The sequence below is a fragment of the Pseudomonas sp. Z1-14 genome (assembly GCF_051132005.1).
GTDB lineage: Bacteria > Pseudomonadota > Gammaproteobacteria > Pseudomonadales > Pseudomonadaceae > Aquipseudomonas.
Genome location: NZ_CP071646.1, coordinates 955172 through 1012498, shown reverse-complemented (window position 1 = coordinate 1012498; position 57327 = coordinate 955172). Strand labels below are relative to the sequence as shown.

Sequence of the window (57327 nt, the reverse complement as noted above, 5' to 3'; positions counted from 1 at the left end):
AGTAGATCAAATATCCGTTAAGGATGCAGGTCAGCAGGATGTAGCTGAGGACCGCGCCGGCGTTCACGCTGAGCAGTCGCGAACGGAGGATCCAGCCGACGATCAGGCCGAACGGGACGACCAGCAGGACGATGCCGAGGGTGAGCCCGTCGCTCAGGTACGTCTGTTGCTGACTGCGCAGCAGCGCCGCTTCGGACCACAGTTCCGGCTCCAGCAGCATCTGGAAGTTGCTCGTCACCCGGACGAACACCGTGGTGCTCTGCCCTGCCGCCAACGTTACCGGGAATGCCGGCTGACGCGCCGCCGGCTGCGGCCATTCGGCCAAGGGATAGGCGCCGCCGGCATGGGCGTCATGCCCCGGCTGATAGACGCGAATGTCTTCCAGGCGCGGCGCCCCGACGACCAGCATGCGCGAGCACGCCTCAGCGCTCGAATTGGTGAACTGCCATTTCAACCAGAACGCGGACCGGCTATAGCCCTGGGTCGGCCAGTGCGCGGTTGCAGCTTTGAAAGCGTTTTCGGGCAGTTGAGCGACGCGTTCCAGGCTCAGATTGGCCTGGGCGTCTTCGAAAATCTGCGCCGAGGGCATCAGGTCCAGTTGGTCAGCCCGGCAGATATCCACAGGCGCCGCGCGCAGCAGGCCTGTGGATAACATCGTTATCGTCAGCAAGAAAAACTGTAGTAGCCGCATCAGGCGCGCCCGGCCGACTCGATTTCGCTGGTGCCCAGGGTCTGCTGGCGAAACTGACTGGGCGTCATGCCGATTCGCTGGCGGAACGCCGTGGTGAAATTGCAGGCGTTGCGAAAACCCACCAGTTCGGCGACGTCTTGCACGCTCATGGCGCTTTCGGCGAGCAGATCCTGGCCGCGCCGCAAGCGGGCGTCGCGGATATAGGCAAACACGGTCATCCCCAGGTGTTCGCGAAAAATCGCCGAGAGGCGTTTTTCATGGGTGCCGACTTTTTGCGCGAGAATGCCGAGGGACGGCATGTCGTCCAATTGGTTTTCGATCAGGCGCATCGCCGCGCGCAGCACGATTTCATCGCCTTGCGGTTCCGGATCGGCCGGTCTTTCGTGGAGTGCCGGTGGCGCGCGCCAGGTCAGTTGCAGGTGGATCTTGATCCGCGCCAGCACCTCTTCGGGGGCGCAGGATTTGGGAATGTAGTCCACCGCGCCGACCGTCAGCCCTTCGAGGCGCTCCAATGAAGTATTCGCCGACGACAGGAACAGGATCGGCGTCTGCCGGGTGGCCGGTGCCTCGCGCAACAGCCGGCACAGGCTGAAGCCGTCCATTTGCGGCATGTGCACATCCAGCACGATCAGGTCCGGGCGCAGGGCGAGTGCCCGTTGATAGCCTTGATAGGCGTCGCTGGCCAGGGAGATGCGCCAGGGCTGGGTCTTCAACAGGATGAGCGTGGCGCGGATGTCTTCAGGGACATCGTCGATCAGCAGGATATGCGGCAACGCGTCGGACGCCGCCGAGCCCCCTGCCGCCGCTGCCGGCCTTTCGTATCGTCCGTTGTCCATTCGCCAGGTCTCTTGTTGTGTTCAGCCAGGTCACTGTCGCGAATTGCCAAGCGAGGAATTATGTACCGGGCCGGCAACAAATCGATATAGCGGCAGGTAAAGCGAGAACTGAAGCTACCAAATTTTTGACGGGCGATAAACGGTCGTACGATTTGGGGCGTTCACTGATGCGCGGGGATGCCGTTCGCTAAACCCTGTGGCGAGGGAGCTTGCTCCCGCTGGGCTGCACAGCAGCCCCAAAGTAGCAAACCCAATTTTCCTGACACACCGAGGTGCCTGGTTCAGCGGCCGCTTCGCAGCCCAGCGGGAGCAAGCTCCCTCGCCACGGGGTTAGTGTGAATACTTGAATGAACAGTGTTGCCACCGTCGATTCGCGGGCAGGCCCGCTCCCACAGGAATTCGGTTTCTTTTTCAGATCCGGTGGAGGGATGGCAAGCACGATTGGCTGCGCCTGGACGTCAGCCCAGGCGAGTTTTGATTGAATCCAACAGGCGAGATGGCCGACGCAGTTGATGCTGTTCACTCAACCCGTGGCGAGGGAGCTTGCTCCCGCTGGGCTGCGCAGCAGCCCAAAGCAGCAAGCCTAATTTTCCTGACACACCGAGGTGCCTGGTTCAGGGGCCGCTTCGCAGCCCAGCGGGAGCAAGCCCCCTCGCCACGGGGTTAGCGTGAATCCTTGAATGAACAGTGTTGCCACCGTCGATTCGCGGGCAGGCCCGTCCCACAGGGATTCGGTTTCTATTTCAGATCCGGTGGAGGGATGGCAAGCACGATTGGCTGCGCCTGGACATCAGCCCAGGCGAGTTTTGATTGAATCCAACAGGCGAGATGGCCGACGCAGTTGATGCTGTTCACTCAACCCGTGGCGAGGGAGCTTGCTCCCGCTGGGCTGCACAGCAGCCCCAAAGCAGCAAACCCGATTTTCCTGACACACCGAGGTGCCTGGTTCAGGGGCCGCTTCGCAGCCCAGCGGGAGCAAGCTCCCTCGCCACGGGGGCTTTATGCAATCAGAACGAGTAGCCGATCTGAGCGAGCAGTTGCGGGTTTTCCTGGCGTGTATCGCTTTGCGCTTCGCCGCCGGAGTGGCGCCACGCGACCGTTGCGTCGAACGACAGCTGGCCGTATTGAGCGCGCAAGCCGACACCGCCGCCGGAGATGCTGCGGGTGTTTTCCTCATCGGCCCACTCGTTGTGGTTGATGCGCACCTTGCCGGCGTCCCAGAACAGGTAAGGCGTGAGCTTCTCGATCGGGTAGCGAAGCTCGATCTGGGTCAGCATGCCTTCGTCGCCCGAGCCTTCGCTTTGTGGATAAGCACGTACGCCATCGATGCCACCGAGGCTGAAATCTTCGGAGGAGTCGAGGTTGTCGTTGCTCCACTGGCCGAGGAAACGGGCGAAGAGCGTGAAGTTGGCCGGCAGCGTTTGCAGGCGGGCGAGGTCGACATTCACTTTGCTGAAGTCGCCTTCGGTCTGGGCGGTCTGACGGTCGCCTTCGCGCAGGGCCGAATCCAGCTTCAGGTCACCGTAGGTCAACGTCGCGCCGCCGTAGGTGATGCCGCCGCCCAACAAAGTGTCCCTGACGTCAAACTGCAAGCTGATGGGCAGCGAGTTGCTGCTTTTTTCAAAGCTCAGGCCGAGCACTTCGTATTTGTCTTCAAGGTCCTTGTGCTGGTACTGCCCGGCCAGCATGAGGTTCGCCTGGTTGCTGCGCAGCAGTGGATAGCTCAGGCCGATGCTGCTGACTTCGGCGGTACCGGTCGCCCCCAGGTCGGCGAATTCGGCGCCCAGGTCATAAGAGCTCTGGGCGTAACCGACGTTGCCACGCAGGCCAGAGGTGCCCAGTGGCATCGAGTAGCCGAGACTGCCGAAATACAGGTCTTCATCGGTCGCCATCACCGCGGCGCTGAGGCGATCGCCCAACATCAGCGGGCTGTTCCAGTCGCCTTGTACCGTCAGGCGATTGCGCCCCGAATAGCGGTTGCCGTGGTTGTCCAGCGTGGCCTTGCCCTCGAAGGCCTCGGTTTTGCTCACCTGGGCATTGAGGTCTCCGGTGCCGAGCGCTTCACCCGGACGGATGACCGGACGAACTGCCACGCCCGGCAAGTCGGAGAGCACCAATATGCTGCGCTCCAGGCGCTCACGCTCGATCACGTCGCCCGGCTGCAAGTCATCCAGGAACGGCTGCGCCTGGGCGGCCAGTTTTGCATCGTTGTTGACGGCGGTGACTTTGCCATAGCGGCCTTCGATCACGGCGATGGTCAGCTCGCCTTTTTCCATGCGTTGTGCCGGCAGGTAGGCGCGGGCGAAGGGGTAGCCTTGCTCGCGGTAGTAAAGCGTGACCTGCCGGGCCACTTCGCGCAGCGCATCCAGATCAAGGGCCTGACCGATGGCCGGGGCAACGACGCGTTGCAGGCTGGCCTCGTCGATGCGGGTGTTGTCGGTGAAGCGCACGGCGTTGAGCTGGACTTTGGCGCCGCCGACTTTTTCCTGTGCCGGCTGTGGTGCCTCGACATCCAGGCGAATGCTTTGCGGCAGCTCCTGCTGCGGAATCGGCAATTCCTGCAGGATGCGACCGGCGTCGGGAATCGGGCGTGCCGGCAGAGTCGCCGCCCAGGCCGGGGAAGTGGACAACAACGCCAGACCGGCGGCGCAGGACATCAATTTGTTATGCATTGGATCAATCTCGAAAAATTCGGCTTGCCTGAGCCCATGACCACGTCCGCGGACGTGGCCAGGGGGCTCCTTCAAATGAAAAGGTGGATGTCAGGGTTCAGGGACGCATGGCCAGGCTTGGCAAGCGCACACCGCCGCGTACGACGAACACGGTCTGCGGCGGATAGGCCGCACACGCGCCGCCGGCGGATACCCCGCCGTCGGAGCAGACGTTCCCGGCCAGTTCCCGCTCGCTGGCGGTGTCCTCGGCCTGGGCGGCCGAATCGCTGTCGCCCGCATTGCCGTTCGCCCGAGTGCCGCCCTGGTCCACCAGCAGGAGACCGCCGTCCTCGACGCCGTAGTCAGACCAGTCAGCCGGTTTCGGCTGGGCCGGATCGAGCTCCGGGGCATGCGGCGAATTCTGCTGCGCGCCAACGCGGGTTGCATCGGCGACGCTCTGCCGGACGGCCTCATAGTCAATGGACGAGCTCACGGTGAGGTTGGCGTTGGCCGGGTTGCTGACGATCAGGTAACCCAGGTCTGCCAGCCCACCGATGTTGATCAGGTGCGAGCCTGGGCCGGAAGTCCCCACCGAGTACAGCGGGTTGCCGAGCATCTGCTTGGTGTCGCCGTTCCACAGACCGTTGGCGTCATAACCGCCGATACCGCCGCCGTCGAAGGTGGTGCTGCCGTCGAACACCTTGGTCTGGGTGGTCGTACCGTTGGTGGAAACCACCAGGGTCGGTTGCTCGCGGTACACGGCATGCACGCCGCTGTTGCCCAACGCCCTGCCGAAGTTGCTCTGCTGCTCGTCGCTGTTATAGCGGAAATTGCCGCTGCCACTGCCGACCACATCGACCATCCGGGTGCTACCGGCCAGGCTGCCGGTGTAGATCACCGCCCGACCACCAACGCCGGTAGACACGGTCACGCCGGCATTAGCCTTCACATCACCGCCCGCGGCCACGCCCGCCGAAGCCGATTGACCGGCGTTGAGCACGATCGCATCGGAAGCGTTACTGGTGGTGCTGACGTTCTCGGCCAGGGTGATGTTGCCGGTCGTCGTTACGACCTGGACCTTGCCGGTGTTGCCGATGCCGACGATCTGGTCCAGCTGGGTGCCGTCCAGTGCCGTCTCGGTCAACCTGCCGACGGTGACGTCGCTGCGGTTGACGAAGTTGACGTCCTTCGCTCGGCTGGCGATATCGCCGACCCAGTTGCTGGCATTGCGCAGGTCGAAATCACCACCCTTGAGGGCCAGGCCGTCGGCGGTGATGTTGCCGTTGCCGTCCTGGGTGGTCTTGCCGCCGATGTTGAGGAACACGTTGCCGCTGGTGGCGAGCCCTTCGTTGATCGCCAGATTGCCTTGAGTGCCGATGCTCACGTCACCGCTGTTGTTGACGCCGGTGGTGGTCCTGACCACGTTGCCGTTGCCGTCGGTTTCAGTCAGCGTGCCGACCTTCAGGTTGCCGGTGTTGTTGAACGCAACCTTGCCCGCCTCACTGGCGATATCACCGACCACGTTGCCGTTGTTGCGCAACTCGAAATCGCCGCCGTTGAGCGCGAGGCCGTCTGCAGTGATGTTGCCGTTGCCGTCCTGAGTGGTTTTGCCGCCGATGTTGAGGAACACGTTGCCGCTGGTGGCGAGCCCTTCGTTTATCGCAAGATCGCCTTGGGTGCCGATGCTCACGTCGCCAGTGTTGTTCACGCCAGTCGTGGTCTTGACCACGTTGCCGCTGCCATCGGTTTCAGTCAGCGTGCCAACCTTGAGGTTGCCGGTGTTGTTGAAGGCGACCTTGCCGGCCTCGCTGGCGATATCACCCACTACGTTGCCGTTGTTGCGCAACTCGAAGTCGCCGCCGTTGAGGGCGAGGCCGTCGGCAGTGATGTTGCCGTTGCTGTCCTGCGTGGTCTTTCCGTCGACGTTGAGAAACACGTTGCCGCTGGTGGCTAGCACTTCGTTGATTGCCAGATTGCCTTGGGTGCCGATGCTGACATCACCCGTGTTGTTCACGCCGGTGAGGCTGGTTTGCGTGCCGTCGGCATGGGTCGCGGTCAGCGTGCCCACCTTGAGGTCGCCGCTGTTGTTGAAGCGGACTTTGCCCGCCTCGCTGGCGATATCGCCGATCACGTTGTCTGAATTGTTCAACTCGTAGTTGCCGCCCAGCAGTACCAGGCCGCTGGCATCCAGCTTGGCCCCGACGTCGCTGGACTGGGTGGTGTTGCCCCCTACTTCCAGGGTGATGATGTCGTCGGCACGGGTTTCGCCATTGTTGGCGTCATCCCGTGGGCCGTTATCAATGGTGATGCCTTTGGCCAGCGTCAGGTCGTGATCGGTTTTCAGGGTGACCGCCTCATCGGAGGTGATCCCCACGGTACCGCCCACGACGCCCACCGTCAGGTCACCGTTGCCGGCGAATTTCAGGCTGCCGACATCCGCGGCGATGACACTCACGTCATGCCCGCCCTTGCCCAGGTTGAAGTCACCTTCGCCGCGCAAGGCCAGTTCGTCTGCGGTAATGGTCGCACCAGTTGCCTGGGTCGCGCCTTTGCCCGCGTCGACGCTCAGGGTCAGGCCCTTGCCGGTGGCGCCGTCTTCATCGCTGCCTTCGGGGTCCTTGAGCGCCAGATTGCCCAGCAGGTCGAGGACGCCGTTTGCGACCAGGGCCAGGTCGTCCTTGAAGGTCGCGCCTTCATCGTCGACGGTGATGTTGCGCGTCTTGTCGTTACCGATGACGACCTTGTCGAAGCCATCCTGGATATTGGCCAGGTCGGCGTCAGACAGCACCAGCGGATCGTTTGGCCCGGTGACTTCCGGATCGTCGCTGCCGCCCAGGTGGATATCCAGGCCATCGGTCTTCTGCTGCAGGGTGAGGCTGCCGCCACCGGCGACGCTCGCAGCGAGGTCGATTTCGTCGGCGGTCAGGCTCGTATCGCCCTGGGTGACCAAGGCCTGGCCGACGGTGAGGGTGTCAGAGACAAGGTTCAGGTCACCGGTCTGGGTCATGCCGGCAACCGGTACGCCTTGCGGGTTTGCCGGAGTCTGGCTGTCGGGAATGGTCACAACGCCAACGGTCAGGTCATCGACATCGGCAAAGCTGACCGTGCCGGTGTTGCTGGCGATGGTATTGACGTCGTTGCCGGCGTTGTCCAGGTCATGGACGGCACCGTTACCCAACAGCACCAGGCCATCGGCAACAATGGCGCCGCCAGCGGTCTGGTCGATCTTGCCGCCATTGCTTTGCAACGCCAGGACCGGAGCCGGTTTGTTGTCATCGTTACCGGTGCCCGGTGCGTCCGCCACGGTCAGTTGGTCATTGATGTGGATATTGCCGGTACCGGCATCGAGGACCAGGCTGTCATTGAAGCGGGTTTGCTCGATGACGTTGATGTCACCGGTCATGTCGGCGCCACCGATCTTGACGGAAGTGAACCCGTCGCTCAGCGCGCCGATGTCGGTGCCGGTCAGCTCCAACGCTCCGGGGGCATCGCCGGTGCTGCCGCCCACGGCAATGTTCTTGCTCGGGGTGTTGGTTTCAAGGGCGATGCTGCCGTTGCCGGTGACGCTGCCAACGCCACCGTTGAAGTTGATATCGTCCGCCTTGATGGCCAGGTTGTTATCGGTGCTGTTGAGGCTGCCGTTGAACGTGATCGAACTGCCCTGCAGGCCCTTGCTGCCCGAGGTGTTGGTCTTGATGTTGTCGACGTACAGCGAGCCACCGACCTGCTTGCCGGCGGTCTGGTCGAAGCTGCCAGAAACGAAGACGAACTTGTATGTGCCAGCCCTATCAGCCGTTGCCGTGCGGGTTTGCCAATTCACCGCGCCGGTACCGTTACCCGTTTCGTTCAGGATGATCTGGTATTCGCCGGTGTTGACGTTCAACAGATAGCCGAAGACATCGTAGGTGTCACCGCCAGCGACCGGTTTGTAATCGAAACTGACCGCTTCCCCTGCCGCCAGCGAAACCGTGCCCTCGCTCACGACCGAAGGGCCGCGCATGATGCAACCGGCGGGCGCGTTGAGGCAGTTGGAATTGTTCTCGGTACCCAGCAGCAGCGCAGCGCCGCCGTCCTTGCCCTGGCCAGCGGCGGCAACCGGGGTGAGCGGTTTGTAGTTCATGTCGCCCTGGTCGCCAGGCGAAACACTCGGCGCATTGCCGTTGGTTGGCGAGGTGGTCGGGAGCGTCGGGTCATCTGGCGATACCACGCCGTCGACCACGGTGACGCCGGTGAAGAACTGGGCGATGGACGTCTGCCAGCCGACCAGGCCGTTTTCGAAGTCGGCGTTCAGGAACTGCGAAGTGCCCAGCTCGACGGCGCCGGTGTAGACCTGCTCGCCGCTGGTGAAGACTTTCGCGCCGTTGATATAGGTTTTGCCGGCGCCACTGGTGGTCGCGTACAGCGAGCCCAACGCGCTGTTACCGCCGACCATGTCGCTGAAGATGATCGAACCTGAACCGGCATCGACACGCAGTTGGCGGTTGTTGGCCACCGCGTCGGAGTCCACCACGCCGGCAAACACGACATTGCCGCCGTTGCTCTTCAAGCTCACATCGGTGTTGAGCGCGATCTTGCCGTTGAGAATCAACGCGAGGCTGTTGCCATTGCCGGCGCCACTGGCGTCGATATCACCGTTGAGGAAAATATTGCCGAAGACGTAGCGGCCGGTTCCGCCGTCGTTGTGTCCGGACTGCAAGGTCAGCGTCCGCTCACCGCTGATGCTCGACGGGGTGTAGTCGCCATTCCAGTGGATGCTGTTGTCGGCCTTGATCGCCACGTCGGTGCCACCGGCCAGGGCCGTATCGATCGCGTTGAAGCCAACCGTGGCTTCTGTCCCGTTGGCGCCGCCGGTCAACCCTCCGTTACCCGGCCCCACCGTGACGCTGTCCGGGTCGAGCAACCACAAGCCGCCCTTGCCGTTTTTAGCCGAAGCATCGGCCGCCTTGCTCACCGCCAGCTTCGCACCGCTGGTCTCGATCTTGCCGCCGTCGCCGCCCTTGGCGCCGCCGGTGGCTTTCAGGGTGCCGTCCACGCGGGTCACGCTGCCCGCTTTCTTGACATCCGACCAGGTCACCACGGTACCGCCCTTGCCGTTGTCGGTGGCCGATGCGTCGAGCACGGCACCTGCGGCGATGGTGGTCTGGCTGGCCTGTTTGATCGACGGGTCCTTGCCTTGCCAGCTGCCGCCCACATTGATTTCGCCGCCGCCCTTGGCGCCGGTGGCGTCGAGCCCGGCGCCTGCCTTGATCGCCACGCGCTCGCCAGTCACGACGATCTTGCCGCCCTTGGCGGTGTCGGAGGACACATCGATACGCCCAGCGACTTGCACATCGCCATGGTCACCCATCAGCGTGACCAGGCCGTTTTCACCGATGTCCAGGGAACGCGCTTCGATCAACCCGGTGTTGTTGATGACGGTGCTTGCGAGGGTTTCCGCCGCACGGGCGGTCAGCAGGATGCGGCCGGCATCGGCACGAATGGCACCGCCGTTTTCGATCAACGCTTGAAGCGCGCCTTCTTTCACTTCCAGTTGCACCGGCCCGCCCAGGTCGAGCGTCACGACACTGCCGGCGCCGAGCAGGACATTGCCCTTGTGCGCGGTGATATTGCCTTCGTTGACGATTTTTGCGGCGATCAAGGCAATGGTGCCGCCCTGCGCTGCATTGATGTTGCCCTGGTTGACCACCGAGGCGGCACTGTTGCCACTGAAACGGTAGTTGCCAGCGAGAAAATCTTCGGTGCTCAAGTTGAGCGTGGAGGCCACCAGGCCGCCCACATCAACCTGTGCGCCGGGGGTAAACAATACGCCGTTGGGGTTGACCAGGAACACCTGGCCGTTGGCTTTCAGCGCGCCCTGGATTACCGACACGTCCGAGCCCAGCACACGGTTCAAGGCGACCGACGCCTTGCCAGGCTGGACGAATTCGACGGTGTTGCCTTTGCCGACGGAAAAGCCCTGCCAGTCGATCGCGAGCTTGTCGCTGCCCTGATGAATGGCCATGTTGCTGCCATTCTGCTGAATGCTGCCGTTACCCGCGACGATGTTGCCGCCGGTGGGCAACGCTCCCGCCGCCGCTACCGAGGCGAAAAGTCCGCCGCCCACGCCGATGACGAGGCTGAGCGAGGTACGGCTTTTGTCCTTGCCGTGGCTCTTGACCAACTCGGATGCCACCTGCCATGCGCCCATCACGGCATTCCAGACGACTCGGTAAACTCTGTTCATTTTTGTTCACTCATCCTTAATACGGCGGGCCGTGCCATGACGACCAGGCGGTTCGCTGTCGACAAATCAAATGGAAAACCGCCTCCGGACGGATGACGGCTCGAAAATCCCCACAGTGCTCCGCGCCATCATCTCTGCCGCCTGCGGAGCGCACCTTTGCTTGAGCGCCCGCGGCTTTTGATTGAAGGGATCGAGTGAACTTTTTTTCACAAAGGGTGGGTAAAGTGCGGTGGAAGGAGGCTGGTCGCCTCGTCGTGGGCGACCTATGCTGAGGCGGTCCCACTTCGACAGGCAGACGTTGATGATCCGATGCAAGCGCGCCTACGAAACCGCCAGCGCCGAGGACGGCGTGCGGGTTCTGGTTGATCGCCTGTGGCCGCGCAATTGCCGCAAGGATGCGCTGGCGATCGATACATGGCTGCCAGAAGTTGGGCCTTCTCATGAGTTGCGCAAGGCGTTCAAGGCGGGGGCGGTTTCGTTTGCCGAGTTCGATGTGGCGTATCGACGAGAGCTGGCGGCCCGGCCGGAACATTGGTGGAAGTTGGTGGATATTGCGAGGGACGGGACGCTGACGTTGGTGTATGCGGCCAGGTCGCCGGTTGAGAATAATGCGCTGGTGTTGGCGCGGTGGCTGGAGGACGAGGTTGAGAAGCGGGCGGATTCGAGTTCGCCGGTTTGTTATCTGGGGGAGTTTCCGGGGCGTTGAGTGGGCCGGGTTGGGGCTGCTGCGCAGCCCAGCGGGAGCAAGCTCCCTCGCCACGGGGTTGGTCGCCGTCCTCGCCCCCACAGTAGTCTGTACCCGACCAATCAATCAAAATCGGCTTATTGGTTTGCTTGAGGTTGGTGGTGTGCAGCTGGGATACGCAGAGAAACCACAAGGAAACAGCCGTGATGGCAGCTCGTTTTGATCCATTGGTTCATATCGATTGGAAAACACCGGGCAGCGACTTGCTCGGACTGTTGCAGCATTACTATCCCGACGTCGGTGTGTTTGCCGGACCGGAATTCGAGGCGTTGTTGGATGAGCTGTCCAACGAGATGCCCGAGGTCTGCTTCGAGGCGTTGGCACCGGTGTTGGCGGGTCAGGGTTATGACTTGTGGAACCTGGATGCCGGTGGCGACGATTATCGGCCGGTGATTTTTCCTTCCGATCAGCGTGAGGCGTTTGCCCAGCATTGGCAAAGCCCTCGCGGGGAGCCAAGGTTCACGGCGACGTTGATCGAGCCATCTGCGGTAAAAGCACCCAAGCCGGCCAAACCCAAGCGCGGCAAAGTCAAGTGGTTGCAGGAAGTCCATGACTATCCAGGCCCCACCTACGTGCATGAATACAACTACCGCAACGGCTGGGCCGCGATTACCGAGCAGGACGAAAACCGTTGGCTGTGCTTCCTGATCGACTACAACCAATGGCCGCCCGCCGAACAGGACATGCTCGATCAGCGCGCTGATGGCGTGGACGGCGCCGATCTGCGGCTGATCGACGCCAACGCCCAGCGCAGCCTGTGGAGGCGCCAGGTCAAACACGGCGATTACAATGCGGATGATCGGTTCAAATACGAGGTCCTCCGGGGCGATGCCATCAAGGATTTCGGCCCTGCCGAAATGCAATGGCAGGCATTCGAAGAGCCTTGTGTCGTGATGGACGAGGAGATTTTCGAACGTCAGCGTATTTACCAGCCCGAGCATCTGACGCGAATCTGGCGGATCACGGGGGACAGCAGCGAGGTGATCTTCGAGGATTCGGAGGAGCTGACAATCCTGCCCATCGGCCCCCGCCGCTTGCTGTTCATGCAGCACAACGGCAAGCGCTGCTGGGTCTGGAACCTGGACCCGCCGCACCAGGCCATCGCCGCCAAACCGATGCCATTCGAGGCCTACAAGCTGCGGCCAGCCACGGCGTATCTGGGCGGTGACGAGATTCTGCTGTTCAGCGAAGGCGCGCGGCAGAACCTCGAGCACGCGGGGTATCAGGAGACAGTGTTGCTGGCGTGGCGCTTCAACTTCATCACCGGCGCCAAGACCCAGGCGACGCTGGACGGCTTCGGCAGTGAGCTGCGCCAGGACACCCGCCTGCTGGTCACCCAGCCCAAACAGGTGATCACGTTGCGCACGTTTCATGGACAACTACACGTCGCGCGTGGGCATGGCGACTGGTGGGTTTGGAGCTATCGCGCCAACACTTTCGGCACACACACGCTGGCGTGGTTCTGGAACCAACGGAGCAACCAGGTGCTGAAGCTGACGTCCAAGGACCTGCCGCGGATCAAGCCGGAGATTCGTTATGTGCCGGCGCAGGATCGGTATCTGGCGTTCGAGACGGAGTTTGTGGCGCGCATGCCGGAATTCAGCGACATGGTCGAGGCCAAGGGCTGTGAAGTATTGAGCTTCGAGTGAGCCACCGCTGCCGCATCGCGATCCGTTGAACCACATCAATCCCGTGGCGAGGGAGCTTGCTCCCGCTCGGCTGCGCAGCAGTCGCAAACCTGCCAACCTTTTTTTCCTGACACACCGCCAGGGGGCTGCTGCGCAGCCCAGCGGGAGCAAGCTCCCTCGCCACGGGGGATATGTGCTGCCTAGCAACCCGCGAACCCGCGCGCCGGTGCGACTGGCCCGACATATGCCGCAACGGTCCTTGCATTGCTGGTCATGGAACGCCTCACCAGAATGGCCCGCCTACTTGAAACGCAAAGGAACGCAATGCGCTTGATAAGGTGGGAGGAAAAAGGCTTTGAGTCGACCGTGGCTGCCGATGTTGCCGCGCTTACGGTCGAGAGCGCGCTGATGAACGGCCTCACCGTCTATGGGCCGGATCAGTATCGAATACACTCGAGACTCCACGGAGGCATCGATATCGTCAAGGCCGTCAGGAACGGCGACTTGTTATTGGTGAGCATGGCGTTCGGCGGTTCAAGCGGCGGTTCCATGCCACGCCAGAAACCGGAACCCGAACCGGTTCGCAGGCCCCCGGAACGATGGCCGCAGCCCAAGCCACGCGAAGACCTGCTGTTCGCCAAATCCTGCAGCGCGGAAAACTGGTGCCGGACAGGCGCCGGCGTCATCCGCGAACCGGCCTCGAACTTCGGCCGGATCATGGTGGCGGGCGCCATGCTCATGCCCTCGGCGAGTACCGCCATTGCCTCGGCCCTTGGCGCTGACCTGGCGCTGGGTCGCATCGCCGGCGGCGGGATCATGCAACAGCGCCTGACCTGGGCGCTACGCGGCGCCGGCGGCCCAGCCAGCGTCTTCGTCCTGGGCATGCTCCCGGCCAAGATGAACGACGGCACGCTGTACACCGATGACCAGCTACGCCGCCTGAGCCACGCCACCACCCGCGTGCGCTTCCAATTGCGCCGCGATGCCGCAGGCGTGCTCCAGGTATATGGCATCCACAGCGGCCCATCCGGCGACGACTCGGTGCGCACCGTACAGGTGACTTGGAACGCCGACCACACCGCCATGGAAGCCAAGCTCAACGACGTCACCCTCATCTGGACGCCACAGCAAACCCCGCATGGCTCGCTTCCGCCGCTGACCTATCCGGAGGATATTGGCAAACAGCTGGACACGATCTTCGTCCATCCGATAGCGGAGGATGTCGACAGCCAGATTGATGGGCTGCCGGGGGAAGACATCACGGCCGAAGACTGGATTCTGGTGTTTCCGGCGGATACGGGGCTGAAGTCGCTTTATGTGGTGCTTTCAAAACCCGCTCAAGGAGATCATAAATACTACCCACCTCCAAAGGGGCTTATTGCGTTTCCTGATGCAATAATCGCCCCCCGTAAGACGCCTATAAAAGGCGGAGGTGGCCTGCGGAAGCGATGGAAAACAAAGGATGGGACTATTTACGAATGGGATAGCCAGCACGGGAGAGTCGAAAAATACAATAAACGTGGAAAACACCTCGGGGAATTCAATTCCGTAACAGGTGAACAAACCAAAGAAGCGGACGATACACGCGAGGTGGAACCTTGAAATACATTGTTGAGGCTTTTGACAGATCGAGCGAGTTCCTGGCTTTTGAGGTTGAGCTCCCCGAAAACTGCGACGTACGACTGAAACAAATCATGGGGTGGACGGCGCCGCAGCGTGGCGATGAAGGTTATGACCTGAGCCCCAGCCAAGCCGCCGCTATTGAAGCACTAGTCGGCAAAGAATTTTACGACGACGATCATATTTTCCAACTCACCTGCAACGTTGATTGAGGAAATACGTACCGAGTGAATTGAGAAATAGGAGCTCTATGTACCTATCTATCAGTGGATTCTTACCGGACGAGGAGGAAGATGATTCGCTTCAATTCGATCTCGATTTGGATGAATCCTTCGATGATCAAATTGTGCAGTTTTTAGGTCATAGAAGTCTTAACGCAATGGCTAAAGGGGAATGGCTGCTGACGAATGAATAGGTCAAAGAAATTTCTAATTTATCGGCGTACCTCTCCCAACAAATGGATTTGTTTATTGGTGTCCTAGCCTAGCTGGCGTCCAGCTACCGCACCGCCTCCCCCTGTGGATAAACATCACTGACATTCAGCGATAACTGCGCAGCCACTTCGTAGCCATCGGCCTTGGTGAAGTTCAACTGGAATTCCTGGTACGTGGGGCCCTTGGTCCAGCGGTTGACTTGCAGGTCCTGATACCGGGAGCTTTCTCCCGGCGCAAGCTGGCCGAACTGTGGATAACCCGCGTCGGCAAAAATCCTGTCTGCGTCGAACCAGTCCAGTTCTTTTCCGAGACTCACCGCGGGTCCCACCGCCGCCCACGCCTCTGGCGTGACTTTCTGGCCAACGTCGAGGAAGAGCACTTTGCTCTCTTTCGCAGCGATCAGGAATGGCAAGGTCATCGGCATTCCCGTGGAATCGAGCAGCTTGGATTTCATGCCGATGTACTGCCCGCCGCCCTCCTCCCGGCGCTCCCATATTCGCCAGTCAATGACGCTTTCCGGATTGAAGCTGTTGTTAGTGAGGATGATCTTGTAACGCTGTTTGAAGAGTACCGGGAAGTCGGCGTGGGGCTTGAAGAACGAGACTTTGTCGTGTTCAGCACCGACACGGACGATGATCGGCGTCTTTCGACTGGCGATGCCGTGCTGGTATTGCTGGTAGCTGAAGAACGCGGACGCGATGGAGACGACCAAGGCGAGTGTTGCAATGACATCCGTTCGGGTGAGGGTCTTGAACCATTTGATCATGGGTGGCTTATCCGGCACTGAGTGAAGTCCATCGCCTATTTCCTTCGACCACTGCTGCGCGCCGCTGTGGCCGCACGCTCCAGCGCTTCGCTGAAGACTCGCTGCTGGTCGTCGTCGAACTGCGCCAGGAACAATTCGTCCACCGCCTCTTCGTAGATTTTCCACATTTTCTTGCGCAGCACTTTCCCGCTCTCGGTGATGGCGGCATACGCCCCTCGGCCGTCATCACTGGCGCGGCTGCGGGTGACCAGGCCTTCCGCCTCCAGGCGGTCCACCAGGCGGGTGAGGTTGTAGCGCTCGATGGCCATGACATCGGCCAGTTCGCTCATCCGCCGGGCGCCGTCGGGGCCGCTTTCCAGGCCCCATAACGCGTCGTACCAGGCGTAGGCCGGCAGCCCGGCGGACGCCAGCCGACGCTCGATTTCGCGGATCAGGCAACGGTGGGCCCTGACGAATCTGAACCAGGTATCCGGCTCGCTGGATGACATGCAGCACCTTTCTCAAGAAATCGATTTAGTTGCAATTGTAGCGCGCGGCAGGCTAAGTTCTCGCACGTAGTTGCAAGTGCAACTACAAAATTCTCGAAGGTTGGCGTCGACCCACGCCCCTTAGTCAGGCACCAAACGACTCGGTGCTGCTGCACTGTCCAGGAGACGACAACGATGGCACAACAATCCATGTTTCTCGACGAGGATCCACAAGAGACTCGCGAATGGCTCGAATCCATTGAATCGGTGGCGAGTGTCGAAGGGCGCTCTCGTGCCCACTACCTGATCGATCAGATGCTTGATTTCGACGCCAACCGCCACGGTGATTTCTACGGGCGCGTGACGACGCCCTACGTCAATACCATCCCGGCCGACCGCCAGCAGCCCTACCCCGGCGACCTGGCCGTGGAGCGCCGGATCAATGCCTATATCCGCTGGAACGCGCTGGCCATGGTGCTGCGCGCCGGCAAACATTCGAACGTCGGCGGGCACATCGCGTCCTACGCGTCGGCGGCGGTTTTGTATGACGTCGGCTTCGAGCATTTTTTCCGTGGCCGCACCGAGCAGTTCGCCGGTGACATGGTGTACATCCAGGGCCACTCATCACCGGGCATCTATGCACGCGCTTATCTGGAAGGACGCCTGAGCGAAGAACAGTTGGATAACTTTCGCCGCGAGACCGACCGCGACGGCGTTTCGTCCTATCCGCATCCACGGCTGATGCCTGACTTCTGGCAGTTCCCGACAGTGTCCATGGGGCTGGGTCCTATCACGGCCGCGTATCAGGCCCGGTTCATGCGCTACCTGGAAGATCGCGGCCTGAAGGAACACCAGGGCCGCAAGGTCTGGGCGTTTCTCGGTGATGGTGAAATGGACCAGCCCGAATCCCTGGCGGCGATTTCCCTGGCGGGCCGGGAGAAGCTCGACAACATCATCTTTGTCGTCAACTGCAACCTGCAACGCTTGGACGGCCCGGTGCGTGGCAACAGCAAGGTGATCCAGGAATTCGAAAGCCTGTACCGGGCGGCCGGCTGGAATGTGATCAAGGTGATCTGGGGCAGCGGCTGGGATGCCCTGCTCGATAAAGACAAGAGCGGCCTGCTGCGCCAGCGGATGATGGAGTGCGTGGACGGCGATTATCAGAACTACAAATCCCAGAACGGCGCCTATGTGCGCGAGCACTTCTTCGGCAAGTATCCAGAGCTGCTGGAGCTGGTCAGCGACCTGAGCGACGACGATATCTGGAAGCTGTCTCGCGGCGGCCACGACCCGGAAAAAGTCCACAACGCCTATGCCGCCGCCATGCGCCACACCGGCGGGCCGACCGTGATCCTGGCCAAGACCGTGAAGGGTTTCGGCATGGGCGAAGCCGGTGAAGGCCAGAACATCAACCATCAGCTCAAGAAAATGGGCGACGACGCGGTCAAGGCGTTCCGTGATCGGTTCGGTCTGGAACTCAGCGATGACCAGTTGGGCGACATGCCTTACCTCAAGCCGGCCGCGGACAGCGTCGAGGCGCTGTACCTGCAAGCCAGGCGCAGCCAGTTGGGCGGCTATATCCCGGCCCGTTTTAATGCCGTGGCGCCGTTGCAGGTCCCGCCTTTGTCGTCGCTGGATACACAACTCAAAGGCACTGGCGAACGGGCGATCTCTACCACCATGGCGTTCGTGCGCATCCTCGGCACACTGCTCAAGGATCCGAATATCGGCAAGCTGATCGTGCCCATTGTCCCGGACGAATCACGGACCTTCGGCATGGAAAGCCTGTTCCGCCAGATCGGTATCCATTCCCACGTCGGCCAGCTATATACGCCGCAAGACGCCGGCCAGTTGAGCTATTACAAGGAAGCCCGGGACGGCCAGATCATGCAGGAGGGGCTGAACGAGTCCGGCGGGATTTCTTCATGGATCGCCGCGAGTACGTCCTACAGCACCCACGGCGTGATGACGGTGCCCTTCTACATCTTTTATTCGATGTTCGGCTTCCAGCGCGTCGGCGACCTCGCCTGGGCCGCCGGTGACGCCCGGGCTCGCGGCTTCCTGCTCGGCGCCACCTCCGGCAGGACCACGCTGATGGGCGAAGGCCTGCAACATGACGACGGCCACAGCCATCTGCTGTCCTCGACCATCCCCTGCTGCGTGTCCTACGACCCGACCTACGCCTATGAATTGGCCGTGATCATCCAGGACGGCATGCGGCGGATGTATGCCGAAAACGAAGACATCTTCTATTACGTCACCGTACTCAACGAAAACTACGCACAACCTGCAATGCCCGAAGGTGTCGAGCAAGGCATTCTCAAGGGCATGTACCGGCTCTCGGCGCCTGAAAAGCCTGTCGAAGGCAAGCATGTCCAACTGATGGGCTGCGGTTCGATTCTTCAGGAAGTGGTCGCGGCGGCGCAGTTGCTGGAACAGGACTTTGGCGTCAGCAGCGAAGTCTGGAGCGTAACCAGCCTGACCGAACTGCGTCGCGACGGCCAGGAAGCCGAACGCTGGAACCTGCTGCATCCCGAGCACGCGCCGCGTATCGGTTATGTGGAAAGTTGCCTGCAGGACAAACAGGGGCCGGTGGTGGTCGCGACTGACTACATGAAGATATTCGCCGACCAGATCCGCCCGTTCGCACCCAATCGACGCTTCGTGGCCCTCGGCACCGACGGTTTCGGCCAATCGGATACCCGTGAGTCACTGCGTAGATTCTTTGAGGTGGATCGTCATTTCATCGCCCTCGCGGCGTTGAAGGCCCTGGCCGACGACGGGGAAATACCGCGGGAAAAAGTAGCCGAGGCCATCAGGCTTTACGGCATTGATCCGCAAAAGCAGAACCCTGCGAAGGTTTGATTCTCAGCCGCATGGCGGTGACCGTCGGGCACAACCATGCGCATTGACTAACGTTGTGGGAGCGAGCCTGCTCGCGAAATCGGTCTGTTAGTCAGCGCAGAGGTTGATGTGGATTCCGTGGCGAGGGAGCTTGCTCCCGCTCGGCTGCGCAGCAGTCGCAAAAAAAGCGGGGGCCGCTTCGCAGCCCAGCGGGAGCAAGCTCCCTCGCCACAACAGCCCCCGCCGCTGCAGAGAAGCACTCCATGCGGGCTTGTTCGCGAGCAGGCTCGCTCCCACAGTGGTGCGCGGTTACGGCGCCTTCGACTCCACCACACCCCGGACCCGCTGCTGCATGTTGATCAGATGCAACCGCATCGACGCCCGCGCCGCTTCGCCGTCCCGTCGCGCCAATGCCGCGTAGATCTGCTCGCGTTCACGCACCACCAATGCTCGATTTTCAGTTGCCATCGCTGGCAGCGCCTGCTGGACCACGGCGATCAGGGTATTGCCGACGTGCGCCATCGCGTCGATAAAAAAGCTGTTGCCGGTGCATTGGGCAATCTGCCGATGAAATTCGAAATCCATCCGGGCGCTGTTGTCGTCCGTTGCGTCGGCGGCATTCGCCGCATCCAGCGCTTCGCGCATTGCCAGCAACTGCTCCGGCGTGGCGCGTTGCGCAGCGATGCCGGCCGCTTCCACTTCCAGGCTCAGGCGCAGTTCGATGACGGCCAGCGCGTCATGGGCGCCGCCCTTGATGTGCTTGCCGCCCTGGAAATCACCCGGGCGCGCGGTGTCGACGACGAAGGTGCCGATGCCATGGCGCGTCTCGACCAAGCCTTCGGCCTGCAGCCGCGACATGGCTTCGCGGACCACGGTCCGACTGACGCCGCGCTCTTTGATGATCACCTGTTCGGTTGGCAGTTTGCTGCCCGCCGGCAGCTCGCCTGCGAGTATCTGCTGCGTCAGGTCGACCACCAGTTGCTGAGTCATGCTCAGGCGTCGATCGGTTGTGACACGCTCCATTGCACCTATCCATCAAGCCAGACGATCGCGGCATTATAGCCGCGACCTTGGGCCAAAACTCACTATAATGCCCGCTGATCACACTAGAGCACGCCGATGACGGACCAAGCGTTATCTCCATTGAACAAGCCGCGCCGCCTGGCCGAAACACTGGTCGACCGTTTTGCCCAGCGCATGCGCGACGGCATTCTGAAATGCGGCGAAAAGCTCCCCACCGAAGTGCACATCATGGAAGCCGAGGGTGTCAGCCGTTCGGTGGTGCGCGAGGCGCTGTCGCGCTTGCAGGCGGCGGGGTTGGTCGAGACCCGCCATGGCGTCGGTACGTTTGTCCTGGATATGCCGGCACCGGAGGGGTTCACCCTCGGGCCGGCGACCATTGCGACGTTGTCGGACGTACTCAATTTGCTGGAGTTTCGCCTGAGCCTGGAAGTGCAGGCCGCCGGCATGGCCGCAGAACGCGCCACGCCCGAAGCCCTGGCCGAACTGGCCCAGGCGCTGGAGGCGTTGCTGCAAGGGCCGGAAAAATCCGGCACCACGATCAATGCCGATTTCCAGTTCCATCTGAAAATCGCCAAGGCGGCCGGCAATTACTACCTGATCGACATCATGAAGCACCTGGGTACAAAGCTGATCCCGCGCACCCGGATGAACTCCGCCTACTCCGGGCAAAGTGATCGCAGCGCCTACCTGCAGGGGATCAACGCCGAACACCAGCAGATTTTCGATGCCATCGCCAGCCGCAATGCCGACGCGGCGCGGGCGGCCATGTACCTGCACTTGAGCAACAGCCGCATGCGCCTGTGTGAAACCCAACAACGCCAGGCGTTCTACAACGAATAACCTTTGTTCCCTGTGGGAGCGAGCCTGCTCGCGAAGACGGTGGCACATCCAACATCACCGCCCCAGACAGACCGCTATCGCGAGCAAGCTCGCTCCCACAAGTTGATCCCGGTGATCTCGCGACTCAAAAAAAGTTGTATTGAATACCCACCCGCAAGCGCAACTGCCGATCGCTGTCCACCGAATTGACCTTGATGTCACCGACCTCAAAGAACGGTGCCCAACGCTTATCCCACTTGTACTTGACCACGGCATTCTGCTCATAGTCGTCAGTACCGCCGTTGTAACGAATGTAATCGGCATCGAAGTAAGTCAGTTGGTATTCATAGGCCCACGGCCCCTGGTTCGCATAGTTGATGTAGACGTCGTAGCGATGGATCGTCTGGTCGTCCTGGCCATTGTCCGGCACGTCGTGATCCACCTTGTCGCGGTCCAGTTTGCTGGCGTCGTAACGGTAACGCCCGGCGATGCTCAGTTCCTTGGTGATCTTGTAGCCCAGGCGCAAGCCCATCTTGTAGGTGGTGGACTCCTCGTCGCTTTCCATGGCGAACGAAGGCGTCAGCGTCCAGCGGTCGTCGATCTTGTGCTGGTAGTTGACGGTGAACTCATGGCCGCTGCCGACAGTGTTGTCGAAGGCGACATCTTCCCGATCCCCGGCGGTCTTGTATTTGAGTTCGCCTTCCAGGCCCACACCGTTATCCAGCCTGATGCCGAACTTGGCGCGGTCGGCGTGCATGCGGGTCTTTTCGGCGTATTGATGGCGAACGTTGATGTAACCGGTATCGGCCTGAACGACAAACGAAGTGAACAATGAAGCGATCGACAAAACGGTGAATATCTTTTTCATGTTTTTTATTCTTGTTGGTTGAAATCAATAGTTGGGGTGAACGTCAAATCGCAGGCGAGCGCGTGCGCGCATTGAAACTTGCGGTTCAACGTGTGCTGCGGTTTAAAACAGTTACAGCGGCTTGGTTACTTCATACGGCGATGGGTATTCGCTGTATGTCGCGACTGGCTTGCACCAGCAAACGGGTGTACTCGTGGGCGGCGCCATCGCTCGCCAGCAGCTGGCTGTCGAGGGTTTCCACCACCCGGCCCTGTTGCATCACCGCCAGCCGATCACACAAGTGCGCAACGACGGCCAGATCATGGGTCACCATCAGGTAGGTCAGGCCCTCCTGACGACGCAGATCAGCCAGCAGATTGAGAATTTCCGCCTGCACCGAGACGTCCAGTGCCGAGGTTGGCTCGTCCAGCAGCAATACCCGCGGCCGCAGGATCAGCGCCCGGGCAATCGCCACGCGCTGGCGCTGGCCGCCGGACAACTGATGCGGATAACGAAAGCGGAAGCTGTCGTTCAAGCCGACCTTGCGCAGGATCTCGCTGACCTTTTGCCCGCGCCCGTCAATGCCGTGGATGCGCAGCGGTTCCTGCAACGCGGCGTCGATGGTGTAGCGCGGATGCAATGAAGCGTAGGGATCCTGGAAAACCATCTGCACGGTGCGGTAGTGGTCCAGCGGCAGCTTGCGCGTCACCGCCCGCCCGGCGATCTGCAACCGTCCCGCCCAGTGCTGGTACTGTCCGGCCAGGCAACGCAGCACGGTGGTCTTGCCCGAACCGGACTCCCCCACCAGGCCGAATGCCTCGCCTTCGCCAACGCTCAGGTCGACGTCGTGCAGTACCGCGTTCAGTGCCGCGCCGGTGCCGAAACTGAGGTTCAGGCCGGCGATTTCGATCATGTTCATGACAGGCTCCTCAAGCGTTCAACCAACGTGGGTCGCGCTGCAGCACCGGCAGCGTGGCGCGCGGGTGATCCAGGCTTGGCAACGCGGCCAACAGGCCTCGGGTGTAGGGATGGGTGGCGTTATCCAGGTCAGCGGCGGCAATCGACTCGACCACCCGGCCGGCATACATCACCAGCACGCGATCACAGAAATGCCGCACCAGGTTCAGGTCATGGCTGATGAAGATCAGTCCCAGGTCACGCTCGCTGACCAACTCCTCCAATACGTTGAGCACCTGCCGGCGCACCGACACGTCCAGCGCCGAGGTCGGCTCGTCGGCGATGATCACCTGAGGATCGGTAATCACCATCATGGCGATCATGATCCGCTGGCCCATGCCACCCGAGACTTCATGGGGGTACAGGTCATAGACCCTTCGAGGATCACGGATGTGCACCTTGCCGAGCATGTCCAGCGCCCTTTCGCGGGCTTCGCGATGGGGCACCTTGTGATGGGCGAGATAGGCTTCGGCGATTTGCTCGCCGACCCGCACCACCGGGTTCAGCGAGTATTTCGGATCCTGCATGATCATCGACATGCGCGCGCCACGAATCGCCTGGATCTGCTTTTCGCTGGCCTTCAGCAAATCGATGTCGGCAAAACGCAGGGTCTTGGCGGTGACCCGCGCCGTCGGCGGATGCAGGCGCAACAAGCTGCGGCCGACGGTGGATTTGCCCGAGCCGGATTCACCGACGATGGCGAGTTTTTCCCGCCCCAGGGTGAACGACACATCACGCACCGCCAGGGAGGTTTTGCCGGCGTTGCGAAACTCCACGCACAAATCCTGCACGGCCAGTTTTATCTCAGTCATGGGACTTTCCTCAGGATTGGCTGCGGGGGTCGAGGACGTCGCGCAAGCCGTCGCCCAACAGGTTGAAGGCCAGGCTGACCAGCATGATCGCCGCACCCGGCGCCGCCACCAGCCACCAGCTTTCGAGCATGTAGCGCCGGCCGGTGGAGATCATCGCGCCCCACTCCGGCAGCGGTGCCTGGGCGCCGAGGCCGAGAAAGCCCAGGGCGGCGGCGGTGAGGATGATGCTTGCCATGTTCATGGTCAGGCGGATGATCACCGACGACAGGCACATCGGGATGATATGGCGCAGGATGATCCGGGCACTCGACGCGCCTTGGAGCTGCACCGCGACGACAAAGTCGGCGTTGCGCAGCGGCAGGGTTTCTGCGCGAGCCAATCGGGCGATCGGCGGCCAGGCCGTCAGCGCGATGGCAATCACCGCGTGCTCCAGGCCCGGGCCAAGCGCCGCGATGAAGGCCAGCGCCAGCACCAGGCTCGGAAACGAGATGAAGATGTCGGTGATGCGCATGAACAGGCTGTCGACCCAGCCGCCGAAGTAACCGGAGATGGTCCCGACCAACAGGCCGATGGGACCGACAATCACCGTCACCAGCAAGACGATGTACAAGGTGATGCGCGAGCCGTACACCAACCGGGCGAACACATCGCGACCGTATTCATCGGTGCCGAACCAGTGCGCGCTGCTGGGCGCTTGCAACGCGCCGGCGAGGTTCTGCAACAACGGGTCGTGGCCGGCGATCCATGGCGCGAACGCCGCGACCACCATCAAGGTCGCGACGACAACCAGGCCGGCGAACGTCATCGGGTTGCGCAGCAGAAAGCGCAGCAGCCGGGCGGCGCTGGCGACCAGCGCTGCCGTACTCGAAGCGGGCAGCGCGGTATCGCCGGCTGCGCTCGAAGCAAGGGGCAGATTCATTAGCGGGTCCTCGGGTCGAAGAGCTTGTACAGCGCATCGCTGATCAGGTTCAGCGTCACGAAGATGAGGCCGATCAGCAGCACGCAGGCCATCACTGCGTTCATGTCGCCGAGCAACAGACTGCTCGTCAGGTATTGGCCGAAGCCCGGCCAGGCGAACACGGTTTCGATCAGCACCGCGCCCTCCAGCAGCCCGCCGTAGGCCAGCGCGACAATCGTCAACAGCTGCACGCGGATGTTGCCGAAGGCGTGACCCCAGACAATCTTGCGTTGGGACAGACCCTTGACCCGGGCAGTGATGATGTACTCCTGGGACAGCTGCTCGAGCATGAAGCTGCGAGTCATGCGGCTGATGTAGGCGACCGAGTTGAAACTGAGGATCACCGCCGGCAGCAGGATGTGCCGCAGCGCACTGCGAAAGGCTTCCCAATCGCCGGACCAGGCGGTGTCGATCAACAGCAGTCCGGTGTGCCTCGGAATCAGCCCGTCGTAGGCCAGGCCGATTCGCCCGACGCCACCGGCCCAGCCCAACCAGGCGTAGAACACCAGGAAGGCCATCATGCCGATCCAGAAGATTGGCGTGGAATAGCCGAATAGCGTGATCAACCGCGCGACGTGGTCACCGGCGCGGCCCTGATGAGTCGCCGCGTAGACACCCAGCGGCAGGCCCGCCAACACGCCGAACAGAATGGCCAGGGTCGCCAGTTCCAAGGTGGCCGGGAAGACCCGGGCGATGTCGCTGATGACCGGGTTGCCGGTCAGCAAGGCCATGCCGAAGTCGCCGTGGAGCAGGTCGCCGAGGTAGATCGCGAACTGGGTCCACAGTGGCTTGTCCAGGCCCAGCTCCTGATAGACCTGGGCGTAGGCCGAGGCGTCGGCGTCCGGGCCAACGATTGCCAGCACCGGGTCCAGCGGCATCACCCGGCCGATAAAAAAGGTCAGCAGCAGCAACCCCAGCAGCGTCACCGCCACCGAACCGCCGCGCCGGGTCGCCGAGGCGGCCCGGGTTGTCCAGATTGAAAAGGATGCAGTCGACATGTTCATTTCCTGCCTTGGCCTTGAGGCCGTCGATTTCAGCGCTGCTTGTAGACGTCGCGAAGACGCGTGGTGGCGGCGGTGTGGCCGATGTAGTTGCGTACGTCGGCGTGAATCACCACCTCGTCCACCATTTGCGAGACCGGCATGATTGCCCCGGCCTGTTGGTCGTAGAGGGTCTGGATCTGGGCATACATCTGCCGCTGCCGTTCGGGGTCGCGCTCGCGCTCGGCCTGTTCAATCAACTGATTGAGCTGCGGGTTGAAGAACGAGGTGCGCCAGCCCTGGAAGTTGCTCAATTTGGCTTCGCTGCGGTTGTCCGGGTTGTACACCAGAGCCCGCAGGCTCGAATGCGGATGGCGCTCCGCCCCACCACCGCCACGCCCCACGAGGATGTCGAACTGGCGGTCGCGCATCGCCCCGTAGATCTGGTTGCCGGTACCGGTGATGATCGTCGCCTGGATGCCCGCCTGGGCCAGCGTCGCTTGCAGGCTGGTGGCGATGTTGATGAAGGGCGGGTCGGTCAGCGAACGGATGCTCACCTTGAAGCCCTCGGCGTGACCGGCTTCTGCCAGCAGGCGGCGAGCCTCGGCCACGTCCAGGCGATAACCCGGATCGTCCAGGCGTGCCGGCAAGCCCAGTTGCATCGGGCGCTGGTTGATCACGCCGTAGTGCGGCATCACCACGTCGTTGATGCCCTGGTAGTCGATCAGCAGACGGATCGCCTGGCGCACCCGGATGTCCTGGAACAGCGGCTGCTGCATGCTCATCGCCACGTAGTACAGCGTGCCGCGGGCGATACTCTGGATGCGCACCGCATCCACCTTGCCCAGCGCCTTGATGTCGGTCGCCGCCATGCCGCGGGCGACATCCAGGTCACCGCGCTCGACCATCAGGCGCAGGGCCTGGGACTCGGTCATGTTGCGCATGATCACCCGGCGCAACTTCGGCGCGCCGCGCCAGTAGTCCTCGTTGCGGCTCATCAGGATCACGTCGTTGGCGCGCCAGATATCCAGCTTGAACGCACCGGACCCGGCGGTGTGCGTCGCCAGCCAGGCCGCGCCCTGGTCGTCACCGACCTGATGCTGCAAGGCCACCGAGCGGTCGATGATGAACGCACTCGGCGAGGTGGCCAGGGTGTTGAGCACCAACAGCGGGTCGGTGACGCGTGGCAGCTCCATGACGAAGGTGTGCGGCCCTTCGGCGCGCATCAGCCGGGCGACGTTGTCGGCGCTGAAACCGTAGGCTTTCCAGGTGGACGCCAGGGCGCGGTTGAGGGTGACCACACGTTGCAAGGACCAGGCGACATCTTGCGCAGTAAGCGGCGCACCGGAGTGAAAACGGACGTCGTCACGCAACTGGAAGGTGAGACGCATGCGGTCCGGGCTGACTTCCCAGCTTTTCGCCAGGGCCGGCACCAGCGTGTCCGGCTGCGCCGCGTCCTGCTCCAGGAGCATGTCGTAGACATTGGCGTTGACCTCGGCAACTTCCAGGCCGGTCGCGGCCGCCGGGTCCAGGGACAGCAGGTTGATCATGCTCATGCCCACCACCAATTGGTCGGCGGGCGTTTCGCCTTGGGCCAGGCTGACGGGCACCTGCACTGCGCACAGCGCCACGATGACACACAGCAGCCTGGTCAGGCGCTTGGGCCAGAGTTTCATGGTTCAGTCCTTTCTTATATTTATAAGACTTGTCGCCCGGGCCGCTCAGCCTCGGACGTGGTGCGCCATCAGTGTCGAGACAAGGTGTTGGCTTCGATATACGCGAAGTTGATGTCCTCGCCCAACCCCGGCCGATCAGACAGATGCACGTAACCGTCGGCATCCATCGGGTCGACAATACTGTTGAGGTGCGCTGGTACTTCCTCGTAATCAAGGAACGGGTGCAGCAGGCCGCGCTCGTACCACCGGCAGTTGCTGATCGCGCCCACCACCGCCAGGTTCGCCGCGCCGTTGCCGTGGACCTCGCAATCCATGCCGAACGACTCGGCCAGGTGCGCCACTTTCAGGCAAGGGCCGATACCGCCGACGCCAGCCACGCCGGCGCGCAGGATGTCACAGGACTTCTGCGCCACCCAACTGGCGCGGCTGTGGAATTTTCCGGCAATGCTTTCCGGGCCCAGCACCGGGATGTCCAGGTTGGCGGCCAGCCAGGCGTACGACTCGGCAGAGTCTTCCATCATTGGTTCTTCGAACCAGGCGAAATTCAGTTTCTCCAGGGCCTTGCCAATGGTCAGTGCATCCATGCGGCTGTACCAGTGGTAGCCATCGAGCATCAGGGCGATGTCCGGGCCGACCGCCTCGCGCACTGCCGCGCAGGCCTGGATGTCCATCTGCGGATTCGGCGCGAAGGAAATCGGCGGCATCCAGGTGTGCAGCTTGATTGCCTTGTAGCCGCGCTTGACGAGCTTTTCGGCGAACTGGCCGTACTCATCCGGCGTCGACAGACCGCCCGGCAAATCATCGCCGCACATGGTCGAGCCGTAGGCCAGGACTTTGTCACGGTAACCGCCGATGAGCTTGTGCACCGGCAACTTCAGCTTGCGCCCGGCCAGATCCCACAAGGCTTGCTCAACCAGCGCCAGCGCGCGGTCGGTGAACTGGCCCGCGCTGCCGCGCTGCCAGTGCGCCAGGTCTTGCCAGATGCTCTCACGGTCCATCGGGTCGCGGCCGATCAGCACCTTGCGCACGAACGATTCGATGATGTGTGGACGAATCAACTCGGGCGTACCGAAGGCGTAACCCTCCGAGCCATCGTCGCAGCTGATGCGCAGCAGGGCCATCTTGATCATGACTTCGTCGCCTGGATGGGCGTGGCCGGCGCTGTCCTGGGCGCGGCGCGACGGGGTGGAAAAGATTTCGACGTGAACGCCTGTGATTCTCATAAGAAGGAGCCACCGTGTGGTTATTTTTATTTGTATGTCGTCATACAACGTGGCGGATTATTTGTACGTTTACTCGGAGCTGTCAAGCCTGTACATCAGCTAAATATGAGGTTTTTCGGATAGGCTCTATTTTTGAAAAGATGATGACTTAAAATGTCGTCATACCACGCCATGATGATAAGCTCGTTTCCCTTGGGAAATTCTGGTGGCCCATTTGTGCCCGCCTTGTGGAGACCGGTATGAAAAATTTCACCATCGAGCGCATCGACCACGTCGTACTGCGCGTGACGAACATCGAGCGCAGCCTCGCCTTCTACACCTCGGTGCTCGGTTGCGAACTGAAGAAGCGGCGGGACGATCTGGGGTTGGTCCACCTCGGCGCCGGGGCGTCGATGATCGATCTGGTGGATGTCGAAGGACCGCTCGGCCGTCAGGGTGGCGCGGCGTCGGGTAGGCAGGGGCACAACGTCGATCACTTCTGCCTGCGCGTCGAACCGTTTGACGAACAGGCCCTGCTCGCTCATCTGGGCGCAGCCGGGCTGGAGGTCGAGAAGGCACAGATGCGCTATGGCGCGGAGGGGCAAGGCTGGTCGATCTATTGCTTCGACCCGGATGGCAACCAGATCGAGTTGAAGGGACCGGCGCTGGAGCCTTGAGCTCCAGCGGGACTTACGCTGCCGGGGTGCGCTTGTATCGACTCAGACCAAAAGGTGTCTGGAAATGACCTTGGAGATTTCGACGATGCCGGTCTTGCCGGTGAATTCGAACTTCACCTTGCCCAGGGACGAAAAATAAATCTCCAGTTCGGAATCCAGGTCGAAGGTGCCGGAGGTTTCCACCGAATACGCAACGATATTCTTGTAGGGCAGCGAGGTGAAATCCTTCTTGCTGCCGGTAATGCCCTGCACGTTTACCGCGATGATGCGTTTGTTGGTGAACACCACGCCATCACGCATCGACTTGTAGGCGTCGATCACTTGTTCACCGTCCAGCAACAGATCCGAGACGCGTTCGGCGTATTCGTTGTTTTGCTTGAGCTTGAAGAAGCCTTTGTTGTTGAAATCGATCATCGCTGAATCCGTTGTTGAGTTTTTTGAAACGTCCTGTCCAGTGATCCCGGAGGCCAAGCCTGACAGGCGCGGCTGGTTCTCCTCCAGGATCCGCAACTTTCCGGCAGCCCGCATTTTTTGCTCCTAGACTTGCCAGTGTTTGCAGTTCGTCGGGGCTGGAATGAGCTCGTACAATAAACATAAATCGAAGGGATACGCCATGCTCGAACCTTTATGGAAAGCGCTCATCTGCACCCTGGTTTTCAGCGCACTGGGCAGCGCCTACGCAGCCGACCCCCTCGTGATCAGGTTTTCCCATGTGGTGGGCGAACAGACGCCCAAGGGCCAGGGCGCCCTGATGTTCAAGAAGCTGGTGGAGGAGCGGTTGCCGGGCAAGGTCACGGTGGAGGTGTATCCCAACTCCACGCTGTATGGCGACGACAAGGAAATGGAAGCGTTGCTGCTGGGAGACGTGCAGATCATCGCGCGGTCACTGGCCAAGTTCGAGCAGTACACCCGCAAGGTGCAGTTGTTCGACTTGCCGTTCCTGTTCGATGACATTACCGCGGTGGACCGTTTCCAACAGAGCCCCGAGGGCCAGCAACTGCTCAAGTCCATGGAGAGCAAGAACGTCACCGGCCTGGCCTATTGGCACAACGGCATGAAGCAGCTGTCGGCGAACAAACCCCTGCGCACGCCCGAAGATGCGCGCGGCCTGGTCTTCCGTGTGCAGACTTCCGCGGTGCTGGAGGAACAGTTCAAGGCGGTGAGTGCCAAAGGCCAACCGATGATTTTCTCGGTGGTGTATCAGGGCTTGCGTACGGGCCTGGTCAACGGCACGGAAAATACCTATTCAAATTTTTACAATCAGAAACTGCATGAGGTACAGAAATACGTTACCGAGTCCAACCACGGCATCCTCGACTACATGCTGATCACCACATCGGATTTCTGGAACGGCCTGCCGCCGGATATCCGCAGTGAGCTGGAAAAGATCGTGGTCGAATCCACCGCTCATGCCAACAAGGAAGCGGAGCGATTCAACCAGCAGGACAAACAGCACGTCCTGGACGCCAAGACCACCGAGATCATGACCCTCACGCCGCAAGAGCGAGATGCCTGGCGAGAGAAAATGAAACCGGTATGGGCGAAGTTCGAAAAGGATATCGGCCCGGAGCTGATCAAAGCCGCCGAAGCGTCCAACAAGACGCAGTAAAGCCCTGCACTTGATGTCACAATGCCCCGGCAAGCTGTTTTTCTGCCTAGACTTGCAAGTGTCCCACCGTGCGTCGTGTTTTGAATGAGCCCGCACGTGAAAAACTAAAAATAAAAGGAACCCCTATGTTTAAACCTATGTGGAAAGCACTCGTCTGCACACTGGCCCTCAGCGCGTTGAGCAGCGCCATGGCGGCTGATCCGGTGGTTATCAAATTCTCGCACGTGGTGGCCGAACAAACCCCCAAAGGCCAAGGCGCGCTGCTCTTCAAAAAGTTGGTAGAAGAGCGATTGCCGGGCAAGGTTAAGGTCGAGGTGTACCCCAACTCGTCGTTATTCGGCGATGGCAAGGAAATGGAAGCCCTGCTCCTGGGTGACGTGCAAATGATTGCGCCATCGCTCGCCAAGTTCGAGCAATACACCAAGACGGTGCAGTTGTTCGACCTGCCGTTCCTGTTTGATGACATTTCTGCCGTGGACCGTTTCCAACTGAGCCCTGAAGGTCAGAAACTGCTCAAGTCCATGGAAAGCAAGAACATCACCGGCCTGGCCTATTGGCACAACGGCATGAAGCAACTCTCTGCCAACAAACCACTGCGCGAACCCAAGGATGCCCGTGGCTTGAAGTTCCGCGTGCAGGCGTCTGCCGTGCTCGAAGAACAGTTCAAGGCCGTCAATGCCAACCCGCGCAAGATGAGTTTCGCCGAGGTGTACCAAGGCCTGCAGACCGGCGTGGTCAACGGTGCGGAAAACCCCTACTCGAACATCTACAGCCAGAAAATGCATGAAGTGCAGAAGTACATCACCGAGTCCAACCATGGCTTGCTCGACTACATGCTGATTACCAACACCAAGTTCTGGAATGGCCTGCAGCCGGACGTACGCAGCGAACTGGACAAGATCCTTGTGGAAGTCACCGCCCATGTGAACAAGGAAGCGGCGCAACTGAACCAGAACGACAAGCAGCGCATCCTCGACGCCAAGACCACCGAGATCATTACCCTCACGCCTGAAGAACGCAACGCATGGCGCGACAAGATGAAACCGGTCTGGAAGAAGTTCGAAGGTGACATCGGCGCTGACCTGATCCAAGCCGCCGAAGCCTCCAACAAGGCTCAGTAATGGGTTGGTCGGCGCTGCCGCCGTGGCAGCGCCGGCCTGTCGTCCTCCCTGCAGGAGATGCCATCCATGAACGCCCTTCGGCGCACCTGGGAACATTTCGAGGAAGGTTTCATTGCCTTCCTTCTGGCCGCCATGACGTTGGTCACTTTCGTCTACGTGGTCCTCAACAACCTTTATGCAGTGTTCTACAGCCTTGGCGACAACTGGCCAGCCGCCAGCGAACCGATGTTCGCCATTGGCGACGGCATCATGGGCATGGCCCAGGCCATGACCTGGAGCAGCGCGCTGACCAAGGCGCTGTTTGGCTGGCTGATTTTCTTTGGCCTGTCGTATGGCGTGCGCACGGCCGGCCACATCGGCGTCGACGCGCTGGTCAAACTGGCGAGCAAACCGGTGCAGCGCATTATCGGCGTGATCGCCTGCCTGTGCTGCCTGGCCTACGCCGGGTTGCTGGCCGTGGCGAGTTACGAATGGATCAATACCTTGATGATTGCCCAGATCGGCGCGGAAGACCTCGGCCATTTCGGCATCATGCAATGGCACGTAGGGTTGATCGTGCCGGTAGGATTCGCCCTGGTGTTTATCCGTTTCGCGGAAATCCTGGTGCGCATCCTGATGAACCGTCAGACGGGCCTGGGGCTGGCTGATGAAGCGGCCGAAGCGATCAAACTGACCGAGATCGAGGAAGACAAGCCATGACCATTGCCTTCCTCTTCCTTGCGCTGTTCGTGTTGATGTTCATTGGCGTGCCTATCGCCATTTCCCTCGGGCTGGCCGGTTCGCTGACGATTATTTTCTTCAGCCCCGACTCCGTACGCTCCCTGGCGATCAAGCTGTTCGAGACATCCGAGCACTACACCCTACTGGCGATTCCATTCTTCCTGCTGGCCGGTGCGTTCATGACCACGGGTGGCGTGGCGCGACGGTTGATCGACTTTGCCAACGCCTGCGTCGGACACATCCGCGGTGGCCTGGCGATTGCGGCAGTGCTGGCGTGCATGCTGTTTGCCGCACTGTCCGGTTCCAGTCCCGCGACGGTGGCAGCGGTGGGTTCGATTGCCATCGCCGGCATGGTGCGCTCAGGTTATCCCCAGGCGTTTGGTGCCGGTATCGTCTGCAACGCCGGGACCCTGGGCATCCTGATTCCGCCGTCGATCGTCATGGTGGTCTATGCCGCCGCGACCGAAACCTCGGTAGGCAAACTGTTCATGGCCGGTGTGATACCAGGCCTGTTGCTCGGCACAGCGTTGATGGTGGCGATCTACATCGTCGCCGTGAAGAAAAACCTGCCGGCAATGCCCCGAGCCACGTTTCGCGAATGGCTGACCACGGCCCGCAAAGCCATTTGGGGCTTGCTGCTGATGGTCATCATCCTCGGCGGGATCTATTCCGGGATGTTCACCCCGACAGAAGCAGCGGCGGTGGCGGCAGTGTATTCGGCGTTTATTGCGTTGTTCGTCTACAAGGACCTGACGTTCCGCGAAACCCCCAAGGTGCTGCTGGAGTCGGCCAAGCTGAGCATCATGCTGATGTTCATCATCGCCAACGCCATGCTCTTCGCCCACGTGCTGACCACCGAGCAACTGCCGCAGCAAATCACTGCGTGGGTGATCGAGGCCGGGCTGACGCCAGTAACCTTCCTGCTGGTGGTCAACATCGTGCTGCTGATTGCCGGTGCGTTCATGGAGCCGTCGGCGATCATCCTGATTCTGGCGCCGATCCTGTTCCCTATCGCCATGAAGCTGGGCATCGACCCGATCCACCTGGGCATCATCATGGTGGTGAACCTGGAGATCGGCCTGATCACGCCGCCGGTGGGCTTGAATCTGTTCGTCACCTCGGCGGTGACCGGCATGTCGCTGACGGCGACCATCCGCGCGGCCATGCCGTGGCTGATGATTCTGCTGGCGTTCCTGGTGCTGATTACCTATGTACCGTGGATCTCGCTCGCGCTGCCTAACTGGTTGGGGATGAGCTGATTATTCCGAGCTGAACATACCGCCCTGTGGTGAGGGAGCAATGCTCCATTGCCGCAGGTGCGCATGCCCCCTCCCAGCGTACGCATGCGTTATGATCCCTGCTTTATTCTGAAGCAGAGCTTTTCCCACGCATGTTGCCGGCCCCTTCCGATACCCCGATCACCCTCCCCCCCGTCCTTGTCGGCCCGCTCTTGCGACGACTGGAGCCGACGCGGCTGGTGATGTGGCTGGTGGGGACACGAGCGTTGGCGTTGACGCTGAGTATCGACGGCGTCGGCGACCTGGCGCTGGATGCGTCGCGCTGCACCGTGGTGCCGGTGGGGCAACGAGCGTTTGTGCATTTGATCGATGTGACACTCGATACGCCCCTGCCCCAGGACGTGGCGATTGACTACGACCTGCTGGTGGACGGCGCTCCCATTGCCGAATGGGCGCCGCATCTGTTGTACGGCGACGCAAAGCGTCCGAACTTCATGCTGCATTCGCGCATAGAACAGCTGGTCCACGGCTCTTGTCGTAAACCCCATTTCCCGGCCAATGATGGTCTGCTCTGTGTCGACCGCTTGTTGGCGCAGTCTGCGGAGCAGCGTCCGGCATTGCTGATGATGAGCGGCGACCAGGTGTACGCCGACGATGTCGCCGGGCCGATGTTGCGGGCGATTCATGCCCTGATCGAGCGCTTGGGCCTGTTCGAGGAGTGCCTGGAAGGTGCGGTGGTGGAAGACAGCGCCAAACTCTACCAACACCCGGCCAGTTATTATCACCGCGCGGATCTGTTACCGGCGCTTGAGAGCAACGAAACCCTGCGCGAACGGTTTTTCGGCGGGGCGCGCAAGCCGATCTTCACCAGCAGCAGCGCCGACAACCATCTGGTGACCTTCGCCGAGGTCATGGCGATGTATCTGCTGGTGTGGTCGTCCGTACCGTGGACGCTGATCGATCCGCAACCGCCTGAATTGACCGCAGAACGGCGCCAGCGCTACGACCTCGAACAACAGCGCATCGAGGCATTCAAGACCGGGCTGGATGGCGTGGCACGGGTGTTCGCCCATCTGTCGTGCCTGATGATTTTCGATGATCACGACATCACCGATGACTGGAACCTGTCCGCGCAATGGGAGGAAACGGCCTACGGCCATCCCTTCTCCAAACGCATCATCGGCAACGCGCTGATCGCCTATCTGCTCTGCCAGGGCTGGGGCAACAACCCGGATGCCTTTGGCGAAGTGATCGAGCAGACCGTGGCCTTGAGCGACACCGCCCGGGACCGCTACATCGACAGCGGGCCCCAGGATGCGTTGATCGACACCCTGCTCGGTTTCCAGCAATGGCATTACGTGTTGCCGAGCACGCCGGCGCTCGTGGTGCTCGACACCCGCACCCGCCGCTGGCGCAGCGAGAACAGCCTCAAGCAGCCGTCGGGCCTGCTGGACTGGGAAGCCCTGAGCGAACTGCAGCAGGAACTGCTGGACCATCCCTCGGCGATCATCGTCTCGCCGGCGCCGATCTTTGGCGTCAAGCTGATCGAGACCGTGCAGCGGCTGTTCAGCTGGTGCGGCTACCCGCTGTTGGTGGATGCGGAGAACTGGATGGCCCACCGTGGCGCGGCCCAGGTGATCCTGAATATTTTCCGCCACTCGCGCACGCCGGGAAGCTACGTGGTGTTGTCCGGCGATGTGCATTATTCCTTCGTCTACGAGGTGCTGATCCCGCACCGCAAGGGCGGCCCACGCGTCTGGCAGATCACCAGCAGCGGTATCAAGAACGAGTTCCCGCCGGCGCTGCTGGAATGGTTCGATCGTCTGAACCGCTGGCTCTATTCACCACGCTCGCCCTTGAACTGGTTCACCAAGCGCCGCAGCATGCGCATCGTCCCTCATGTCCCGGAACATGCCGAAGCCGGGGAACGGCTGTGGAACTCGGCGGGGATCGGCCAGGTGTTTTTCAACGAACAGGGGCAACCGGCGCAGATCTATCAACACAACGCCAACGGCAAGCCGCCCACGCGCATGCTGGCGCCGAAGTCGCCCTTGAGCTGAACGGCTACTTTCGCGAGCAGGCTCGCTCCCACAGGGATTGGGCAGGGTCAGGGTTCAGAACGCCAGTTGCAGGCTCTGTTGGCCTTCGAGGCTCAGCAGGAACCGTTTGGCGGCAAGGCCGCCGGCGAAACCGGTGAGGCTGCCGGAGGTGCCGATGACCCGATGGCAGGGCGCGATGATCGAGATCGGGTTGCGTCCGTTGGCGGCGCCGACCGCGCGCGTCGCGGTCGGCTGACCGATCTGGATGGCAATGTCGCGATAGCTGCGGGTTTCGCCGAACGGGATGGTCAGCAGAGCCTGCCAGACCCGCACCTGGAAGTCGGTGCCGGCGAAATCCAGTTCAAGCTCGAAACGGCGGCGTTGGCCAGAAAAATATTCCAGCAGTTGACGCTCGGTTTCCTTGAGGGTCGGATGATCACTGTCCTGCTCCAACGGTCCCAGGCGCACCCGATTGAGCCGCTCGTTCTCCCACAGGATGGCCGCCAGCTTGGTGCCGCGGGCGACAAGGATCAGCTCGCCTACGGGGGATTGGATGGTTTGGTAAAGGGGCGGCATTCAAGTGGTTCCTTGGCTCACGCTCATTGGCTTTTGTGGCGAGGGGATTTATCCCCGCTGAGTTGCGGAGCAACTCATAGCTTGCCACACCGCGCTGTCAGATCTTAGGGTCGCTTCGCAACCCAGCGGGAGCAAGCTCCCTCGCCAAGGGAGTAAAGAACTCAGCCCAACAACCCCAAGGCCTTCGCCCGCGCTACGGCCTGGGTGCGGCGTTCGACGCCAAGTTTGCTATTGATGTGGCTGGCATGGGTTTTTACCGTGTGCAGCGAGATGAACAACTGCTCGCTGATTTCCTGATTGGAACATCCCTGGGCGATCAGTTGCAGCACTGCCCTCTCGCGGCTGCTGAGGGTTTCGACCGGGACCGAGGGTTCGATCGCTGGCGTCGCGGTCGACGGCAAGCATTCGAGCAAGTGCTGGCGCACGTCACTGGGCGGCGCGTGCAGCAACTGTTCGCGCAGCCATTCGCGATGCTCTCGCAACAACCATTCGAAAGGCTGCAACACGCCGCCGATGGCGGCATCGAACGCCTGGGCCAGGGTGCTGCGGGCCTCGGGCTCGCGGCCCAGGCGCAGCAGCAAGGCCACCTTCTGGTTGAGCACCATCACACTGAGCATCTGCCGCCCGGTTTGCTGTGCGTGCTCAAGCAAGGCATCGAGGCGCCCCTCGGCCTGCATCGGTTGGCCCTTTATGGATTCCAGCAATGCCTGCTGCAGCTCGACATGCAGCGGCAACTGCGGGTGGAATTCCGGTGGCGCGGCGGCCCGTTCGCCGGTGTAGGTCTGGCCCAGCCGCGCCAGCCAGGCTTCGGCCAGCTCGGTACGGCCCTGGGCCAGCCAGAGCTCGCATTTGACCAGGGTGATCATCGCCAGGTAGTAAACCGGTGGTACATCCCAGATGTGCATCAGGCGCTCGGCCTCGGCCAGCTCGGCGAAGGCCCGGGCGAATTCGCCGTTATAGCCTTCGACCCGGGCAATCACGCAGTGGCCGATCAACACACTGATATCGCGACAGGCCCGGGCTTCGGTCAGGCCGGCCTGCAACCGTGTCAATCCGGCCTGGGACTGCATGCGCAGCGTCAACAGGAAACCTTCGTACAGCACCAATCGCGCGCGCACCGCATACAGCCGTTGCGGCGACAATCCATGCAGCCGCTGCAGCCCCTGCTTCACTTCATCGAGCGCGCGCAGAATCTCCCCTCGCGCCTGCAACACCCGCGCACGATCGTAATGGGCCAGCGCCTCGAACAACGGATTGCCGACCCGCTGCGCCAGTTCGAGGGAGTCGCGGTTCAGCGCGCGGGCGCGCCACAGGTCACCGTCGGCAATCGCCAGGTTCGACAGGGTGGACAAGCACATCAGGCGCTGGCCATAGCGTTTCTGCGGCAGGCTTTCCAGGGCTTCGGTGCAATAGCGCAGCGTGGCCTCTCGGTCGCCACGCCCGCGGGCGACGATGCCGCTCAGGGCCAGCCACTGGGCGAGCATGGATTTTTGCGCGGTGGCCGACGGCGCCGGCAGGAAGCGACTCAAGTGGGCGGCCAGTTCCTCGGCGGCATCCAGTTGGCTGGCCAGGCCCAACGCCCAGCTGTAGAGCACGATCAGCCGTGGGGTGCTGATGAGCAGGCTATCAGGCAGGTCCATTTTCCAGCGCAGCAACATGCCGACGTTCTGCTCGGCCAGCAGTTGTTCTTCCGAAAGGTTCTGCACCAGGTTCGCCGCCACGTCCAGGTGCCCGGCACGCAACGCCTGCTCCACGGCTTCGTCGATGAGACCCTGGGCATTGAACCAGCGACAGGCGCGCAAATGCAGGGTCGCGGCCGGCACCATGGCCGGTGCGCTGGGGCGGCTGCGCAACAGGTCGGAAAACAGGTGGTGGTAGCGATACCAGTGGCCGTGCTCGTCCAGCGGCACCAGAAAAACCTGGTGGGCGGCCAGGTACTGAAGAATTTCGTGACTGTCATGGGCGTCGCGCACCGCATCGCACAGTTCGCTGCAAAAGCGCTCCTGTGGTGCGGTGTCGTAGAGAAACGCCTGCACCTCGGGGGGCAGGCAATCGATGACTTCTTCGAGCAGATAATCGCGAATCAGCCCTTCACCGCCATGCAGCGCCTGGGGCAGCCGGCCTTCGCTACCGGCCTCGGAAGCGGCCAGCAGCCAGAAACGCAGCCCGGCGACCCAGCCTTCGCTGCGCTGGATCAGGCTCTCCAGTGCCTCGCCACGCAGCGAGCTGCTGTGGTGCTGGAGCAAGGTCAACGCTTCGTCATGGGTCAGGCGCAGGTCCTGCTCGTTGAGTTCGAGCAATTGCCGCGACAGGCGCAGGCGCGCCAGGTGCCAGTCCGGACGCTGGCGGCTGGTGACCAGTACCAGCAAGCCCTCGGGCAGGTGATTGAGGAAAAACTGCAGGCAACGATCCAGCACCGGACTCTGGGCCAAGTGGTAATCGTCGAGTACCAGCAACAGCGGGGCGCGGGAGGAAAGGTGGCTGGACAGTTCATCCAGCAAGCCGTCGAGCCACTCCTCGAAAGCAAAGGGCTGGTGCCGCTGGCGCATCTTCAGCAGGCCCAACGCCCGTCCGCCCAACTGCGCATAAAAGGCCTGGAGCCCTTCGAGCAGCCGCTCCAGGAAGCGACCCGGATCGTTGTCCCGGGCACTGAGCCCCAACCAGAGACTCCGCCAATGGGCCGGCAGGCTCTGGCAGAACTCCACCGCCAGGGAGCTTTTGCCGAACCCCGCCGGTGCACTCACCAGCAGCAGGCGACCGCCGAGCCCAGCGCTCAGACGCTCGCACAACCGCGGCCGCGGGACGTGACCGTCGGGCAAGGGCGGGCGGTAGAAACGCCCGTCCTGTACCGCGATGGCTGCGCGGGCAGAATCCGCAGATGAAGACAAATCAGTCATGGCCGGCTCTTGTTGGAATGCGGGTGGCGGCGTTGCAGATGTCCGCAGACTAGCGGTAAACGAGGAGGTATTGAAGGGAGTGCTACAAATGGCTACAAAAAGGCTACAAGCGGTTGGCCGCTATTGTGGCCAGGAAGCTTTTGTTCAGGCAAAAAAACGCCCCGAACCAGCCGGGGCGTTTTTTCGAGGATGCGGCCTCGGGTGGAGCGTTTAGCGGATGCCGTCCTGACGCAGGGCGTTAGGCGTGAAGTCGGCGGTGCTGGCGGTGAAGCCGAAGTCATAGGCCGATTTTTCTTCGTTCTTCATGCCCAGGGCCAGGTAGCGACCGGACTGCAGGTCGTAGATGGTTTCCAGGGCATACCACGGCACTTGCTTGTCGTAGTAGTTCTCGGCATGGGCCTCGGCTACGCGCCACAGTTGACCACGGCCGTCGTAGTGGTCGATGACCGCGGCTTGCCAGGTGTCTTCGTCGATGTAGAAGTCACGCTTGGCGTAGATGTGGCGCTGGCCTTCCTTCAGGGTCGCGGTCACGTGCCAGACACGACGCAGCTCGTAGCGCGTCAGGTCCTGGTTGATGTGGCCGGCCTTGATGATGTCCGCGTACTTGAGCTGCGGCGAATCGATCTTGTGGCTGTTGGAGGCGATATACAGCTCTTTTTTGCCTTCAAGCTTCCAGTCGTAGCGGTCCGGCGCACCGTTGTACATGTCCAGGTTATCGGAGGTACGCAAGCCATCGGCGGCGGTACCCGGGCCGTCATAGGACACTTGCGGGGCGCGACGCACACGGCGCTGGCCGGCGTTGTAGACCCACGCCGAACGCGGTTCCTTCACCTGGTCGAGGGTTTCGTGGACCAACAGCACGCCGCCAGCCAGACGCGCCGGAGCGGTCACTTGCTGCTTGAAGTAGAACAGGATGTTGCCAGGGTTGGCCGGATCGAAATCCTTCATCTTGTCGCGGAACACGAACTGGTCACGGAAGTACACCAGGCTGTAGGAGCCGTTGGGCTGCGGCGTGGCCTGGGTCACCAGGCGCGTCACGCTGCCGCCGCGATAGCGGGTGATGTGGTTCCAGATCACTTCGACGCCACTCTGGGGAATCGGGAACGGCACAGCCGTCTCGAAGTTCTCCAGACCGTTGCCGCCGGAGACCAGTTTGGTGGTGACCGCGTTTTTCTTGATGGAGGCAAACACTTCGTCCGGCACGGTAGCGCCGCGATGGGTCGGGTAGACCGGCATCTTGAAGGTTTCCGGGTAGCGCTTGAACATCGCGTACTGGCCGGGCGCAAGCTTGGCCTTGTACTGCTCGACGTTCTGCGCGGTGATGGTGAACAGCGGCTTCTCACTGGCGTACGGGTCGGAGAGGAAGCCTTTGCCGTCGACGCTGCCGGCGTTCTTGGCCATGGGTTTCCAGGCGGAAATCGAACCATCGGCGTTGCCGGCCATTTCGGCGCCCATCGGCGTCAGGCTCTTGCCCAGTTTGTCGGCTTCGGCGGCAGGCACGGCGGCCATGACGCTGGCCGCCAAAAGCGACAGCCCCAGCACACCGACTTGCAACAGATTCTTGGTTATTTTCATAGTGTGTCGTCCTGAAATACGGTGCTTAGAAGTTCACGCCGACGCTGAGCGCCAGGAAGTCGCGATCATCCACGGTGCTGAAGTCGCCACCAAAGAAGTTGGTGTAGGCCAGGCTCGCGTTGTAAGTGTTCTGGTACTCGGCATCCAGCCCGAGGCTGACGGCTTTGCGGCCTTCCTCGAAGTTGGCGCCAGGACCTGGCGAGTAACCCTTGACGTCATGGGACCAGGCCACGTTGGGCTTGAGGTTCACACCGGCGAAGACATCCGGGTATTCCCAGATGGCGCGAGCGCGGTAGCCCCACGAGGTCGACGTGGTGAAGCCGTCGTTGTTGCAGTTGCTGTTCACCCCGCTGATGGTCTGGCCGCCACCTGCCGCAGTCGAGGTGTTGAGGGTATTGCAGAAGCCGTTGGGCAGTTCGCCCGGGCCGAACACCGGATCACGGCCGTAGCGCGCTTCGGAGCGGCTTTCCAGGCCGCCAACGTGGGTCACGCCCAACTCACCGACGAGGGTCAGGCGGCTGGCGCCCATGACCTGGTCGAGGAAGTGGGTGAAGGTGGTCTGGAACTGGGTGATTTCCTTGCGGCGATAGCCATGCAGGTCCTGGCCCGGCGCGCCGTCCAGTACGGAGGCGTTACCAAAGCCCGGAATTGGCGTGACACCGGCGAACAGGATGTCGGTGGTGCTCAGTTGTACCGGAGCGTTCGGCCGATAGCTCAGCTCACCGCTCCACGCGGTGCCGGTGGGCAGCGTGGTGGAAAAGCTCAGGCCATAGAGCCGGATGTCTTCCGGGTACTCGACGAAGTAGTTCGAGTTACCCGCCACGATCACCGGACGCAATGCGGCCAACGGCCCCAGCGGCTGGGTATAGAACCGTGACGCGGCGCCCGTGGCGCTGAAGATTGGCGCCCGGCTGTGGTAGTTCATGAAGTAGGCGCCGAACTCGGTGTCCAGCGGCTCGAAGTTGTATTTGAACGACAGGCCCCACTGGCCGCTGTCACGGGCATCACGGTCGGGACCACGGCGAACCAGCACGCCCTCCTCGTTCACGTTGACGCCCAGGGCGGTCAGGGTCGGCAAGGCTGCGCCCGGAATCCGCGAACGTTTGTTCAAGACGCGCAGGTTGTCGTCACAACCGTCGGCGATGACGTCCGGTTGCGAGAAGAACGTGCCGCAGTTGTCGACGACAGTCTGGTCCCATTCCAGTTGGTAGAACGCTTCGGCCGACAGGTTGTCGGTCAGGCTCTGGGACACGTAGAACATGTTGACCGGGATCAACCCTTCCTTGACCTCGGCACCGGGGCGACGGAACGCGGACACATCGACCGGGTTGATGGCGTTGATACCGCCCTGGATAAAGGTACTTTCACCCCAGCTGACCACTTGCTTGCCGAGGCGGACCGAGCCCGGCTGATCGGCGATATCGTAGTTGTGGTAGACGAACGCATCGAGGATCTGCCCGCCGGACGACTTGGCGCCTTCCTTGCGGTTGCTGTCGCTGATGTCCTTGTACAGGCGGTTTTCATCCTTGAGTTCGAAGTCGTACCAGTACTTGCCACGTACAAACACACCGGTGTCGCCGTACTTCAGCTCCAGGTCATGGATACCCTTGAAGATCTTCGAGAAGGTCTCCCCGCGCTTGAAGTTCAAGTGACCGTCGTCGGAGGTCTGGGACAGGCCCTTGCCACCGTTGTTGACGCCGATCAGGTCGCGGTTGGCCTTGGCCGTGGACCAGCTTGCGCCGACCGACAGGGCCGAGTCGAACTGGCCTTCGATTTCACCGATGTTGAAGCTGACGCCGAATGCCGGGCCGGCGAGCGAAGAGGCAAGACTGACGGCCAGAGGCAGTTTTGCCCGGCGCCAGAAAGTGTTTGCTGAGGTCATCGACGCAACTCCATGTGTTTTATTGTTATGGCAGTGGGCATTTCCGGAAACCCTTCGCCGTGCTGGCACGCGCGTCCCATTCCGAAAATCCTTGAGCGGACTATAGCCAGCAGGTAGTACGGCTTGATCCCTCTAAAGTGTGATTTGCAGCCTTCGACCACTCTGGAACAGTCCTTCGCCAGGCCGACGGATGTCGGCACGGCAAGGATGGCTGAATTTTCCGGTTTGACAAGACAAGCGCTTGCCGGGTGGGCCTGCCGTGCCCTTTTCAGGCACGGCGGGTACGCTCAGAGCGTCGAGAGGAAGGTGCTGTTGTTGCTCTGCCATTCGCTGATGTCGACGCGGATGCGCTTCTTGTCGAGCTTGCCGACGCTGGTCTTGGGAATTTCCGTAACAAGGGCGATCTGGCTCGGGATTGCCCACTTGCTCAAGTGCCCCAGCTCGACAAATGGCTTGAGGTGTTCCTTGAGCTCGCGAGCCCCGAGCTGGTGCCCTTCGCGAATGACCAGCAAGGCGAACGGGCGCTCGCCCCACTGCGGATCGGGGATGCCGACCACTGCTACTTCGCGTACCGCCGCATGACGGCTGATGAGGTCTTCCAGGTCCAGGGACGAGATCCATTCGCCGCCGGTCTTGATCACGTCCTTGATCCGGTCGCGAATATCGATGAAGCCCATGCCGTCGAGCGTGGCGACGTCGCCGGTGTGCAGCCAGCCGCCCTTCCAGAGCTCGGCGCCTTTCTGCGGTTCGTTGAAATAACCTTCGGTGAGCCACGGCGCGCGCAGCACCAGTTCGCCCTGGGTCTCGCCGTCCGCGGGCAGGAAACAGCCCTCGCCGTCGACGATCGCTGCTTCCACCAGCGGCCCTGGCACGCCGGCCTTGATCCGGTAGGTGATGCGTTCGTCTTCACCGCCGGCCATCAGCTCGTCGTTGAGGTGCGCGCAGGATACCAGCGGCCCGGTTTCGGACATGCCGTAGGCGGCGGTGAGCTGGATGCCCTTGGCCTTGGCCGCCTCGTACAGGCTGCGGTTGAGGGCGCTGCCGCCAATGACGATTTTCCAGCCGCCGAAATCGGTTGGCTGGGCGCCCTTGGCGTTGAGGACCATCTGCAAAATGGTCGGCACGCAATGGGAAAAGGTGACCTTTTCCTTGCGCCACAGCTCGACCAGGAACTCCGGATCGTAACGCCCGGGGTAGACCTGCTTGAGCCCGAGCATGGTCGCCACGTACGGCAGGCCCCAGGCATGTACGTGAAACATCGGCGTGATCGGCATGTACACATCGTTGGTGCCCAACAGCCGCACGCTGTCGATGGAGCCCATGATGGTCGACACGCCCAGGGTGTGCAGCACCAGTTGCCGATGGGTGAAGTACACGCCCTTGGGATTGCCCGTGGTGCCGGTGGTGTAGAACGTGGTGGCGACGGAGTTCTCGTCGAAATCCTGGAAGTCATGGGTCGGGCTGGCGGCGGCCAGCAGCTGCTCGTACTCGCCCACGAGGTCCGGCAGGCCGGCGGTCTTGTCCGCCAGGTCGGTCAGCAGCAGCGTCTTCTTTACCGTGGTCAGCTGGCCGGCGATCGCCTGGTAGAGGCCGACGAACTCGCTGTTGACCAGCACGAAGCGGTCCTCGGCGTGGTTCATGGTGTAGAGGATCTGCTCCGGTGACAGGCGCACATTGATGGTGTGGATCACCGCGCCGATCATCGGGATCGCGAACATGCATTCCAGATAGCGATGGCTGTCCCAGTCCATCACCGCAACGGTGTCACCGGCCTTCACTCCGGCCTCGGTCAGCACGTTGGCCAGCCGCGCGACGCGCTCGATCAGCGTCGGATAGCTGTAGCGCAACTGGTCGCGGTAGACGATCTCGCGGGTTTTCTCGTAACGCGCACCGGACATCAGCAGCCGTTTGATCAGCAACGGGTATTGGTAGGCGCCTTCGGCTGGAGGAATAACGCGAGTCTGCAACATAAGGGTCCCTTTTCTGACTGCACGGTCTTGGCTGGAAGGTAAGCACTCTAAAGTGCCTGCCCGCGGATCAAATCAGCCGAAGGAATGATTTGATCCGCCCGCAAATACTAGCCTTGAGCCATCTCAGGGACATTCAGGCGCGGTCAGTGCGCCTCGGTGAAGGCCAGTTTCACGCCAATGGCCACCAGCACGGCGCCCATGGTCCGGTCGAACCAGTGGCCCATGCGGGCGAAACCGGCACGCACCCGCGCCTGGCTGAACAGCATCGCCACCATGCAGAACCACGCCGCCGTGGCGATCGCCAGGTACACGCCGTAGCCGGCCTGGATCGCCAGCGGCGTATGGGGATTGATCACCACGGTGAACAGCGACAGGAAGAACAGCGTTGCCTTGGGGTTCAGGCCATTGGTGACAAAGCCTGCGGTGAACGCACCGCGAGCGGTACGCTCGCCAGCCTCCTTGTGCAGGTTTTCTCCAGAGGCCTTGGCCGGTTGCGCGCGCAGGGCCTTGAAGCCGATGTACAGCAGGTACGCGGCAGCGGCCCACTTCAGCGCGTTGAACAGCACGATCGATTGCGACACGATCAGGCCGATGCCCAGCAACGAATACCCCACATGCAGGAAAATCGCCGTGCCGACGCCCAGCGCCGTCCAGGTCCCGGCACGTCGGCCATGGGTCACGCTTTCGCGCACCACCACGGCAAAGTCCGGACCGGGGCTGGCGACCGCCAGCAGGTGGATCAGGGCGACGGTGAGGAATTCGGTGAGGTACATGGTGGGCTCCTTGCGACATCTCTTGGTGAATGAAATCCCGTGGCCAGGGAGCTTGCTCCCTCGCTACGATTCATCTGATAGGCTCGCCACATTACGCCTTCGGTTCTTTACATGACAGGTACAGCTGATGACGAACACCGCCCGCGCCGTTTTTCTCGACCACCCTTCCCTGGACCTCGGCGACCTGGACCTGGGCCCGTTGCGCGATTGCTTCAGCGAACTGCAATTGTTCGCCGGGACCCGCCAGGACGAGGTGACCGAGCGACTCAAGGGGGCGACGGTGGCGATCACCAACAAGGCAGTGATCGACGCGGCAGCCATGGCCGCCAGCCCCGAACTGGAGCTGATCCTGATCAGCGCCACCGGCACCAATAACGTCGACCTCGCCGCTGCCCGCCACCACGGCATCACCGTGTGCAATTGCCAGGGCTACGGCACGCCGTCGGTGGCCCAGCACACGATCATGCTGTTGCTGAACCTGGCGACGCGCCTCGCCGACTACCAGAAAGCCGTGGCTGAAGGTCGCTGGCAACAGGCTTCGCAGTTCTGCCTGCTGGACTATCCGATTGTCGAGCTGCAAGGCAAGACCCTGGGTCTGCTCGGCCATGGCGAACTGGGCGGCGCCGTCGCTCGGCTGGCGCAAGCCTTTGGCATGCATGTGCTGCTGGGGCAGATTCCCGGGCGTCCGGCACGGCCGGACCGCTTGCCGCTGGATGAGCTGTTACCGCAGATCGATGCCCTGACCCTGCACTGCCCGCTCAACGAGCACACCCGCCACTTCATCGGCGCGCGCGAACTGGCGCTGCTCAAGCCCGGCACGTTCGTGCTCAACACCGCCCGTGGCGGCCTGATTGACGAACAGGCCCTGGCCGACGCCTTGCGTAGCGGTCACCTGGGCGGCGCGGCCAGCGACGTGCTGAGCGTGGAGCCGCCGACCCAAGGCAATCCCTTGCTGGCAGGCGACATTCCGCGGCTGATCATCACCCCGCACAACGCCTGGGGCAGCCGCGAGGCGCGGCAGCGGATCGTCGGCCAACTGACGGAAAACGCCCAAGGCTATTTCAGCGGTACAGCGCGCCGGGTCGTCAGTTGATAAACTGCCGCACTTTTTTACAAGGAGCAGACCATGGATCCGCGCAGTGAAGTACTGCTTCGTCAGCCCGAATTGTTCCAGGGCCCGGTCCTGCTGGCCGGCCTGCCCGCCGACGACCTGCTCGGCCGGTTGCCCGAGGCCCATGGCTGGTGCTGGCATGCCGGCGACCAGGCCGCGCTGGATGAGCGCTTTGCGCAACGTAGCCACTTTGGCGTGAACGTACCCGAGCGGGAATTCGAAACGGCCGTGGTGTTCCTGCCCAAGGCCAAGGACCTCACCGACTACATTCTCAACGCCGTGGCCGCACGCCTGGCCGGTCGCGAGGTGTACCTGGTGGGGGAAAAGCGCAGCGGCATCGAAGGTGCTTCCAAGCAGCTCAACCCGTTCGGTAAGCCACGCAAGCTCGACAGCGCCCGGCATTGCCAACTGTGGCAAGTCACCGTCGCCAACGCCCCGCAGGCCAAGCCGCTGGAAAGCCTGGCGCAGACCTACGAGCTGCCCCTGGCCGAAGGCCCGTTGAAAGTGATCAGCCTGCCGGGGGTGTTCAGCCATGGTCGGCTGGATCGCGGCAGCGCGTTGCTGCTGGAGCACCTGGACAAGCTGCCCAGCGGCCATCTGCTGGATTTCGGTTGTGGTGCCGGTGTACTGGGCGCGGCGGTCAAGCGCCGCTACCCGCACAATACCGTGACCCTGCTGGACGTGGACGCCTTTGCCGCCGCCAGCAGCCGCCTGACCCTGGCCGCCAACGGGCTGGAAGCCGAAGTGTTGACCGGTGATGGAATCGATGCCGCGCCCATGGGCCTGAACGCAATCCTGAGCAATCCACCCTTCCATGTCGGCGTGCACACCGATTATCACGCCACGGAAAACCTGCTGCGAAAAGCGGCCAAACATCTGAAAAACGGCGGCGAACTGCGCTTGGTCGCGAACAGTTTCCTCAAGTACCAGCCGCTGATCGAGGAGCATCTGGGCACGTGCACGATCAAGGCCGAAGGCCAGGGTTTTCGCATCTACCGAGCCAAGCGCGGCTAAGGCGTTTTTGAAAAACAGCGCTTGCCCAAACGGATTTGCCTAGGCAGAATCCGCTCCGTCCTAGGGGAGTAGTCTCCCGCGAGCGCCATGCTCGCCCGGCATACGTCAACATACTTGGTCAGCAGACCATGGCGTATGCGGCCCAAGCGTCCACGCAGATGGTCGCTGGGTTTGACAAGACCTATGACACGCACACCTTACCCGGGGCGGGAAGGCTGTACGTGTCATAGCCGTGTCGACCCGCCCCTCTTAGGAATCACCTGATGCTGGACTCTTTCCTGGTACCCACCGCCATCGTTGCGCTGGCCGAAATCGGCGACAAGACGCAATTGCTCGCGCTCATCCTCGCCGCACGCTTTCGCAAACCCTGGCCGATCATTGCCGGCATCGTCGCCGCAACCCTGGCCAACCATGCGGCGGCCGGCGCGGTAGGTGCCTGGGTCAGCGGGTTCTTCTCCGACTCGGTGTTGCACTGGATCCTCGCGGCGAGCTTTGCCGCCACCGCGCTGTGGACCCTGGTGCCGGACAAGCTGGACGACGAGGAAGCCAATACGGCTCGCAGGTTCGGACCTTTCCTGACCACGCTGATCGCGTTTTTCCTGGCGGAAATCGGTGACAAGACCCAGATCGCCACGGTGATGCTTGCCGCGCAGTACCCGGAGTTGTGGCTGGTGATCATCGGCACCACCGTGGGTATGTTGATCGCTAACGTGCCGGTGGTACTGGCGGGCAATTTCGCCGCCGAGAAACTGCCGCTCGCCCTCATTCGCCGCCTGGCCGCCTCGGCGTTTTTCATCCTGGCGATCGTCGCGGTGTACAAGGCAATGCAGAGTAGTGGGTGGGTTTGATGCTGTTGTGGCGAGGGAGCTTGCTCCCGCTCGGTTGCGCAGCGACCGCAATATTTTGGGGCCGCTTCGCAGCCCAGCGGGAGCAAGCTCCCTCGCCACAAAAACAGTTTCACCGCATGACGATGATTACTTCCTGGCCTGCTGGTAAAGCGGCATCACCTTCGGAATCGCCGCCTGCAACGAGGCGATCCGGCTGGTCGACGAGGGGTGGGTGCTCATGAATTCCGGTGGTGCCCCTTCCGAAGCCTTGGCCATCTTGTTCCACAGGGTGATCGCCGCGTTCGGGTCGTAGCCGGCCCGGGCGGCCAGCTCGAGGCCGATCAGGTCGGCTTCGTTCTCGTTGCCACGGCTGTTGGGCAAGGTCATGCCGTAGTTGGCCACGGTGTCGGCCAGCGCCAGGCTGTCCTGGCCCAGGCCGAATATGGCACCGGCGCCCTGCTTGGCCATTTCGATGCCATAGGCCTTGGACATCGCTTCACGGCCGTGCTCGCGCAAGGCGTGGGCGATTTCATGACCCATGATCGCGGCGATCTCAGCGTCGGTCAGCTTCAACTGATCGATCAGGCCGGTATAGAACATGATCTTGCCGCCAGGACCGCAGTTGGCATTGAGCTCATCACTCTTGATCAGGTTCACTTCCCAGTTCCACTGCGCCGAATCCGGGCGGAACACTGGCGCCTGGGCAATCAGACGGTCGGCAATGACTTGCAAGCGCTTGGCATCGCTGCTGGTCTTGTCCAGGGCACCTTGGGAGCTCGCCTCACCCAACGTCTTCTGATAGGACTGCGCATACATCTGGTTGACCTCAGCGGTCGACAGCATGCTGAACATGTACTGCTTGCGTTCCACCCCCACGGCTCCGCCGCTGGTGGTATTGACCGATTGGCAACCGGCGAGCAGCAGAGCCGCGCCCAGAGCGCTCACCATCAAAGTCTTGTTCATACAAAAGAAGCTCCATGGAATCGTGGGCGTATCCTAGGCCCTGATTGGTATCGGCGCCAGATACGAAGCGAGGGATTACCGATTTTCGGACAAGTCCCCCTTGGCCCGATTGCGACACCGGTCTAGCCAAAACAGTCATCCGACGAACAGTGCCTCATGCCATGCCCCGGAAACGCCGATAAAAAGTCCAGACGTCACTTCCGCGTCCGGAGCCTTTATGAAATTCAGATCGATCCAGTTTTCCGTTGCCGCCCTGGCTGGTGCCATCGTGCTCAGCGTGGTCGGCGCCCTGGTGCTGTACGCATTGTTCGCCGGCGCCCGCACCCAGGACATGGTGCAACAGCGGACCAAGGCGCAGTTCGAACAACTCATCGAACAACGCCTCAGTGCGCTGGCCCGCACCCAGGCCAGCCTGATCCAGCGCGAACTCGAAGCGCCGCTGCTGCTCGCTCGTGGGCTGGCCACCAGCAACGCCTTGATGGGCATGAACGGAACGGACGGCAACCCGCAACTGAACATCCCGCGCGAGCAGATGATCAGCCTGCTGCGTGAAACCGTGGTGCGCAACCCGAAGATTCTCGGTGCCTACATCGCCTGGGAACCGAACGCCATCGACCACGACGACGCCCGCTATGTAGACAGCCAGGTGCTGGGCATGGAAACCAACGGGCGCTTCCTGCCGTGGTGGTTTCGCAATCAGGACGGCACCCTGGGCCTGGAAAAACTCGCCGACGTGACGGACCAGAAACTGCTGTCCACCGGCATTCGGGCCAGTGAATATTACCTGTGCTCCCAGGACAGCAAAAAAGCCTGCGTGATCGATCCCGCGCCGTACCGCGTCGGCGACACCATGACCATGCTCGCCTCGTTCATCGAGCCGATCCTGATCGATGGCAAGTTCCAGGGCATCGTCGGCGCCGACCTGTCGGTGAACTTCATCCAGGACATGCTCGTCGCCGCCGACGCCAAGCTGTACGACGGCGCCGGGGAAATGGCCCTGCTCGCCAGCAACAACCGGCTGGTGGCCTTCACCAAGGACCCAGGCAAACTCGGCGAGAAAGCCAGCGACCTGCTGGACGCCAACGAACTGGATAACCTGACCCGGCTCGGCATTGGTGAAGTGCGTTACGACATCGATGAAGAACACGGCCACATCGAGGTGTACATGCCTTTCGGTATCGGCCAGACCGAGGCGCGCTGGACGTTGATGTTGCAATTGCCGCTGAATGCCGTGATGGCGGATCTGCAAGCCTTGCAGAAAGACCTCGACGATCAGCGCGAAACCGACATCTTCGGCATGGCCATGGTCGGCCTGGCGATTGCCGCGATCGGCCTGCTGGTGATCTGGCTGGTGGGCCACGGTATCGCCCGGCCGCTCAAGCAAATGGTGGCGATGCTCGACGACATTGCCCAGGGCGAAGGCGACCTGACGCGCCGGCTGACCAGCGACCGCGCCGATGAATTGGGGGCCATCGCCAAGGGCTTCAACACGTTCCTGAGCAAATTGCAGGGGATGATCACCCAGGTAGTGACCTCGGTGCAGAGCGTCAGCGATTCGTCGGAGCACACCGCCGACATCGCGATCCGCACCAACCAGGGCGTACACAAGCAGATGTCGGAAATCGATCAGGTTGCCACCGCCGTGCACGAGATGACCGCCACCGCCCAGGACGTGGCGCGGAATGCGAGCCAGGCAGCCCAAGCCGCCAGCCACGCCGACCAGGCCGCCAGCCAGGGCATGCAGATTGTCCGCGACACCTCCACGTCCATCGGTGCCTTGGCGGTGGAGATCGGCAAGGCCGTGGGCGTGGTGCAGACGCTGGCCAAGGACAGCGAAAACATCAACGCGATTCTCACCGCCATCCGCGGGATCGCCGAACAGACCAACCTGCTGGCGCTCAACGCGGCCATCGAGGCTGCACGGGCCGGTGAGCAGGGTCGGGGTTTTGCCGTGGTCGCCGATGAAGTGCGCAACCTGGCGCAGAAGACCCAGCAGGCCACCGAAGAAATCCAGTCGATGATCCAGCAGCTGCAGCAGGGTACGCGGGACGTGGTACGGGTAATGGAAGACAGCCGGCAGCGTACCGATGAAAGTGTGCAACACGCGGCAAAAGCGGCTCAGGCCCTGGAGACGATTACCCAGGCCGTGTCGGTGATCAGCGACATGAACACCCAGATCGCCAGCGCTGCCGAGGAACAAAGCGCGGTGGCCGATGACATCAACCGTAACGTGATCAACATCGGCCAGGTGGCAAACGAAGTGGCAAGCGGCGCCGACGAGTCCAGCGCGGCCAGTGCCGGGCTGACCAGGCTGGCAGAGCAGCAACGGCGGTTGATCAATCAGTTCAGAGTTTGAGGCTATAGATCTCCCACAGGAGGATTGCGGGTTGCCACATTTTTTTGTGGGAGCGAGCCTGCTCGCGAAGAGGCCAATGCTGTCGCCAAAGAACTCAGGCCGGGGTCAGACATTCCGGCCCATTGAGTTTCGGGTCGTTGACCATGTTCGCCAGCACCCGCTCGCGCAGCTGCCCTGGCTCGCTCGCCAGCAACCCTTGCAAGGCATGCAAGGTCGTCTCGGGGTCGAGCCACAGGCGCTGGCCCTCTTCATCCAGAATCAACGGTCGGCGCTGGCCGGCCGCCGGCTGGGTGATGACCGCCGTGCTCAGCCACACCTGTTCCTGCACCGGGTACGCTTCCCAGATCGCCGCAAAGAACAGCGATGAGCCCTCCCCCGGCGTCAGCCAGTACGGGCGCTTGCGCGTACCGCCGCGCCACTCGTAAAAACCATTGGCGGGCAGCAGGCAACGACGCAAACGCAGGGCTTCGCGGAACATCGGTTGCTCGGCCACGGTTTCGGCGCGGGCGTGCGCCGGGGTGCGGGACAGATCGGTCAGCCACGGCGGCGTCAGGCCCCAACGCGCCCGTGCCAGTTCGCGCTGGCCATCGGCGCCGGCGCGCAGCATCAGGACCGAGTCATTGGGCGAGATATTCCATTGGGCCTTCTGGTCGGCGGGGAAGCCGGGCAAGGCCGCGAAAGCGGGGTTCCAGCGAAACAGGGCATAACGTCCACACATGGGGCAACACGACTCTTGTATCAAACGGCCGCCAGCCTAACAGACCAGCGTACCGGGGTAACTGTCAGGCTCATCGCCCGGCACCGGCATTGCAGCATTGTAGGCGGCGATCAGCTCCCGGGCGTATTGCGCCTGCTCGTCCTCCACCGCCAGCCCCAGCAGGCCGTACATCGGCAGCTCACCCGCGCCGCCCACCAGATCGCGGCCCACCAGGTGCGCCGTGATGCCTTCGCTGGCGAGCATGCCCTGGAGCAATTCGCCGTCCATCAGGTTTTCCAGCTCGTAGATTCGCTGCATGACCGCCCCATCATTCGTTTTCGCTGAAGACCTCAAGGTGCCATTCGTCTTCGTGGACCTGCAGGACGAAAGTAATCGGTCGGCAACAGACCTGGCAGTCTTCGATGTAGGTCTGGTCGCCGCCGGACAAATCCACGGAAGACTCCACCTCTTCCCCACAATACGGACATTCATAATGAGCAGCTTCCAGCATCGCGGTCTCCCAAGTGACTTGTGCGTATAATCGCCGGTCTATTTGCTGGGCTATTTTTGCCTGGACTATCTTCCAGGTCGTGCCCCGTCGGTTTTTCGATCGAACCTTTACTTACCCTAGCCGTTTCCAACAAGAGAGCATGATGGGCGAATTCGATGCCATCCGACCTTACAACGACAGCGAAGTCCCAGCGGTGCTGGCACGGCTGCTCAGCGACAAGGCGTTTCTAGATATCCTCACCCACTTCCGCTTCCCGCGCCTGTCCGGCGCTTTCGGCTGGATGCTCAAACCTCTTATAGCGCAGAAGTTGCGTCGAGAGTTCGCCGGTGTGACCTCCGTTGCCACGTTGCAGGACAAAGTCGAGTTCTACGTCGACCACACCATCGAGCGTGCCACCGATGGCGTGACCTACACCGGGGTCGAGCAATTCAAGTCCGGCAATGCCTACCTGTTCCTCGCCAACCACCGCGACATCGTGATGGACCCGGCCTTCGTCAACTATGCCGTGTACCACGCCGGCCTGCCGACGCCGCGCATCGCGATTGGCGACAACCTGCTGCAAAAGCCCTTCGTCAGCGACCTGATGCGCCTGAACAAGAGCTTCATCGTGCACCGCTCCATCGCCGGACGCCGGGAAAAAATGGCGGCGTACCAGTTGCTGTCGGCCTACATCAACCACTCGATCCGCAACGATTGCGCCTCGATCTGGATTGCCCAGGCCGAGGGCCGGGCGAAGGACGGTGATGACCGGACCGAGTCGGCGATCCTGAAGATGTTCCACATGAGCCGCAAGGACGAGCCGTTCGGCGAGGTCATCCGCTCGTTGAACCTGACGCCGGTGTCGATCAGCTACGAATATGACCCGTGCGACCAGGCCAAGGCCCGCGAGCTGTACATCCGCGCCACCACCGGCACGTACACGAAGGCGCCGGGCGAGGACGACGTCAGCATTGCCAAAGGCATCACCGGTTACAAGGGCCGGGTCCACGTGAACTTTGCCGCGCCGATCACCGAACTGTTCGAGGACACCAAACAACTGGCCATGGAGATGGACCGGCAGATACTCGGCGGCTATCGCCTGTTCCCGGTGCATTACCTGGCCTACGCGCAATGGGCCGATGCCGACCCGCAGTTGCAGGTTCCGACGGCGGCCGAGGTGTTCGGTGCCGAAGAACTGGCCAAGGCTGAAGAAGAATGGCAGCGCCGGCTGGAAGCCTGCCCGGAGGAACACCGACCGTTCCTGGTGCTGCAATACGCGACGCCGGTGCGTAACCAGTATCGGGTCAGGGCGGGGCTGGCGCTTTGACGCGGAATCTTGTGGCGAGGGAGCTTGCTCCCGCTCGATTGCGCAGCAATCGCAAAACGGTTTGTGTTCAGAGGGGGCCGCTATGCACTGGAGCGCCAGCCGGCCCAGCGGGAGCAAGCTCCCTCGCCACAAAAGCAGTGATCAGAACTGCGTGCTGATCCACGACATCAGCAGCGCCAACCCCAGGCAAGCGAAGCCGAAACGGTAGAAAAACCGGTTCATGCGTTGCGTCGCCAGGTCCAGCAGCGCTTCGAATCGTTCATTGCCTTCGCTGCTGCGCTCCGCAAGACAGGCCCGCGCGCGCAGTTCGCGGCGACGCGTCGCGTGCAGCACCCAGCCACCCGGACAGGCAAACAGCAGCGCGAGCAGGTTGATCAGTTTGGCGGGGTGGGCAGCGAACAGCGAGAACAGTTGCAACGACATCACAAACCTCAAGCGAAAACGGACGCGCTGCGCCCGGAGCCTACGAACAGGGCGCGGATTCTACCGAAAGCTCGTCACACTGAGGCGTTTTTTCCGACCGATAACGATCCCAATGCCCGCAATGCGGTTCACTTAAGAAAAATGATGGACCCGTGGCGAGGGAGCTTGCTCCCGCTCGGCTGCGAAGCAGTCGTAAGCCGGCGGGTGCGGTGTGTCTGATGCTCCGCATTTGGCAGGTTTTGGAGCCACTTCGCGGCCCAGCGGGAGCAAGCTCCCTCGCCACAAGACCAAGTGCAAACTTTCTAATTCTTCATGTCACGGTTTCGTCATATGGATAGGCCACCCTGTCGCCCTCCAAAACCGTACGGAATCCGTCATGCTGCACGCCGAAAACCAGGATCGTCTCTACCTGATCAGCCCGAGCGATGAACAACAGAACCTTGTCGGCAGTCTGTCCTTCAATGTCCAGGATCGTCATTGGCTGGTGTACTGCGCCCTCGGCGGCCATCAACATGCGGACCTCCCGGAGACAGACCTGCTGACCGGGATCAGCGTGCTGGAGCTCTATTCCCAGGCTGCGTGAATCACGCCCATAAAAAACCCTGTGGGAGCGACTGTGGGAGCGGGCTTGCTCGCGAATGCGTTGTGCCAGTCAACATTTATGCAACTGATCCACCGCCTTCGCGAGCAAGCCCGCTCCCACACAAGCTCGCTCCCACAGGGATATCAGACTTGCTGCTTACTCCGCCAACACCTGACCAATGGTCGGGTCCTTGAACAGACGGGTCAGGGCATCGCTCAACACGTCGCTGACCAGCTTGGTGTTGGTGTCCTGGTTGGGCGCCATGCCGAAGCGTTGATCCAGCGACGCACCGTAACGACCGCTGTAGCGGCGGTTGGCGTTCTGCACGTCGGAACGGAACGTCGCGCCGATGGTGGCTTCGGTCACGTACATGCCTTCCTTGGGCGACTGGTATTTCAGTTCGGCCAGGGTCACGGTCAGTTGCGGGGCGTTCATTGCGTTCTGCGTCGGGGTGAAGCCCAGCAGACGCACGGCCGCTTCAGCCTGGGCCTGCAATTTTGGCAGGACCTGTGCGCCCTGCACCGTGATCACGCTGGTTTCAGGGTACAGACCACCACGCGTGCCGAGGGTTGGCGACGGGCGACCGTCCACGACCCGCACCACCACCGGCTGGCCGCGACCCACTGGCGCCAGCTGGGCGTTGAGCTTGGGTTCCGGGTTAAGTTGTTGCGGGCTGTGGGCACAGCCGACAAGGGTCAGACTGGTCACGGCGATCAAACCGAACAACAGGCGTTGCAACATGCTCTTCTCTCCAGAATCGGGCACAAACAGGCCGGCAGTATAGCGGTGCGCCATCGCGGCGAACTAGCGTCGCCGCATGAATACTGAAATGTCTGACAGGGGCCGCGGTGGCCGGTTCCTGTCACCGTGTTGTCATTGTCCTTACATCGGGGTGTCATGCCGGGCTGTCAGGCTGGTCCCAAGTTCCCCGGACACGGTATCCGACCATGCGTTTTCTCATCTCCCTGTTTACCCCGCGCCCGCATCACCGCTGCTTCGCCCTGCTCGACCGCACTGGTCGTTGCCAGGCATTCAAGCAATGCAGCCTGCAGCCCATGGGCGATGGCTGGGTCGAAATCGAAGAGATCCGTCTCAATTGGCTGCATCAGCCGTTGCCCGCCAGCGCCCTGGTACAGGCGCCCCGCGCTCGTGCACGCAGCCGCCAGTTGTTGGCCGTCTGACCGCAAGGCTAATAAAAGTCATAAAACACGACCATTTCCGCGCGTTTCTTCGCTACAATCTCCCCCCGATTATAAGGACGTCTCCTGATCGGGCCCCGCAACGCCGCTGATGCGCTTGTATTGGCACCCCGCACCGCCCACAGAGAGCCGCCCACACAGATCGAGTGAAGCTGGCGCGCTTGCTGTTTCCCTGGCAAATCACTGCTTTTCGCGAATCTGCAGAGCTGTCATTACGCACGGTCACTGAGCTGTCTGCCCGTTTTGCCTGTCATGTATTACATGAGGGGCATCCAGATCGGGCGCGGTGCCAGGCTGGGACAGCCCTTTTTGAGGTTCACGTCTTCAAAAGAGCGTGAAAAAACGGGTTTTCACAACTTCACAAGAGTGTGGCGAGCAAATGAAGAGTTTTGCGTCTGAACAAGCACCATTGGCGTCTGGAACAGCCCAACGAGACAGGACCGGATATCGCTCAAGAACCGGCGCCTGAAGCCTGTCCGCTACGGATTTGGTTGCACGAACGGATGTCTCGGCCATAAGTCGAATTGCCCGCCCGGCGCTTAAATGAGTTCATGGGACTCTTGAGGCCAGGCTGCATGCATCCGCAGTGTTGCGAAAAATTGCGAAGATTCGGACATGGCGATCCTGGCCATGGATACCTGGGGCGCAACTGACCTGCCCCGCTTCCTGGCCGCTATGCCGACAATTTGGTGCTGCAGATTTTGGAGACGCGTTAAATGGCGCATAACGAAGCAGTCGACGTAGTTCTGGTAGGGGCCGGCATCATGAGTGCCACCCTGGCCGTGCTGCTCAAGGAGCTCGACCCGGCGATTTCGCTGGAAGTCGTCGAGCTGATGGATTCGGGTGCCGCGGAGAGTTCCAATCCCTGGAACAACGCCGGTACCGGCCACGCCGGGCTGTGTGAGCTGAACTACACACCCCAGGCCGCCGATGGCAGTGTCGACATCAAGAAAGCCGTGCACATCAACACCCAGTTCGAGGTGTCGAAGCAGTTCTGGACGTACCTGACCAAAAAAGGCACGTTCGGCTCGTCGAAATCCTTCATCGCCCCGGTGCCGCACCTGAGCTTCGTGCAAGGCGA

48 protein-coding genes, 1 pseudogene and 1 riboswitch (2 of these 50 only partly in view) are annotated in these 57327 nt (G+C 61.8%); of the genes and pseudogenes, 22 read left to right on the top strand and 27 right to left on the bottom strand.

From position 1 onward, the window contains the following. The 4 genes from J3P89_RS04750 to J3P89_RS04735 form a co-directional block, all read right to left on the bottom strand. Positions 1-655: the beginning of a 7TM-DISM domain-containing protein gene (locus J3P89_RS04750; protein WP_434696843.1), read on the bottom strand. It extends 1697 nt beyond the left edge of the window; the window shows 655 of its 2352 coding nt (coding positions 1-655); the start codon lies at positions 653-655; its stop codon lies beyond the left edge, outside the window. 35 nt (positions 656-690) lie between these two features. Then, positions 691-1527, bottom strand: a complete 837-nt coding sequence (locus J3P89_RS04745) for a response regulator transcription factor (RefSeq protein WP_434696842.1) — start codon at positions 1525-1527, stop codon at positions 691-693. 1007 nt (positions 1528-2534) lie between these two features. Continuing rightward, positions 2535-4199 carry a ShlB/FhaC/HecB family hemolysin secretion/activation protein gene (locus J3P89_RS04740; RefSeq protein ID WP_434696841.1) on the bottom strand — a complete coding sequence of 555 codons (1665 nt, stop codon included), beginning with the start codon at positions 4197-4199 and terminating at the stop codon, positions 2535-2537. A gap of 97 nt (positions 4200-4296) precedes the next feature. Then, complete coding sequence (locus tag J3P89_RS04735; RefSeq protein WP_434696840.1) at positions 4297-10401, bottom strand: filamentous hemagglutinin N-terminal domain-containing protein; 6105 nt, start codon at positions 10399-10401, stop codon at positions 4297-4299. A gap of 301 nt (positions 10402-10702) precedes the next feature. Between J3P89_RS04735 and J3P89_RS04730 the strand changes: the two genes are divergently transcribed. The 5 genes from J3P89_RS04730 (at position 10703) to J3P89_RS04710 (ending at position 14809) form a co-directional block, all read left to right on the top strand. Then, positions 10703-11107 (top strand): DUF488 domain-containing protein, encoded by a 405-nt coding sequence (locus J3P89_RS04730; protein WP_434696839.1) that lies wholly within the window; start codon positions 10703-10705, stop codon positions 11105-11107. A gap of 185 nt (positions 11108-11292) precedes the next feature. Next, positions 11293-12795: a hypothetical protein gene (locus tag J3P89_RS04725; RefSeq protein WP_434696838.1), complete on the top strand. Its 1503-nt coding sequence runs from the start codon at positions 11293-11295 to the stop codon at positions 12793-12795. Positions 12796-13047: 252 nt separating this feature from the next. Further along, the gene (locus J3P89_RS04720) at positions 13048-14376 is read left to right on the top strand and encodes a colicin E3/pyocin S6 family cytotoxin (protein WP_434696837.1); all 1329 of its coding nucleotides are present in this window, start codon (positions 13048-13050) and stop codon (positions 14374-14376) included. Continuing rightward, positions 14373-14606 carry a DUF7683 domain-containing protein gene (locus tag J3P89_RS04715; protein WP_434696836.1) on the top strand — a complete coding sequence of 78 codons (234 nt, stop codon included), beginning with the start codon at positions 14373-14375 and terminating at the stop codon, positions 14604-14606. The genes J3P89_RS04720 and J3P89_RS04715 overlap by 4 nt, the downstream gene beginning before the upstream one ends. Before the next feature lie 38 nt (positions 14607-14644). Next, positions 14645-14809 carry a pyocin S6 family toxin immunity protein gene (locus J3P89_RS04710; protein WP_434696835.1) on the top strand — a complete coding sequence of 55 codons (165 nt, stop codon included), beginning with the start codon at positions 14645-14647 and terminating at the stop codon, positions 14807-14809. A gap of 83 nt (positions 14810-14892) precedes the next feature. On the opposite strand, the gene J3P89_RS04705 is transcribed toward J3P89_RS04710, so the two are convergent. Together J3P89_RS04705 and J3P89_RS04700 are read right to left on the bottom strand one after the other, a co-directional pair. Continuing rightward, positions 14893-15594, bottom strand: a complete 702-nt coding sequence (locus J3P89_RS04705) for a hypothetical protein (protein ID WP_434696833.1) — start codon at positions 15592-15594, stop codon at positions 14893-14895. A gap of 35 nt (positions 15595-15629) precedes the next feature. Next, positions 15630-16082 carry a MarR family winged helix-turn-helix transcriptional regulator gene (locus tag J3P89_RS04700; protein ID WP_434696832.1) on the bottom strand — a complete coding sequence of 151 codons (453 nt, stop codon included), beginning with the start codon at positions 16080-16082 and terminating at the stop codon, positions 15630-15632. A gap of 174 nt (positions 16083-16256) precedes the next feature. On the opposite strand from J3P89_RS04700, the gene aceE reads away from it, so the two are divergent. Then, positions 16257-18926 carry a pyruvate dehydrogenase (acetyl-transferring), homodimeric type gene (gene aceE, locus J3P89_RS04695; RefSeq protein WP_434696831.1) on the top strand — a complete coding sequence of 890 codons (2670 nt, stop codon included), beginning with the start codon at positions 16257-16259 and terminating at the stop codon, positions 18924-18926. A 288-nt stretch (positions 18927-19214) separates the two neighbouring features. Here aceE and J3P89_RS04690 read toward each other — a convergent pair whose 3' ends face one another. Further along, complete coding sequence (locus J3P89_RS04690; RefSeq protein ID WP_434571931.1) at positions 19215-19928, bottom strand: FadR/GntR family transcriptional regulator; 714 nt, start codon at positions 19926-19928, stop codon at positions 19215-19217. 96 nt (positions 19929-20024) lie between these two features. On the opposite strand from J3P89_RS04690, the gene J3P89_RS04685 reads away from it, so the two are divergent. After that, positions 20025-20768 carry a FadR/GntR family transcriptional regulator gene (locus J3P89_RS04685; protein WP_434571929.1) on the top strand — a complete coding sequence of 248 codons (744 nt, stop codon included), beginning with the start codon at positions 20025-20027 and terminating at the stop codon, positions 20766-20768. Between the two features lie 124 nt (positions 20769-20892). Here the strand turns inward: J3P89_RS04685 and J3P89_RS04680 are convergent, their stop codons facing one another. The 7 genes from J3P89_RS04680 to J3P89_RS04650 form a co-directional block, all read right to left on the bottom strand. After that, positions 20893-21615, bottom strand: a complete 723-nt coding sequence (locus tag J3P89_RS04680; RefSeq protein WP_434696830.1) for an oligogalacturonate-specific porin KdgM family protein — start codon at positions 21613-21615, stop codon at positions 20893-20895. A gap of 130 nt (positions 21616-21745) precedes the next feature. Continuing rightward, positions 21746-22513 carry an ABC transporter ATP-binding protein gene (locus tag J3P89_RS04675; RefSeq protein ID WP_434628436.1) on the bottom strand — a complete coding sequence of 256 codons (768 nt, stop codon included), beginning with the start codon at positions 22511-22513 and terminating at the stop codon, positions 21746-21748. Positions 22514-22523: 10 nt separating this feature from the next. Next, positions 22524-23363 carry an ABC transporter ATP-binding protein gene (locus J3P89_RS04670; protein WP_434628434.1) on the bottom strand — a complete coding sequence of 280 codons (840 nt, stop codon included), beginning with the start codon at positions 23361-23363 and terminating at the stop codon, positions 22524-22526. A gap of 10 nt (positions 23364-23373) precedes the next feature. After that, the gene (locus tag J3P89_RS04665) at positions 23374-24282 is read right to left on the bottom strand and encodes an ABC transporter permease (protein ID WP_434628431.1); all 909 of its coding nucleotides are present in this window, start codon (positions 24280-24282) and stop codon (positions 23374-23376) included. Further along, the gene (locus J3P89_RS04660) at positions 24282-25319 is read right to left on the bottom strand and encodes an ABC transporter permease (RefSeq protein ID WP_434571920.1); all 1038 of its coding nucleotides are present in this window, start codon (positions 25317-25319) and stop codon (positions 24282-24284) included. The genes J3P89_RS04665 and J3P89_RS04660 overlap by 1 nt, the downstream gene beginning before the upstream one ends. 35 nt (positions 25320-25354) lie before the next feature. Further along, a complete protein-coding gene (locus tag J3P89_RS04655) occupies positions 25355-26977 on the bottom strand; it encodes an ABC transporter substrate-binding protein (RefSeq protein ID WP_434696829.1) in 1623 nt (540 codons plus the stop codon). 68 nt (positions 26978-27045) lie between these two features. Then, positions 27046-28200, bottom strand: a complete 1155-nt coding sequence (locus J3P89_RS04650) for a mandelate racemase family protein (protein ID WP_434696828.1) — start codon at positions 28198-28200, stop codon at positions 27046-27048. Positions 28201-28439: 239 nt separating this feature from the next. On the opposite strand from J3P89_RS04650, the gene J3P89_RS04645 reads away from it, so the two are divergent. Beyond that, a complete protein-coding gene (locus J3P89_RS04645) occupies positions 28440-28856 on the top strand; it encodes a VOC family protein (RefSeq protein ID WP_434655762.1) in 417 nt (138 codons plus the stop codon). A 42-nt stretch (positions 28857-28898) separates the two neighbouring features. On the opposite strand, the gene J3P89_RS04640 is transcribed toward J3P89_RS04645, so the two are convergent. Next, entirely contained in the window at positions 28899-29270 is a 372-nt protein-coding gene (locus J3P89_RS04640) for a PH domain-containing protein (RefSeq protein WP_305498907.1), read from the bottom strand. 199 nt (positions 29271-29469) lie between these two features. Here J3P89_RS04640 and J3P89_RS04635 point away from each other — a divergent pair, with 199 nt between their 5' ends. The 5 genes from J3P89_RS04635 (at position 29470) to J3P89_RS04615 (ending at position 35604) form a co-directional block, all read left to right on the top strand. Then, positions 29470-30465, top strand: a complete 996-nt coding sequence (locus J3P89_RS04635) for a TRAP transporter substrate-binding protein (protein WP_434696827.1) — start codon at positions 29470-29472, stop codon at positions 30463-30465. Positions 30466-30590: 125 nt separating this feature from the next. After that, positions 30591-31586 carry a C4-dicarboxylate TRAP substrate-binding protein DctP gene (gene dctP / locus J3P89_RS04630; protein ID WP_434571906.1) on the top strand — a complete coding sequence of 332 codons (996 nt, stop codon included), beginning with the start codon at positions 30591-30593 and terminating at the stop codon, positions 31584-31586. 66 nt (positions 31587-31652) lie between these two features. Then, the gene (locus J3P89_RS04625; RefSeq protein ID WP_434571904.1) at positions 31653-32285 is read left to right on the top strand and encodes a TRAP transporter small permease; all 633 of its coding nucleotides are present in this window, start codon (positions 31653-31655) and stop codon (positions 32283-32285) included. Next, positions 32282-33565, top strand: a complete 1284-nt coding sequence (gene dctM / locus J3P89_RS04620) for a C4-dicarboxylate TRAP transporter large permease protein DctM (RefSeq protein ID WP_434571903.1) — start codon at positions 32282-32284, stop codon at positions 33563-33565. The genes J3P89_RS04625 and dctM overlap by 4 nt, the downstream gene beginning before the upstream one ends. Before the next feature lie 131 nt (positions 33566-33696). Further along, positions 33697-35604 carry an alkaline phosphatase D family protein gene (locus J3P89_RS04615; RefSeq protein ID WP_434696826.1) on the top strand — a complete coding sequence of 636 codons (1908 nt, stop codon included), beginning with the start codon at positions 33697-33699 and terminating at the stop codon, positions 35602-35604. Between the two features lie 54 nt (positions 35605-35658). Here J3P89_RS04615 and J3P89_RS04610 read toward each other — a convergent pair whose 3' ends face one another. From J3P89_RS04610 to J3P89_RS04585, 6 genes are all read right to left on the bottom strand, one after another. Next, positions 35659-36159: a methylated-DNA--[protein]-cysteine S-methyltransferase gene (locus J3P89_RS04610; RefSeq protein WP_434696825.1), complete on the bottom strand. Its 501-nt coding sequence runs from the start codon at positions 36157-36159 to the stop codon at positions 35659-35661. A gap of 161 nt (positions 36160-36320) precedes the next feature. Then, complete coding sequence (locus tag J3P89_RS04605) at positions 36321-39056, bottom strand: LuxR C-terminal-related transcriptional regulator (RefSeq protein ID WP_434696824.1); 2736 nt, start codon at positions 39054-39056, stop codon at positions 36321-36323. Positions 39057-39266: 210 nt separating this feature from the next. Then, entirely contained in the window at positions 39267-40631 is a 1365-nt protein-coding gene (locus tag J3P89_RS04600) for a DUF1329 domain-containing protein (RefSeq protein WP_434696823.1), read from the bottom strand. Between the two features lie 25 nt (positions 40632-40656). After that, positions 40657-42513: a DUF1302 domain-containing protein gene (locus tag J3P89_RS04595; RefSeq protein WP_434628401.1), complete on the bottom strand. Its 1857-nt coding sequence runs from the start codon at positions 42511-42513 to the stop codon at positions 40657-40659. 287 nt (positions 42514-42800) lie between these two features. Further along, positions 42801-44483: a fatty acid--CoA ligase gene (locus J3P89_RS04590; protein WP_434696822.1), complete on the bottom strand. Its 1683-nt coding sequence runs from the start codon at positions 44481-44483 to the stop codon at positions 42801-42803. Positions 44484-44626: 143 nt separating this feature from the next. Next, positions 44627-45256, bottom strand: a complete 630-nt coding sequence (locus J3P89_RS04585) for a LysE family transporter (protein WP_305498896.1) — start codon at positions 45254-45256, stop codon at positions 44627-44629. Positions 45257-45383: 127 nt separating this feature from the next. On the opposite strand from J3P89_RS04585, the gene J3P89_RS04580 reads away from it, so the two are divergent. The 3 genes from J3P89_RS04580 (at position 45384) to J3P89_RS04570 (ending at position 48229) form a co-directional block, all read left to right on the top strand. Continuing rightward, a complete protein-coding gene (locus J3P89_RS04580) occupies positions 45384-46349 on the top strand; it encodes a 2-hydroxyacid dehydrogenase (RefSeq protein WP_434696821.1) in 966 nt (321 codons plus the stop codon). A gap of 33 nt (positions 46350-46382) precedes the next feature. Beyond that, complete coding sequence (locus tag J3P89_RS04575; protein ID WP_434696819.1) at positions 46383-47381, top strand: methyltransferase; 999 nt, start codon at positions 46383-46385, stop codon at positions 47379-47381. Positions 47382-47431: 50 nt separating this feature from the next. Next, positions 47432-47554: riboswitch (yybP-ykoY riboswitch) on the top strand. A gap of 90 nt (positions 47555-47644) precedes the next feature. Next, positions 47645-48229: a TMEM165/GDT1 family protein gene (locus J3P89_RS04570; RefSeq protein WP_305498893.1), complete on the top strand. Its 585-nt coding sequence runs from the start codon at positions 47645-47647 to the stop codon at positions 48227-48229. A 126-nt stretch (positions 48230-48355) separates the two neighbouring features. Here J3P89_RS04570 and J3P89_RS04565 read toward each other — a convergent pair whose 3' ends face one another. Continuing rightward, complete coding sequence (locus J3P89_RS04565; protein ID WP_434571884.1) at positions 48356-49171, bottom strand: M48 family metallopeptidase; 816 nt, start codon at positions 49169-49171, stop codon at positions 48356-48358. A gap of 217 nt (positions 49172-49388) precedes the next feature. Here J3P89_RS04565 and J3P89_RS04560 point away from each other — a divergent pair. Both J3P89_RS04560 and J3P89_RS04555 read left to right on the top strand, forming a co-directional pair. Then, positions 49389-50669, top strand: a pseudogene (locus tag J3P89_RS04560) (HAMP domain-containing protein); the annotation flags it as partial. 15 nt (positions 50670-50684) lie between these two features. Next, positions 50685-51527, top strand: coding sequence for a methyl-accepting chemotaxis protein (locus tag J3P89_RS04555; RefSeq protein WP_434631162.1), 843 nt, complete (start codon positions 50685-50687; stop codon positions 51525-51527). A 94-nt stretch (positions 51528-51621) separates the two neighbouring features. On the opposite strand, the gene J3P89_RS04550 is transcribed toward J3P89_RS04555, so the two are convergent. The 3 genes from J3P89_RS04550 to J3P89_RS04540 are packed head-to-tail and all read right to left on the bottom strand — an operon-like array spanning position 51622 to position 52735. Beyond that, positions 51622-52245 carry an SOS response-associated peptidase gene (locus J3P89_RS04550; RefSeq protein ID WP_434696818.1) on the bottom strand — a complete coding sequence of 208 codons (624 nt, stop codon included), beginning with the start codon at positions 52243-52245 and terminating at the stop codon, positions 51622-51624. A 36-nt stretch (positions 52246-52281) separates the two neighbouring features. After that, complete coding sequence (locus J3P89_RS04545) at positions 52282-52542, bottom strand: putative signal transducing protein (RefSeq protein ID WP_434696817.1); 261 nt, start codon at positions 52540-52542, stop codon at positions 52282-52284. 10 nt (positions 52543-52552) lie between these two features. Beyond that, positions 52553-52735 (bottom strand): CPXCG motif-containing cysteine-rich protein, encoded by a 183-nt coding sequence (locus tag J3P89_RS04540; protein WP_434558602.1) that lies wholly within the window; start codon positions 52733-52735, stop codon positions 52553-52555. A 139-nt stretch (positions 52736-52874) separates the two neighbouring features. Here J3P89_RS04540 and J3P89_RS04535 point away from each other — a divergent pair, with 139 nt between their 5' ends. After that, entirely contained in the window at positions 52875-54041 is a 1167-nt protein-coding gene (locus J3P89_RS04535) for a 1-acyl-sn-glycerol-3-phosphate acyltransferase (protein ID WP_434696815.1), read from the top strand. 141 nt (positions 54042-54182) lie between these two features. On the opposite strand, the gene J3P89_RS04530 is transcribed toward J3P89_RS04535, so the two are convergent. Continuing rightward, the gene (locus tag J3P89_RS04530) at positions 54183-54464 is read right to left on the bottom strand and encodes a hypothetical protein (RefSeq protein ID WP_434571881.1); all 282 of its coding nucleotides are present in this window, start codon (positions 54462-54464) and stop codon (positions 54183-54185) included. Between the two features lie 376 nt (positions 54465-54840). Here J3P89_RS04530 and J3P89_RS04525 point away from each other — a divergent pair, with 376 nt between their 5' ends. Beyond that, positions 54841-55047, top strand: a complete 207-nt coding sequence (locus J3P89_RS04525) for a hypothetical protein (protein WP_047229420.1) — start codon at positions 54841-54843, stop codon at positions 55045-55047. A 156-nt stretch (positions 55048-55203) separates the two neighbouring features. On the opposite strand, the gene J3P89_RS04520 is transcribed toward J3P89_RS04525, so the two are convergent. Further along, positions 55204-55788 (bottom strand): YajG family lipoprotein, encoded by a 585-nt coding sequence (locus tag J3P89_RS04520; protein WP_305498883.1) that lies wholly within the window; start codon positions 55786-55788, stop codon positions 55204-55206. Positions 55789-55994: 206 nt separating this feature from the next. On the opposite strand from J3P89_RS04520, the gene J3P89_RS04515 reads away from it, so the two are divergent. After that, positions 55995-56228: a hypothetical protein gene (locus J3P89_RS04515; protein WP_434628382.1), complete on the top strand. Its 234-nt coding sequence runs from the start codon at positions 55995-55997 to the stop codon at positions 56226-56228. Between the two features lie 734 nt (positions 56229-56962). Then, positions 56963-57327 carry the start of a malate dehydrogenase (quinone) gene (gene mqo / locus J3P89_RS04510; RefSeq protein WP_434696814.1) on the top strand. Its footprint extends 1144 nt past the window's final position, so only the first 365 of its 1509 coding nucleotides appear in the window; it begins with the start codon at positions 56963-56965; the stop codon falls past the right edge of the window.

What these genes read in the sequence shown, in the direction of transcription:
- J3P89_RS04745 (WP_434696842.1), bottom strand. Translation starts at nt 1,527, where the DNA reads ATGGACAACGGACGATACGAAAGGCCGGCAGCGGCGGCAGGGGGCTCG.
- J3P89_RS04740 (WP_434696841.1), bottom strand. Translation starts at nt 4,199, where the DNA reads ATGCATAACAAATTGATGTCCTGCGCCGCCGGTCTGGCGTTGTTGTCC.
- J3P89_RS04735 (WP_434696840.1), bottom strand. Translation starts at nt 10,401, where the DNA reads ATGAACAGAGTTTACCGAGTCGTCTGGAATGCCGTGATGGGCGCATGG.
- J3P89_RS04730 (WP_434696839.1), top strand. Translation starts at nt 10,703, where the DNA reads ATGATCCGATGCAAGCGCGCCTACGAAACCGCCAGCGCCGAGGACGGC.
- J3P89_RS04725 (WP_434696838.1), top strand. Translation starts at nt 11,293, where the DNA reads ATGGCAGCTCGTTTTGATCCATTGGTTCATATCGATTGGAAAACACCG.
- J3P89_RS04720 (WP_434696837.1), top strand. Translation starts at nt 13,048, where the DNA reads ATGGAACGCCTCACCAGAATGGCCCGCCTACTTGAAACGCAAAGGAAC.
- J3P89_RS04710 (WP_434696835.1), top strand. Translation starts at nt 14,645, where the DNA reads ATGTACCTATCTATCAGTGGATTCTTACCGGACGAGGAGGAAGATGAT.
- J3P89_RS04705 (WP_434696833.1), bottom strand. Translation starts at nt 15,594, where the DNA reads ATGATCAAATGGTTCAAGACCCTCACCCGAACGGATGTCATTGCAACA.
- J3P89_RS04700 (WP_434696832.1), bottom strand. Translation starts at nt 16,082, where the DNA reads ATGTCATCCAGCGAGCCGGATACCTGGTTCAGATTCGTCAGGGCCCAC.
- aceE (WP_434696831.1), top strand. Translation starts at nt 16,257, where the DNA reads ATGGCACAACAATCCATGTTTCTCGACGAGGATCCACAAGAGACTCGC.
- J3P89_RS04690 (WP_434571931.1), bottom strand. Translation starts at nt 19,928, where the DNA reads ATGGAGCGTGTCACAACCGATCGACGCCTGAGCATGACTCAGCAACTG.
- J3P89_RS04685 (WP_434571929.1), top strand. Translation starts at nt 20,025, where the DNA reads ATGACGGACCAAGCGTTATCTCCATTGAACAAGCCGCGCCGCCTGGCC.
- J3P89_RS04680 (WP_434696830.1), bottom strand. Translation starts at nt 21,615, where the DNA reads ATGAAAAAGATATTCACCGTTTTGTCGATCGCTTCATTGTTCACTTCG.
- J3P89_RS04675 (WP_434628436.1), bottom strand. Translation starts at nt 22,513, where the DNA reads ATGAACATGATCGAAATCGCCGGCCTGAACCTCAGTTTCGGCACCGGC.
- J3P89_RS04670 (WP_434628434.1), bottom strand. Translation starts at nt 23,363, where the DNA reads ATGACTGAGATAAAACTGGCCGTGCAGGATTTGTGCGTGGAGTTTCGC.
- J3P89_RS04665 (WP_434628431.1), bottom strand. Translation starts at nt 24,282, where the DNA reads ATGAATCTGCCCCTTGCTTCGAGCGCAGCCGGCGATACCGCGCTGCCC.
- J3P89_RS04660 (WP_434571920.1), bottom strand. Translation starts at nt 25,319, where the DNA reads ATGTCGACTGCATCCTTTTCAATCTGGACAACCCGGGCCGCCTCGGCG.
- J3P89_RS04655 (WP_434696829.1), bottom strand. Translation starts at nt 26,977, where the DNA reads ATGAAACTCTGGCCCAAGCGCCTGACCAGGCTGCTGTGTGTCATCGTG.
- J3P89_RS04650 (WP_434696828.1), bottom strand. Translation starts at nt 28,200, where the DNA reads ATGAGAATCACAGGCGTTCACGTCGAAATCTTTTCCACCCCGTCGCGC.
- J3P89_RS04645 (WP_434655762.1), top strand. Translation starts at nt 28,440, where the DNA reads ATGAAAAATTTCACCATCGAGCGCATCGACCACGTCGTACTGCGCGTG.
- J3P89_RS04640 (WP_305498907.1), bottom strand. Translation starts at nt 29,270, where the DNA reads ATGATCGATTTCAACAACAAAGGCTTCTTCAAGCTCAAGCAAAACAAC.
- J3P89_RS04635 (WP_434696827.1), top strand. Translation starts at nt 29,470, where the DNA reads ATGCTCGAACCTTTATGGAAAGCGCTCATCTGCACCCTGGTTTTCAGC.
- dctP (WP_434571906.1), top strand. Translation starts at nt 30,591, where the DNA reads ATGTTTAAACCTATGTGGAAAGCACTCGTCTGCACACTGGCCCTCAGC.
- J3P89_RS04625 (WP_434571904.1), top strand. Translation starts at nt 31,653, where the DNA reads ATGAACGCCCTTCGGCGCACCTGGGAACATTTCGAGGAAGGTTTCATT.
- dctM (WP_434571903.1), top strand. Translation starts at nt 32,282, where the DNA reads ATGACCATTGCCTTCCTCTTCCTTGCGCTGTTCGTGTTGATGTTCATT.
- J3P89_RS04615 (WP_434696826.1), top strand. Translation starts at nt 33,697, where the DNA reads ATGTTGCCGGCCCCTTCCGATACCCCGATCACCCTCCCCCCCGTCCTT.
- J3P89_RS04610 (WP_434696825.1), bottom strand. Translation starts at nt 36,159, where the DNA reads ATGCCGCCCCTTTACCAAACCATCCAATCCCCCGTAGGCGAGCTGATC.
- J3P89_RS04605 (WP_434696824.1), bottom strand. Translation starts at nt 39,056, where the DNA reads ATGACTGATTTGTCTTCATCTGCGGATTCTGCCCGCGCAGCCATCGCG.
- J3P89_RS04600 (WP_434696823.1), bottom strand. Translation starts at nt 40,631, where the DNA reads ATGAAAATAACCAAGAATCTGTTGCAAGTCGGTGTGCTGGGGCTGTCG.
- J3P89_RS04595 (WP_434628401.1), bottom strand. Translation starts at nt 42,513, where the DNA reads ATGACCTCAGCAAACACTTTCTGGCGCCGGGCAAAACTGCCTCTGGCC.
- J3P89_RS04590 (WP_434696822.1), bottom strand. Translation starts at nt 44,483, where the DNA reads ATGTTGCAGACTCGCGTTATTCCTCCAGCCGAAGGCGCCTACCAATAC.
- J3P89_RS04585 (WP_305498896.1), bottom strand. Translation starts at nt 45,256, where the DNA reads ATGTACCTCACCGAATTCCTCACCGTCGCCCTGATCCACCTGCTGGCG.
- J3P89_RS04580 (WP_434696821.1), top strand. Translation starts at nt 45,384, where the DNA reads ATGACGAACACCGCCCGCGCCGTTTTTCTCGACCACCCTTCCCTGGAC.
- J3P89_RS04575 (WP_434696819.1), top strand. Translation starts at nt 46,383, where the DNA reads ATGGATCCGCGCAGTGAAGTACTGCTTCGTCAGCCCGAATTGTTCCAG.
- J3P89_RS04570 (WP_305498893.1), top strand. Translation starts at nt 47,645, where the DNA reads ATGCTGGACTCTTTCCTGGTACCCACCGCCATCGTTGCGCTGGCCGAA.
- J3P89_RS04565 (WP_434571884.1), bottom strand. Translation starts at nt 49,171, where the DNA reads ATGAACAAGACTTTGATGGTGAGCGCTCTGGGCGCGGCTCTGCTGCTC.
- J3P89_RS04555 (WP_434631162.1), top strand. Translation starts at nt 50,685, where the DNA reads ATGATCACCCAGGTAGTGACCTCGGTGCAGAGCGTCAGCGATTCGTCG.
- J3P89_RS04550 (WP_434696818.1), bottom strand. Translation starts at nt 52,245, where the DNA reads ATGTGTGGACGTTATGCCCTGTTTCGCTGGAACCCCGCTTTCGCGGCC.
- J3P89_RS04545 (WP_434696817.1), bottom strand. Translation starts at nt 52,542, where the DNA reads ATGCAGCGAATCTACGAGCTGGAAAACCTGATGGACGGCGAATTGCTC.
- J3P89_RS04540 (WP_434558602.1), bottom strand. Translation starts at nt 52,735, where the DNA reads ATGCTGGAAGCTGCTCATTATGAATGTCCGTATTGTGGGGAAGAGGTG.
- J3P89_RS04535 (WP_434696815.1), top strand. Translation starts at nt 52,875, where the DNA reads ATGATGGGCGAATTCGATGCCATCCGACCTTACAACGACAGCGAAGTC.
- J3P89_RS04530 (WP_434571881.1), bottom strand. Translation starts at nt 54,464, where the DNA reads ATGTCGTTGCAACTGTTCTCGCTGTTCGCTGCCCACCCCGCCAAACTG.
- J3P89_RS04525 (WP_047229420.1), top strand. Translation starts at nt 54,841, where the DNA reads ATGCTGCACGCCGAAAACCAGGATCGTCTCTACCTGATCAGCCCGAGC.
- J3P89_RS04520 (WP_305498883.1), bottom strand. Translation starts at nt 55,788, where the DNA reads ATGTTGCAACGCCTGTTGTTCGGTTTGATCGCCGTGACCAGTCTGACC.
- J3P89_RS04515 (WP_434628382.1), top strand. Translation starts at nt 55,995, where the DNA reads ATGCGTTTTCTCATCTCCCTGTTTACCCCGCGCCCGCATCACCGCTGC.